Source organism: Erysipelatoclostridium sp. DFI.2.3 (assembly GCF_019132535.1).
Classification (GTDB): domain Bacteria; phylum Bacillota_I; class Bacilli_A; order Erysipelotrichales; family Erysipelotrichaceae; genus Clostridium_AQ; species Clostridium_AQ innocuum.
This window is the reverse complement of sequence record NZ_JAHOOJ010000006.1, coordinates 57,672-115,342: the sequence shown is the minus strand read 5'-3', so window position 1 is coordinate 115,342 and position 57,671 is coordinate 57,672. Positions and strand designations below refer to the sequence as shown.

The window sequence follows — 57,671 nt, the reverse complement described above, 5'->3', positions numbered from 1 at the left end:
GTGAGCGGTATTGCAGGGAGAGAAATCAGCTGAAGAGCATTCTGACACCGGATTCCGGCAGAGTTGCTTTTCTATTCTATAATCCGTATGAAAGCTCACAGATTGAACAGGTGACACAGCTGGAGGAGGCCTTACAGGATGATTATACAGTCATTCGTCAGGATATCACCAGACAGACCCTGCTGTACCAGCTGCTGCATATGGATGGAACCTTATCCAGTGCAATGTTTGAACATGGGAAATTGATAAAAAAGAATGGTAAAGAGGCATAGCAAAACCATAGAATGGAGGAATGCAATATGGGACAGCCTTACGTTTTTCCACACGGAGTAACCGTATATGATCCGCAGAAATGCTGGAACGGGTACACGATCGTACCCTTGATCAATGACGGTGTATTGTTGTTTGATATGAATGGCAATGAGGTGCGCAGATGGAATATGCACGCCATGCCGCCTAAGCTTTTGCCTGGCGGCTATGTGATGGGGCTGAGCGGATACCGCCATCCGGATTACGGAATGCAGGATGGTGTGAATCTGATTGAAATCGATTACGATGGGAATATCGTCTGGGAATTTGACAAATTTGAACATATCAACGATCCCGGAAGAGATCACCGCTGGATGGCACGGCAGCACCACGATTATCAAAGGGAAGGCAATCCGGTTGGATATTATGTGCCGGGAATGGACGCAAAGCCATTGGAGGGGAATACCCTGATTCTGGTTCATCAAACCATTAAAAATCCGGCAATCTCCGATAAGAAGCTGCTGGATGATGCCATGATTGAGGTGGATTGGGAAGGAAACATTTTATGGAAATGGTCTATTTCGGATCATTTTGATGAGCTGGGCTTCGATGAGGCCGCAAAAAATATTCTGGCACGCGATCCGAATATGCGTTCCAGTGACGGTGGTGTCGGCGATTATCTGCATGTGAACTGCATGAGCTATCTTGGCCCGAATAAATGGTATGAACATGGGGATATGCGCTTTAAGCCGGACAATGTCATCTTTGACTGCCGTGAGGCGAATATCCTTGCCATTCTGGATAAGGAAAGCGGGAAGATCGTGTGGAAAATCGGTCCGGATTTCAATGCAACTCCGGAATTGAGGAAGCTTGGATGGATCATCGGACAGCATCATTTCCATATGATACCGAAGGGTCTTCCGGGAGAAGGAAACCTGATGGTGTTTGACAACGGAGGCTGGGGAGGCTATGGCGTTCCGAATCCGGGCAGCCGCAACGGCTCCAAGAATGCGCTGCGGGATTACAGCCGTGTGCTGGAGTTTAACCCGATTACACTGGAGGGTGTGTGGAAGCTGACACCGAAGGAGCTTGCGCATGCCATACCAACCGATGCCAGCAAATTCTATAGTCCCTATGTTTCCAGTGCCCAGCGTCTTCCGAATGGAAATACGCTCGTGACAGAAGGAAGCGATGGTCGTATAATAGAGGTAACCGCAGATCATGAAATTGTATGGGAGTGGATTTCGCCATATTATACGCATAATGAAACAGGTCCGAAGAACAATATGATTTATCGCGGCTACCGCTATCCGTACAGCTATGTTCCACAGGAGCCGACACCGACAGAAATTGCAATTCCACGTATTGACAATACCACCTTCCGTATGCCGAATGCCGGAGCACTTGGCGCAAAGACGGTGATTGATGTGGAAGGAACCCTGCCGTATTATCAGGATGTGGCACTGTGTGTGGCAACCGATGATGAGGAAGATTTGAGCCGGCGCGAAAAGGTTTTCTCCGTAGATACTGAGGTGTTTGAACCGGTCAGCGGCATGGCGGAGTGGAAGGATAAGGTATGGAAGCAGCAGGAGAAGCCGGTGCTTGTACTGTTTGGTGCAGAGCGCTGTGTACACTGTAAGGCACTGCATCCGGTTTTGGAAGAAGCCCTGCAGGAGGAGTTTGCGAACAGCTTCCTGATTCGCTATGTGGACGTTGATGCCAACAAGGATATCGTTGCCGCCTGCCATGTACAGGGAATCCCTGTTGTGGCGGTGTATCGCAACGGTGAAGAGGTGCGGCGCTTTCATGGAGAGCATGATTACGATGATGTCTGCGACTTTCTGGATGCGGTGTTCGCCTGATTCTGTAAACGGATAAAGGAGGATTTCCATGCGCAAGGAACCCTATGGTCTTATGCCGATATTTGCCCACCGCTGCATGCACCATGAGATTTATGGGAAAAGGCTGCAGTATGAAACCTATAAAAGCTCGCAGATTCTGCATTCCATCAATGACACGATTGATCATTTCGGAATGGTTGTGGATGGCGTTTTAAAGGCGGAGCAGTATACCAGTCAGGGAAGTGTGCTGTGCAGTGCCTATTTTGAGGATAATGATGTGTTTCCTGAGCTGCTGTATTTTACAGGAAAGCGGCAGTATACGTATACGCTGGTCGCAGTAAGACGGACAACCGTTGCCTGGATGCATGTATCCGATCTGGAGGAAATGCTGAAGGAGGATACGGAAATGATGACGGCGTTTATGCTGTATCTGTCAAAACGGGGCTTGCGCAATCAGATGCTGCTGAGCTGCCTGATGTATCAGACGATTCAGCAGCGCGTGGCATACTGGCTGCTGAGTATGAATCATTTGTCAGAGCATGAACGGATACCGCTTCCGCGTTCACAGACCATCTGGGCGAATACCCTGCATGTGAGTCGTTCCTCTTTGAATCAGGAGCTGAAGCGTATGGAAAAGGAAGGAATCTTCCGCATCGAGGGGCATGCTTTGATTCTTCTCGATCAGAAGAAACTGGAAGATATTTTGTAAAATCAATGAGAGACAGGTTCAGCCTATGTTCGATCGAAGAGCATAGGAGACCTGTTTTTTATTATCCTGAAATTTAAAAGTTGCATAAGGACTGCCCTACACAGAACTTCTATATAAGAAATAATAAGCACCTGCATCATGTGAATTCTAAAGGATAACGGTCCACAATTTATGAACTTTTCCCCGCAAATACAATATTATGTGCTATGATACGGATATGTCATTGATACCGACAGATTCAGTGTATGCAAAAGCATCCATCCTGAATCAAAATATAGAGAAAACAACAGGAGGATACATACGATGTGTACAAGTATAATTTCAAACGGCAATAAAACAATCATCGGCTTTAATCTTGATATTTTGAATATGGAATATCGGGTGAAGGCAGAGGAAGATAAAGTGTATATTGCCATACAGGACGATAAAGAAGGCTGGCTGCCCTTATTCGGTGCTAATTCCAGAGGAGATTTTGTAGCGATGCCGACATGCTGGCCATTCGATGAAAGAAGTAATCCTGCGAATGCGGACAGTCTCAATATTATCAATCTGGATATCGACTTACTGCTTAGAAAGAAAACACTGGATGAAATTAAAGCAATCGCTGAGCATGAAGCGGTATCGAGTGTTCCGGGTGTCACCTTTCAATCACAGCTATCCGATCGCTCCGGTAATGTTTTACAAATCATTCCGGGGCAGGGAATACGGTATGCATCAAAACCGAAATACTCCGTTCTTACAAATTTCTCACCATTCAAAGGAAGCACGGAAAGGCACCCCTGGATGGGACTGGACAGATATCATAAGGCTGTCGAGCTTCTGGAGAATAGAAGTGAGGATTTTGATGTTTCAGACTGCTTTGAGGTTTTAAAACAGACTGCACAGACCATCTGTCCTACGGTGGTATCCATGGTGTTTGATCCGGCAGCGAATACGGTATACTGGTGTGAAAACAGAGAATGGGATAAGATTGAAAAAAAGAAAATAGCTTAGTAGGAAAATGATGTAGTAATTATAACGATGATTGCACTTGCTGAAGTCAGTGAGGCGAAGCTTATACCTTGTGAAACAGGTGGTATGATAAAATATATAATCCGCTATCCAGCCTGCGGATTTCTGTTCGCGTCATATGTATGCAATGCACAGAATCTTGTATCATAAATTCCGCCATAAGAATACGCGTGATAGCTCTACACAGCATCATGAATAGAAGTAAGCTGTATGCATCATTTTTGTTTTGAAACTCACTAAAAATTTAAAACAGATATTCACATAAACGGGAAGATATGCTACATTATGGGTAAGAAAGAAGAGGGAACTGGTATGAAATTAGGAATTGCAGGAGCAGGCATGATCGTCGTACAGGGTCTGCTGGAATTTGTACATGACATCGAAGGAATCGAACTGCTTGGAATTTGTGCTACCAAGCGCTCTGAGGAAAAGCTGAAGAAATTAAGTGAGGAGCATGGGATCGCCCATACATACACCGATTATGAGGAAATGCTGAAGCTGGATGAAATTGATACCGTATATGTGGCAATTAATAACCATCTGCATTATGAATTCAGCAAAAAAGCGATTTTAGCCGGCAAGCATGTCATCTGCGAAAAGCCGTTCACGGTACATGTGGATGAATTGAAGGAGCTGATTGCCCTTGCAAAGCAGCACAATGTCATGCTGCTGGAGGCAATTACGAATCAGTATTATCCGAATTATCTGGAGCTGAAGAAACAACTGAGCAGAGTTGGAAGCATTCATGTGGTATCCTGTAACTATTCACAGTATTCTTCCCGTTATGATGCATTCAAGCGTGGAGAGGTTCTACCTGCGTTTAATGCGGATATGGCCGGAGGTGCACTGATGGATCTGAATGTGTACAATGTGCATTTCAACGCAGGTCTGTTCGGGATGCCGAAGGATGTCCAGTATTTCGCTAATATAGAAAAACGTGTGGATACATCCGGTATTCTGATTCTGGATTATGGCAGCTTTAAATCCGTATGCATTGCGGCAAAGGATTGCGCGGGACCTTCTCAGGCTGTTATTGAAGGTGAAAACGGATATCTGGAGGTGGAGGGCTCTGCCTCTGTATGCTCTGCGGTGGCATATACATACCGTGATACGAAGGAAGAAGGACGCTTCAACTCGCATCCGGATGTCCATCGCATGAAGTTTGAATTCATCGAATTTGAACGCATTGTGCGTGAAAAGGACTGGAAACGGGTAGAGGAAGGACAGCAGGAGAGTCTGATTGTGATGGAGATCATCACCCGGGCAAGAGAAAAGGCAGGATTGTAGTTATATAATCAAACTGGTGAATGGATAAAAGTATGCGTAGGAGTATAGCAAACGCATACTTTTTATATGGCTTTTCTAGAAATAAATAATTTTTAAAACGCAGGCAATCGCAATATTTGTGATACAATAAAAGAAAATCGCAACTAATCGCAATTTGTGGTGATGGCGAAAATTTCGTATACTGTCATCAGGAAGGAGAAAAAACGTGAAGATACCAACCTTTGAACGCCGGAATGAAATCATCAGAATGCTGCAGGAGCATGGCTATGTGAAAGCGCAGATGCTCGCTAAGCAGTATCAGGTAAGCATGGAAACGATTCGCAAGGATCTAACCTTCCTGGAAGCTGCCGGCATTGCACACAGGGAGTATGGCGGAGCATCATTATCCCGGCAGGATATTGAGCAGGCGCTGCCTGTACGAATGGGGCATGGCTCCCGAAAAAAGGAAATCGCCCGCTGTGCACTTGGCTTTCTGGAGGATGCCAAAGTTGTTTTTCTGGATGCCGGTACGACGGTGCATGAGCTGGCAAAGCTATTGAATGATTATCGCCCGCTTGATATTGTGACTAACTCACTCCTCGCATGGGAGTGTCTGGATGCAGAGCGTCATAATGTATTTCTCACCGGTGGAAAAAAACGGGAGAAAAACCGTTCACTGACCGGAAGCTGGTGCGTGCAGGCGATTGAGTCGGTCCATGCGGATATCTGCTTTTTGGGGACGAGCGGTATTCTGGATAGAAAAGGGCCTACAACACATTCCTATCAGGAGCTGGAGGCGAAAAAAGCCATGGTTCGCCAGAGTGAGCGAATCTATGTACTGGCAGACAGTGATAAATTTCGGGAGTCCGGATTTCATACCATGTGTTTATGGGAGGAAATTGACGGTATCATCACGGATGGTTCTCTATCCGCGAAAGCCTATGAGCATTACGAAAAAAACGTGCCGATCTGGATGGCACAGGAGGATGAATATGAAGAAAATCGTTAAAATTCTACCGTTTTATGAACCGCGTATGTGGGGAGGCGGAGAGCGTCTGGAAAATGAATTCAACTATCATACGGATGTAAAGCCGCTGGGGGAGGTCTATAATGTGGTCGCATTACAGGGTCATGCGGATTGTGAGGTATCGGGAATGGACATGACACTGTCTGCATTATACAAACAGTATCCGGAGTGGTTTAACTGTGATACAGAGGAGCTGCCGGTACGTGTCAATATTCTGGATCCCATGGCTGATTTATCCGTACAGCTCCATCCGGATGATGCATTTGCCAGAGCATATAACGGAGGCCGCGGAAAACCGGAGGCATGGGTCATTCTGGATACTACCGAGGAAGGCAGAATCCAGTTTGGACACAAGGCAAAGACAATAGCGGAATTCAAGGAGAAAACAGAGCAGCAGGATTGGGAGGGCCTGTTGAAATATCTGAAGGCGGTTAAGGATGCATTCATCGATATTCCTGCAGGAACACTGCATGCCATTGGAACCGGTGTATTGACCTATAATATTTCAAGAAATGCTGATTGTACACTGCGTCTGTATGATTATGACCGCATTGATCCATCTACCGGAAAAAAACGTGATATTCAGCCGGAGCAGGTATATGAAAATGTAAATATGCCGGATACCTCCACCGAATTTGTTATGTATCCGTCTTCCCTGGAGCGCGGCATTCATGTGACAAGGTACTGGGATGAACCTGGATTGTATACACTTATGCGTCTTCAGGTTGAGAAAATGGGAACATTCTCGCATCCTCGCTTTGCCTTTTATACATGTGTGGATGGTGAAGGAACGATACAGGATGTACCTATCAAAAAAGGGGAAACCCTGCTCGTTCCGGAAGGAATGGGAATGCTGAAATTTAAAGGAAACATGGATGTCTTCCTGGCATCCTACAGAAATGAGGAGGATTAGTTTATGAAATTACAGCTGGCATTGGACGATATCACGTTGGAGGATGCGTTATCACTTGTACGCACAGTACGTGATTATATTGATATTATTGAAATTGGCACACCGTTTGTTATTGAATATGGTATGGAAGCAGTACGGGTGATGAAAAAGGAGTTCCCGGAAAAGGAAATTCTAGCGGATCTGAAAATCATGGATGCGGGAGATTATGAGGCGGAAGAAGCGCTGAAAGCAGGTGCTGATTATGTAACGGTGCTGGGAGTTACCGATATATTGACGGTTAAGGGCTGTATTGATGCGGCAAACCGCTATGGTAAGCAGGTCGTTGTGGATATGATCTGTGTAGAGGATATGCCTAAAAAGATTGCGCAGATGGAGGAAATTCAGGCGCATATCATTGCGGTTCATGTCGGTGCAGATCAGCAGGCGGCTGGAAGAGAGCCGCTTGAGGATTTGAAGCTGATGAAGGAGTGCGTGAAGGCTGCCGGTGTATCGGTTGCGGGTGGAATCAATGGAAAAACAATTTCTGATTACACAGCGCTGCGTCCGGATATCGTTATTGTAGGTTCTGGAATCACGCATGCACTGGATCCTGTAGCTGAAGCAAGAAAAATCTATGAAGCGGTGCATGGCGGTGAGCAGTGATGTTCTAGCTTTCATCATGCCGGAGCTGACGCAGCGAGCAGTAGAAATAGTAAAGAAAGAACTGGAGATAATGGTGCATTAAATGCGAAACGGGGGTATGTCGCCGGGCAGGCAGGAGCGGCTTTATTGCAAGAGGTCTTTCCATGCGATAGATACTTATGGGGTAGTACGAACGTATGATCTGCTGGTTTTCTGTCCGGCTCGGTAAAATACATCCGATCCGGTTGTCATTGCAGAAAAAGCAAGGTCACTGCATGCGGACATCGCACTGCTGACAACGAATAAAGCTGGTGCGCTGTCATCGATGACAGATATCAAATTCATAATATTGGTAGTCACCAAGGAAAAGACAGAAATTCAGGGGCGTCCCATACAGATGAGCGGCTCCATGTATGAAAAGCTTGCCTGGATCTGCTGTGATGCCATGGTGGTTATGATGATGCAGGAAAGCTGACAGAGCAGTAGTGATTTAATGATGTGGCATGCTAATTTAGAATAGTGATATAAGGGCATTGCGAGAGAAAACGCAGTGTCTTTTTATCATGGAAAAAGTGCTTTTTATGTTATTACGGAAATGGTTCAAATTATGACAGGTTATACCTTCTTTTATAGAAGAAACAGTATTTTTTTGAATCAGCGGCAAAGGCAGAGATGAAAAATAACAGAAAATCAGGACAGTATATATTTTTTTATTGTGTTTAAATAACTTTTTCACTATGCTCACCACTCGCTTATCCTGGTACAAATGAATTTCAGATATGTTGAAAAGTTCAGAAAGAAGTGATAAAGCAGTGGATTAAGGTTGAAATGTATTGAAATATAAAGAAAATCTTCAACAATTCTGACGGTGCTTTCTATCCTCGTTATGATGGGGTCATCAGAAAGGAGAGATGAAAAATGCTGATGAATATGGAGAGCTTGCTGCAAACAGCGAGAAAGCATCATTTTGCAGTAGGAGCATTTAATGTATGCGACAGTCTTCTGTTTTCAACTGTTATGGAATGTGCAGAAGAGCAACATGCACCGGTAATTGTTGAGCTTGCACCACCTGAATTTTCATATGTTGGATCGGATTTCTTCGCCTATGCTGTAAAACGGATGCAAAACAGCAGTGTTCCCTGTGTCCTGCATCTGGACCATGGAAAGACCATACAGGATTGTATACGTGCGATACGCTGCGGCTTTACCTCTGTAATGATTGACGGCTCATTATTAGCATATGAGGACAATGTAAAACTCACAAAGACAGTTGTTGAGCTTGCGCATGGTGTCGATGTGTCAGTAGAAGGGGAAATCGGAACGATTGGCGCGTTATCAGACAGCGTTGAGGGAGGCGTAGAGCAGGTAACGTATACCAAACCGGAGGAGGTTACTGACTTTTTGACCAGAACGAATGCTGATACGCTTGCTGTAGCGATAGGTACAGCACACGGAATTTATCCAAAAGGATTTGTGCCGAGGCTTCGTCTGGATATTCTTAAAGCAATTGAAAAAGTGAATACATGTCCTCTTGTTTTACATGGAGGCTCTGCAAACCGCGATGAGGAAATTGCAGAAGCATGTCGTCATGGAATCTGCAAGGTCAATATTGCAAGTGATGTTCGCAAAGCATTTTTTCAGGGTACAAAGGAGATGCTTATAGAAACAGATGCTTTTTGGACACCTGATGTATTTGTATCTGGCAAACGGGAGGCGAAAAGGGTCATTACTCATAAAATGCAGCTGTTCGGGTGTATCGGACAAGCCGATAAATATCGCTAGAGGTATGCCATGGAAAATTTTATTTACAAAAATCCAACAGAAATCATCTTTGGCAGGAACCGTCTGCATGCACTGAAAGATCAACTGCTAAAGCGCGGATATCGTTCTGCGTTGGTATTGTACGGGGGATCCCACTGGAAGGAAAACGGTACTTTAGAGCAAATAACAACGCAATTAGAGTCCTGCTCCATTTCCTATTTTGTACAGGGGGGGATACGTCCCAATCCAAAGCTGTCAGAGGTCGAGCAAATTGTCAGAAACGTAAAGGGTGATATTGTGGATGTGATTCTGGCACTTGGGGGCGGGTCTGTTATAGATACAGCAAAGGCAGTAGCGGTATGCTTGGCAGTACCATCCGTAAGACTTCAGGATATCCTCTTAGAAGATCAAAAAATAAAACAGGCGCTTGATGTTGGCGTAATATCGACAATCGCCGGTTCAGGTAGTGAGTCAAGTTGTTCTATGGTGATTACCATTGATGAAGGGAATTTGAAAAGAGCCTGTGATGATGAACAACTCTATCCCGTATTTGCCATTTTGGATCCAATACTGACATTCACACTTCCATATTATCAAATGGTAAGCGGAGCTTGTGACATCCTCATGCATGCGATGGAGCGTTATTTCTCTCCTACTGATAACACAGAACTGATTGACAGTATGTGTGAAGGTCTTATGCGAGTAGTAATATCCAGTATCGAAAAAAGTATAAAAAATCCGCAGGATTATGAGGCAAGAGCCAATCTGATGTGGGCGGGCTCTTTATGCCATAACGGTTTGTTGGGGACAGGCAGAAAAGAAGATTGGGCCTGTCATCGTATGGAGCATGAGCTCAGCGGATTATTTAATGTTGTCCATGGAGCAGGCTTGTGTGCCTTATGGGGAAGCTGGGCTGCCTATGTCCGGCCATATCATCCGAAACGATTTGCTTCCTTTGCCCGTCAAGTCATGGGTATAGAGGAAGTAAATGATGATCGCTGTGGAACGCTCGGTATCCAGGCGCTTGTATCCTTCTTCAAAAGAGTGGGCATGCCAGTTTGTATCACAGATTTGAACGTGTGTATTGATGAAGCAATCATACAGACCATGGCACAAAACTGTCTCCTTCGCTCTGACAGTATCGGACAACTGAAGAGGCTGTCATTACAGGACATTAAAGCGATTTACAGAAAGGCGGGAAAGGTTGAATGAATACGTGTGAGTTGAAAGCTTTTGCGAGCAAAATACGAAGGGTAACCTGCGATATGGTTCTTTATCGCGGTGATGGTCATATCGGCGGTGCTCTTTCCATGAGTGATGCATTGGCAGTTCTGTTTGGAAATTACATGAAGGAAGAGGACTGGTTTGTTTTATCCAAGGGGCATGCGGGACCTGCTTATTATGCGGTACTGATGCTGACAGGCAGACTGGATCAAAAGCATATTCACACCTTGAATGAAAACGGCACTTTGCTTCCTTCTCATCCGGATCGCATGAAAACACCCGGTGTTCAGGTAACGACCGGCTCCCTTGGACAGGGGATTTCTCAGGCAGCAGGAATTGCTTATGCATTGAAGACGATGAAGAGAGAAGGAAATGTGTTTTGTATGGTAGGGGATGGCGAATGCAATGAGGGCGAGGTGTTTGAAGCGTTACAGTTCATCGCTAATAAACGATTAAACAACTGTATTGTTATGGTTGACTGTAATAAGAAGCAGGTAGACGGCTTATTGCGAAAGGTCAGCTGTGACTTTGATTTTCCTGCACTGCTTCAAAGTATCGGTTTCCATGTGTGTGAAGTAGATGGAAACGCAGTGGAGGCTGTCAATGGAAAGCTCTCCGAATGCATAAAAAGAAAGGAGCAGGCAAGCGCGCTCTTATTAAACACAGTCAAGGGTGCCGGGATTCCTTATTTTGAACAGCAGGAGAATCCACACCATGTGACATTTAATGAAGCAGACAAGCAGGCGCTTCAGGATTATATCAACCTTACAGGAAAGGAGCTGAACACATGAGCTGGAAGCTGGCACAGAACAATGAAATCAGTGAAGTAAGAAAAGCATATGGTCAAACATTGGAAAAGATGATTTTGGAAGGCAGGCCGGTTATGGTTTGTGATGCGGATTTGGCAGGGTCATCAGGCGCCGGATATTTGTATGATAAGTATCCAGAGCATACCGTTAATTTTGGCATCTGTGAAGCAAATATGGTAGCGGCTGCTGCGGCGATGTCACGCATCGGTATACGCCCCTATGTCCATTCCTTTGCACCCTTTGTATCCAGACGAGTTGCGGATCAGGTATGTATCTCTGCCGCATTTGCCAAGCAGGATCTTCATATTTATGCATCGGATCCAGGTTACTGGTCGTTGTACAATGGGGCAACACATACCACCTTTGAGGATATTGCTATTATGCGTGCAATTCCGTCAGTTCATGTTGTAGCACCGGCAGACAGTGTTGCATTCTCCTGGGTTCTGAAATGGTATGAGCAGCATGGCGGGATTATTTATAACCGCTGTACAAGAAAACCGGTGCCGTCCATATATACAAAGGACTCTGCCTTTACATTCGGAAAGGCTAATATCTTAAAAACAGGTACAGATGTTGCACTCATCGCTATCGGTGCCGGTGTCTATGATGCATTAGAAAGTGCAAAGCAGTTGGAGGAACAGGGGATATCAACAAGTGTGATTGATCTGTTCTTCATAAAGCCGGTAGATGAGACAGTTCTTCAAAATGTGATACAGACGCATAAGGTTATTGTCACAATCGAGAACCATAGCCGATATGGAGGTATTGGGGAGCTGTTAGCAGATATTATGGCACAGCAGAAAACATCTGCGCTGCTTCGTCATATTTCTGTTGATGACCAATTCGGTGAAGTAGGAACAAAAGAATATCTGAAGGAGAAATTCCACCTTACCAGTGCGGATATCGTAAACAAGGCTCTGGATGGTTTGGAAAAATATGGCAGCTGAGAAGTGAAAAAAAGTGTTCGTACAAAGAAAAGATCAGACTTTAGTGTTTAAATTTTCAACAATGTTGTGCACTGCTTTTATCTCTTTTATAATCTAGATAACAGTATCAGATATTGAAGGGAGTAATGCAAATGACAATCAGCACAAAAAATGAAATTCTGGATCATCTTCTTTCAAAGAAGGTGGAACCGGACTTAAGAAATATCGAGGAATTTTCTGCTCATATTCTGAGCAGTGAACTCCATATCAGCCGATCTCTGGCAAGCCAGTATCTTAATGGCTTCGTAAAGGAAGGTCTTCTTATAAAAATCGCTACACGACCTGTGTATTTCCTTTCCAGAAAAAACATTGAGGAACAATTTCAGGTACAGTTTAAAGAGAGTATGTTTTACAGCGTTGAGGATTTTCTGGATACGTTGTCTAAAAAAACATGTATTAAGCGCAATTTTATGAAAATGATCGGGTATGACACTTCTCTTCATACTGTGATTGATCAATTGAAATCCGCATTAAAGTATCCTCCAAATGGTCTTCCTGTGATTCTTTATGGAGAAAAAGGCAGTGGGAAGTCGCTTATGTGTCAAAAAATGTTTGAGTATGGACAGGATGCAGGTATTATTCCCGAACAGGCTCTGCTGCAGAAATATAAGGTCCTTGAACAGGATATGCAGTTGGCCGAACAGCTGTTGGGAACAGAAGTCAAAAAAGGGTTACTGGAGCAATGCGAAGGTGGTATTCTCTATCTTACACAGGCACAGAATCTGAGCAAGCATGATCAGCAGCTCCTCATGCGTATTTTGGAGGATGGAGGCTTTATTCGTGGAGGAATACGAATCACGCTTCGTACAAGAATCATACTTTCACTGGATGAGGATTATCAGAAATATCTGGATTATGACCTGATTCAATGCTTTCCAATCATTTGCCGGATGCCAAATTTGGATGAGCGCTATCAGGATGATAAGGAAGAGCTGATTATACATTTCTTTAAGCAACAGTCATGGAAGCTGGGGAGATATTTGCTTGTTAGTAAAAACCTCATTCATATACTACTGACTAGAACCTATAAACGCAATATTGATGAATTAAAACGTACGGTAGAAGATGTATGTGCACGTGCAAACAGTGAGGAGGAAACGACTGATCAGCTGTATATTCGTATGTATCAGCTTCCGGATTCCATTTTAATGGATTTGGGTGAACAGGATTATATGGAGGAACAGGTGGAGTATGTGGATATTTCCTCCTTTAAACGAAATGAAGAATCAAGAAAGCTGCTGGAGCTGTTTGAAACTATATTAAATCGTGTCCCAAAGGATGAATCGACTTCTATGATTTCGTATGTAAAGGAGCTGAATGGTGTATTGACTCAATATTGCAGTGCAATAGCATATAACGAGAAATATACAAATCAGCAGATCCTTGCGTTAGAGCATACGATTCGTAATATTTTGAACCGCGTTCTTACAACATACAACGTTTCAATTCCATATCACTGCAGCCCGCTGTTTGCGGCTTGTATTTATGGCAGGCAGTCCCATAACAGGATACTTGAGGAATGGAAACAGGAGCATGCCTATGAAATCAGCAAATGTCTGAGCCTGTTGGAAAAGCAGTATCCCCAGGGGTATCTGATCTGTGAGAAGCTGAGCTATGCCCTGCTTGCAAATCTGGAATTAGGGTTTGATGATATGGAAAAAGTAATTCTCATGATTCATCTCGGCTTTTATCATGAGCATGCCCATCAGAATAAATATTTGTCCATTATTATCGCACATGGCTATTCCACAGCCAGCAGCATGGCCGAGGCCATAAATTCTCTGCTGGGCAGCTATCTGTTCGAAGCCTTTGATATGCCTCTGGATACCTCCATGCCGGATATTGCGGACCGCCTGAAACGCTATATTGATCGCTATACAATAAAAAATGATATCCTTTTGCTTGTGGACATGGGATCACTGGAGCATATTGATGAACAGCTGACTATGATAGACAATAAGAACATCGGCATCATCAACAATGTATCGACAAGACTTGCTCTGGATATCGGAGAATCTATACTGCAGGGAGCGGATATGGAATCGTTATTAAGGAAAGCGGCAGAGCATTCTACAAGTACCTATACACTTGTAGAAAACAAGCAGAAAAAAGATTTGATAATTTTCATATCGGACAATGGAATCAAAATGGCGAATCGCATGCGGGAATTATTTGCGGATTCATTGCCGAAGGCCATCGATATCGAAATGCTTTCTATCGATCTATTGGATTTCAGAAATGAAGACTATATGAATGAAATTGCAAAGGAATATAATATTCTATTTGTATCCGGTATCTGTTCCAGCATTGATTGTCCGAAGCAGTTTATATCACTGGAGGATTTGATTACCTCTAATCAGCTGGATTATCTGAGAACCTTGCTTAATAAATATTTGACGATTGAAGATATAGATACATTTACGAGAAATCTAATCCATAATTTCTCACTTGGCAATGCATTGGATACCTTATCTATTCTGGATGCAAAAAAGCTGCTGGAGTTTGTAGAGGGTGCTGTCAATCAAATGCAGCTGCAATTGGACCGCCGCTTCTATGGAAATACGCTAGCTGGATTGTATATTCATCTATGCTGTATGATTGAACGTCTGGTAACAAAAGAACCCATTACCAATCACGAGGGTTTGCAGCTATTTGAGAAAGAAAACAGAAAGTTCATAGAGATAGTAAGAAGAAGCTTCACAAAGGTATGCAGCCATTATGGCGTAGAGCTATCTATGAGCGAAATATCCTATTTATATGATTATATCAAAGAAGACAAACTGCATGGAACGCAAGAGGGGGATTTCTAAATGAAAACAAAAATTATTATCGCAAGTCATGGAAGATTTGCAGAAGGTATTATGGATAGTCTTAAAATGATTGCGGGAGAGCAGGACCATGTAGAACCGCTTTGTGCTTATATTGATCGTAGCGTTGACTACAGCGCACGCATACGACAGCTGGTAGCTGATCATGATTATGAAAAGCAGGCGCTTCTGGTTATCACAGACTTGTTGGGAGGTAGTGTGAATAACGAATTCATGCGTTTTACAGAGGATTATCCGTTTTATCTGGTTTCCGGATTAAATCTCAGTCTGCTGCTGGAATTAGCACTGTATCCGGACGAATTAAAATCAGATACGATTCAGAAAATCGTAGAGCATAACAGTGATTATATAGTATTCTGCAGTGGAGACACTTTACACCTGCAGGAAGAAAACGATTTTTAGGAGGATGAACATATGATTAAAATGCTTCGTGTTGATCACAGACTTCTGCATGGACAGGTAGCCTTTTCCTGGACCGGGTATCTCGGGGTCAACTGCATATTGATTGCGAATGATGATTGTGTAACTAATGATCTGCGCAGAACAACGCTTCGCCTCGCCAAGCCATCCAGCTGTAAGCTGATTGTAAAAGGCATCGAAGAATCCATCGCGGCATTAAACAGCGGGAAAGCAGATAAATACAATCTGTTTATTGTTGTGGATAATGTAACGGATGCCTATCGTCTTGCCAGTGAGGTGGACCGTATCCATATCGTCAACATTGGAGGTCTGAAAGCAGGAGAGCATACACATCCGCATCCCTCCAATCATAATATCAATTTTACAGATGAAGAGGAAATGATGCTTCGGGAGCTGGTCGATAAGAATATTGATGTAGAGCTTCGTATGGTTCCCAGTGATCCCGTTAAGCGACTTTAAATGAAAGAGAGGAATGAAGTATGATACAAGCAGCATTGATAGCACTGATAGCTTTTCTTGCCTATATGGGAGATGCTCTTGGATATTCACAATATGACCGTCCGCTTTGTACTGGCGTACTGGTTGGTATCGCATTGAATGATGTACAGCAGGGACTAATGGTGGGGGCCAGTCTGGAATTGGTCTACATGGGGACATTGACAATCGGTGGAGCATTTCCACCCGATATTTACACCGGTGGAATCCTGGGTACGGCATTTGCAATAACCACAGGCTCCGGTATCGAGGGGGCAGTTGCCCTTTCCCTTCCGATTGCAACCTTCGCCTTGCTGATAAAACAGGTTATTTATACGTTTGTAAGAGGATTCTTTGTACACCGTGCAGACAGCTATGCATTACAGGGGAATGACTCCAAGGTAGCTGCCATGCATGTATGGTCAACTTTGGCATATTGTGTGCCGATGGCAATTGTAGTCGGAATTTGTTTCTATGTCGGAGGTCCTGCAGTTCAGGCAGTGCTTGATCAGATACCGGCATTCATTATGAAGGGATTGTCAGCTGCAAGTGGCATGCTGCCTGCCCTTGGCTTTGCCATGCTGGTGAAAATGATTATCAGTAAGGAGCTGGCTCCATATTTCTTTATCGGCTTTCTGATTGCCAGCTATCTGCAGATTCCTGTGCTTGGAATTGCATGCATCGCGATTTTAATTGCTCTGCTGGTTATTATGAATGATCGTAAGAAAAACAATGTGGAGATGGGAGGTATGGATGATAATGAATTCTAATTCTGTAGAGAAGAAGCTGACAAAAAAAGATTTAAAGCAGGTGTTTGTTCGTTCGATAGCGTATAATTCATCGTTTAATTACGAAAGGCAGTTAAATCTGGGATGGGCATTCTCCCTTATGCCGGTATTGCGCAAGCTATATAAAGATGATGAGGAACAAATGAAAGCAGCATTAGCCCGTCATTTGGAGTTTAACAATATTACCCCATTTATCTGTACAGTACTATTTGGTATAACTGCGGCGATGGAAGAACAGAATGCGAATGATAGGGACTTTGATACTGAATCCATCAATGCTGTTAAGGTAGGACTCATGGGGCCGCTTTCGGCAATCGGTGATTCAATCTTTCTTGGAACACTGCGTGTAATAGCCGCAAGTCTGGGCTGTTCTCTGGCATTGAAGGGCAATATCTTGGGACCCATCATCTATCTGCTTATCTTCAATATTCCGAATTTTGCATCTCGTTATTTTCTGATGTACAAGGGGTATGAGCTGGGAACCAGCTTTCTGAATAAGGTAGAGGAATCCGGCATCATGGATAAGATTTTCAAGGGAGCCGGTATTCTGGGATTGATGGTTATAGGTGGAATGGTCGCAACCAATGTCAGTGTTCCCCTGACGGTAGCTTACGACGATGTGAAAATTCTGGACACCATTAACGGCGTTATGCCTAATCTTCTACCACTATGCTTTACCGGACTGATCTTCTATTTCCTGAAAAAGGATATTAAGGTAACCTATATTCTGGCTGGTATCATCCTGTTTGGTATCCTTGGTGCCGCCATTTCGATGTTTTAGGAGGTTGTATGAAAATAGGATTGATAAATGAAGATTCACAGGCAGATAAGAATGCCATGATATTTGATATTCTGAAGCAGGAAGCAGAGAAAAAAGGACATACGGTATTCAATTACGGTATGTATACGGAACAGGATAGTCATCAGATTAATTTTACGCAGATAGGTATTCTTGCAGCGGTTCTATTGCACAGCCACGCAGTAGATTTTGTCGTGACGGGCTGCGGAACAGGGCAAGGAGCTATGATTTCCTGTAATGCGTTCGCTGATGTTGTTTGCGGCTATGTCAATACACCACTTGATGCGTATTTGTTTACCCAGGTGAATGCGGGAAATGCGGTATCTTTGCCATTCTCCCAGTATTTTGGATGGGGTGCTGAAATCAATCTGAAGTATGTGTTCGAAAAATTATTTGCACAGGAATTCGGTGGTGGCTATCCGCAATGCTATGCAGAAGGTGAAAAACGTAGCAGAGCACGTATGATGAATGAAACAAAGCTGCCTGCCCAGTATGCATTGCTGGAAGCATTACAGCGAACAGATCAGGAATTGCTGAAGCAGCTTCTGGATTATCCACAATTTCAGGAGCAGTTTTTCAGAAATGCAGAGGATACACCTGTTACACGATTCATAAAAAACCTGTTGCATCCATAGGTTTAAATGTAAAAACATATAATATAAAATGCCATGTAAATTCAGGACAGAAAATTGTAGCTGATAATAATTAAAATGCGAAGGAAAAGCAGCCATTTATAAGGGAGGTTCTTTCTTGCTTTAGGGTGTTTGCAAAAGGGAGACTTCAACTTCTATTGATAACTATAATCGTATGGATGTCTCCCTGTTTCAAGTTTACCTGCAATCAAGAAAGAACCATAAGGAACCGGCTGCTTTTCGTCTTGCTATGAAAGCAGCGTGCATGGATTCTCATAGGGAACAAAGAACAACCTATCATGATAAATCTTGCATTGTAAATCAGAATTCTATATTTCTTCATTCGCTGGTTTCTATAAACTTAGAAATGCGATATAATAGGAAGAGAAAGTGAGTGATATAATGAAAAAAGGAATTCCGTTAGGAATCATGAATTACAGAGAATTGAAAGAAAAAAATTATTATGTAGTTGATAAAAGTCTTCTGATTCAGGAATTTCTTGAGCGGATGGCAAAAGCCACGTTGGTTACACGCCCCCGCAGATTCGGTAAAACACTCAATATGAGTAGGCGCTGCCCGCCCATGGCGTGCTTGCAGAATTCTTCGATATCACAAAGAATTCAAAAGTAATTTTTGCAGATACTGACATTATGAAAACAAAGTACGCAGAACATATGAACAGCTACCCGACAATATTTCTTTCATTTGCAGATGCAAAGGATAGTAAAAACCGGATTGTTGCATGCGTGAAAGAACAACTGCTTAAGGTATATGATCAATACTCCTTTACATTGGAAAATTTGAGCATCTTTGAAAAGCCCCAATTTGATTCTATTTTGAAGGGACTGTCAAATTTGGATGATGGAAATCTGGAGACCGTTGATCGCGCCATCAGTTTTCTTATGACAAGGTGTCATCAATACTATGGAAAGCGGGTCATGCTTTTTATAGACGAATAGGCGCTGCCCGCCCAAGGCGTGACACGCCTTTTATAGAAGCTCATACGGGAGGTTTTTATGAAGATGTACGCGGGGCGTTTGCTGCTTTGCTTCATACCTCACTGAAATCCAGCGATGATTTGGAATATGCTATGATTACCGGGATACAGCGTGTTGCGAAGGAGAACGTTTTTAGTGATTTGAATAATATATTTGTATGCACAGTGAAGGATGCTGATTATGCAAGCTATTTTGGATTTACAGAGAATGAAGTTAAGAAGATGCTTGTTGATAACGGGATGGAGTATACAGCTGATGTAAAGGAAATGTATGACGGATATAACATAGGAGGCATCGACATCTACACTGCTAGTGGGCAGAGCCTAATCCATGGTCAATTGTGAACTATGTATGCAAGAAGGTATTGGCTCCCTACTGGATCAATACCAGTTCCAATACAATGATCAAAGAAGCAATGCAAAGCTGTGAACAGGATTTTAAGGATGATTATGAGAAACTTATCAAAACCGGTACAGTAGAAACATTGGTGAATTTTGAAACCTCCTTTTATGAATTGAAAAATACATCCAGCTTGTGGGGACTATTTGTCAATGCGGGATACTTAACTGTACATAAGACTTTGGATGTACTTGAGGACATGTACTCCTTACGGATTCCCAATAATGAGGTCGCAAGAGGATTTCAATCACTGACGGTGTTTTTTCTGAATGTGGATGAAACCACGGTGGCAAAAATGTTTCAGGCACTAAAAACACAGAACTGGGATGAATTTTTGAAGAATTATCAGAAAATGCTGCTGGAGTCTGTCAGCTATTATGATTTAAGAAATGAGAATTCATACCACTCACTGCTTTTAGGTATGTGTATGTGGCTGCGAAACGATTATGAAATCGTCAGTAACAGGGAAAGCGGCGAAGGACGTTTTGATATTTTGCTCAACAGTAAAAACAATGCTCTGCCATCTATGCTGTTTGAATTGAAATACACGAAGGATGAGAATGTGAATCTGGAAGCATTAGCTGCAGCGGGTATGGAACAGATGAAAAAGAAAAAATATGGTATCGGTTTGGAGAACTGTGTTTATATCGCCTTGGCACATTGTGGAAAACGTGTTTCCATGAGCAGAGAATAAGATAATGAAAAGAAGTTTCGAGACGATTGTGTTTATGAAATAATCACAATCCACAAAGAAACTTCTTTTTATCTGTAGAGCTAAACGAGTGCCGCGGATTTAAACTATTGTACAGATACCATAGGACAGGCGATACCTGCTTCAGCAGTTTCATAGTCTGCGGATTTCATCTTTTCACTTCGCATATTTTCTCATGCTTTTGCAAGGTCAGACACGAATTTATATCAAACGCAAAGAGCCTTTGTATTTTCAATTATGAATCTTCATATTCAAAGTGAATTTCTAGCTATCGTATGATGGTTAAATTCCATATTTTACACAGCAGGCAGTTGACATTTTATGCAGCTTCCTGTACGATATAGGTGACTTAATAAAGAATCTTTAAAAAGAGGCGGTGATTTATTGGCTTGGAATCCCATACAGATGAAACAGGAGAATCTATCTGTTTTACGAAACGTATTTCTCAAGCAGCACAGTGCGACAAAGCCACAGCTGGCAAAGCTGAGTGGTTTAAGCGTTGTGACTGTTAATTCTTTAATCCATGAGCTTTTGGAAACCGGCGAAGTAATACAAAAGCAGATGCTTCCATCCGGTGGAGGACGACCTGCCCTGCAGTATCAGTACAATGGCCGTTATAAAATGGCATTAACAGCGTATATGTATGTTCAAGAGGGAAGAGAGCGGTTATTTCTGGAGGTTCAGGACTTATTTCAAAACATGGTAGCATCCGATGCCTATGAGATAGCGGATATGGATATTGATATGCTGGAGCATGCCATTTCGAGGTGGATGAAACAGTATCCGACAATTTCAGTTATGGTCTTCGGTATTCCCGGTACGGAGCATCAGGGAAAGCTGAAGGTTATGGATTATGCAATCTTCCAATCACAGGAGCTGTTCGCAAGACTGCGCAGCACCTATCAGATGCCTGTGCTTATAGAAAATGATATCAATGCGGCTTTATTCGGTTACTGTCAGCGGCAGAATATACGTCAGGAATGTACAGCGGGTCTGTATTTTCCAAAAAAGTATCCGCCGGGTTCAGCACTCTATATCCGCGGAGATATTTATCGCGGCGCGAATCACATGGTAGGTGAGCTTGATCAGCTGCCACTGGGCGTTGATTGGAGAGAACAGAATATCAGTGATGAGCAGCAGCTGCGTAACATGGATTTGCTTATACAAAGCATCGCCTGTATGTATGATCCGCATGCGCTTCTGATTTATTGTGACACAATGGATGAGGCACTGCTGAAGAAGCTGATTACTATCATGAAGACGGAGTGGAAGGTGCTGACGCCTCCAACGATGATCTTACGTAGCAGTATCCACGAGGATTTCTCACTGGGCGTCAGAGAAATAGCCGCAAGAGAGCTTTTTGATCAGATCATACGGAAAGAAAGAGGTACTTCATTATGAAAAAACTGGATCTGCATATGCATTCCAAATATAGCGACGATGGGCAGTATGAACCCATAGAATTATTGAAAATGTGCAAAGCTGCCGGTCTGGATATGATGGCCATTGCCGATCATAACAGTGTAAGAGGAAGCCGGATTGCACTTCGCCATCAGCAGGAATATGGAATCACCTGTATACCTGCAATTGAAATAGATGCCGTGTCACAGGATGTCGGCTATCATATTTTAGGATATGGAATTGATGTTCATAATCCTGTATTTGATGAAATTGAGGAGCATGTGGCTTCTCAGGAACGCGAGGCAAGCAAGCGCCGCCGCCAGCTGGTACGGGACATGGGGATTGCCTTTGATGAAAAGCGTATTCAGGAATTAAGCCCCGGCGGTATCACGACCGGTGAGGCGATTGGAGAGGCTGCTATGGAGTATGATGTGGAAAAGAAAAACCCGCTTCTGCAGCCGTATTATCCAGGGGGAGAACGCAGCGATAATCCTTTTGTGAATTTTTACTGGGATATATGCGCACCGGGTAAGCCTGCCTATGTGGAAATTTTCTATCCAAGTGTCAGTGCCATCGTGGAGCTGCTTCACCAGCAAAATGCATTGGCCATTGTGGCACATCCCGGGATGAATGCCAAAGAACAGATGGATCGCATACAGGATCTGCTTCAACTCGGTGTTGACGGGTTTGAGGTGTTCAGCTCCTATCACAGTGAACAGCAGACACAGTTTTATTATGATCTGGCAAAGAGCCACGGCTTGTATATGACCTGCGGAAGTGACTTCCACGGGAAGACGAAGCCTGTAGTTCACATTGGTATGTGCAGCATGGAGGAAGAGGAAAATACACGTCTGGTGCGCAAGCTGGAAACACTGCGCATATGAGAAAAAGCTGCGGTTATGCTCTCAACCGCAGCTTTTTCCATGGAAATGTCCTGACGAATGCCGCTTTTTTACGTATAATGCAGGCAGAACCAAGGCGTTCATTCTCTCATAATATCATTAGATGTCAATACCTGCACGTTCCAGTCCTCCCTGTGTAAAGTGCCAGCTTTTGATATGTCTGCCCTTGCTCAGAAGTGTCACGAAAGCCTCACCCCTCAGGGTTTCCTGTATCCTTCCCTGCATGGCTCCCTGTTTCGGTGAAGCAAGCGTGTGCCCCTTTTCACCAGACAAGCGTATACGCAGCTCCAGAGGATATTGCTTCAGCACGATTTGCTGGTTTTTCCTGTCCTCTGTGGCACGACACCCCAGATAGGTCGCAAAGCACAGCTGTTTTTCATGAACCATCAACACGCAGATACAGCCCTGAAAGGAGCCGGTGAGAAATGGAATATGTGCCAGAGAAAAGAAAAAGCAGGAAGCAGTGTCCTCACAGTTGTTTGACTGAAACCAGGCATAAGCGGAGGGAAACGAGGTACCGCGGTCCTTCTCCATATAGCCGCTACCATGAATCTGAAAGCAGCGATTGTTCAGTCGGATTGTTCCGCTGACGGTGTGACGCAGAGAAATGATGGAATGCACACATTCCATAGGCACGTAGGAAAACGGACCCATAATGGTCGGTGCATACGGGGAAGTATGCAGCGGTGTTAAGGAGCTGTGCAGCAGATCCGCCTGCAGCTGCGGCAGGCGCAGTGTTACGGAATTCATAGACAGCCGGTTTCCTCTGATGTTAAGCACAAACGGATGCTGCTGTATGGTTACAGCCTTCCATGGATACTCCACATAGCGGCTTTTCTTCGTATGGGTGTCAAGAAACTGAATAAATGCGCTTTTCTTAGCATTGCTGATCTGTAATCCGAAGATGATTGCAAAGCTGATTTCTTTGGTTTGAACACGTACATACCAGCCCTCAAACCAGGGCTTGTTTCCCTTTGGCAGATGCAGTGCGAATTCCTGTTCAAGTGATGATTTCATAAGCAGCCTCCCATGTTCATTCGTATATCGCATGGAATATTGTATGTAGGAAGGATGCTTCCTATACCCATGGATTCTTCTTTACGCAAGGAACTGTTTTTGAAAGATGCTTTTCAACTTTCTCCAATAAGAAAGAAACTGAGATCAGGGGATGAACACTTTCATATCTCAGGCTGAACACAGGCTGTAATCTTCATTTCTGAAGGAACAGTTAGACATTCTGCCGGCTTCTTGCTAATGAAAAAGCGGTAAAAGTAAGAAGCTGTAATTCATCAATATATCTAATAGAATCCAGCTTGGATAAGGACAAAATAATATCGTATGGCAGTAATCTCATAGATTAAGAGTCCCCTTTATAGTAGCCTTGATTGATTTATTCTCCGCTGAATCGTAATCAATCATAAAAAAATGTTAAAAATATACAAAAAAATGGTATTGACAACGCTTTCAGCGTGGTGCTATACTGTAGGTGTGGATAAAGAAATGACTGGATTGTAATTCTTAACTTGATTTTAGGAAGCAAGACCTATCAGTAAATCCAAATTTTTGGTATGATAACGTCTTGCTTTTTTGTGTCTTATAAACATAAGCGAAATGAGCGGGATGTGCAGAAACGGAGACTGTTAAAGCACAGAGCTTCATATATAAAAAAGGTGAGGCTGTGAATTGAACAAGGAAAACAGGAGGGAAAGAAAATGGAAGTTTTATGTAGTCCGGTGAATGGCAAAGCTACTATGCTGGAGAATGTACATGATGAAATGTTCTCGGAAAAAATGCTGGGAGACGGTATCGCAGTGATACCGGATGAGAATGAATTGAGGAGTCCTGTGGAGGGAACGGTAACCATGATTTATGAAACACAGCATGCAATCGGTATTCAGACAGATTTGGGAACCGATATTCTGATACATATCGGTATCGACACCGTGCAGCTGCACGGGGTACCGTTTCAAACAAAAGCAAAGGTTGGAGATCGGGTTAAGCAGGGAGATTTGCTGACCATCGTAGACTGGGATATGATAAGAAATAAAAACATGGATGTTATTGTGCCGATTATTGTAACAAATAAAAGGGTTGATCAAATGAAAACAAATGGGGATATCAGAGTGGGGGAGCCTTTGTTTGAGATAGTGTAAGCGGGTACTCATATGCAGATCAAGAAAATTTATAACAATAACATCGCCATGGTCAAAAACGAGGCTGGGGATGAGGTCATTCTGGTGGGAAAGGGCATTGTATTCGGTTTGAAAAAAGGGGATGAAATTCAGGCGGAAAAAGCGGAAAAGAAGTTCGAGCTGAAGGGGGAGGCGAAGCATAAATTTGAAAAAATGATTCAGGATACACCAATCGACTATATTCTGGTATCCGAGGAAATCATTGCGTATTTCAAGGAGCACAGCACGAAAGCACTGAATGACGGTATTTATGTAACACTCACCGATCATATAGCGAACACCATAGAGCGCATACGAATGGGAATAGATTTCGACATGACGATGCTGTTAAATGTGAAGTCTTTGTACAGAGAGGAATATAAGCTCGCTTTACATGCAATCGAAATGCTGCGCAATGCATTTCATCTTCATATCGATGACAACGAAGCAAATTTTATAACACTGCATATCGTCAACGCCGAGCTTACCTCCAATATGATGGAAATATATACCATTACATCCATCCTGGAAAGCATCAATACAATTGTGTTGCAGAGCTTCCAAGTCGATGTACAGGATAATTATGATTTTGACCGGTTCCTCATCCATTGCCGCTTCTTTGTGCAGCGCATTGTCAATGCGGAAGCCGGTGTGCACCAATCAACGGCAAATCAGGTAATCTTTCAGATGATGAAGGAACAGAGTGTGCAGCAGTATGCCTGTGTAAATCAAATCGCAGAGATGCTGGAAAAAAAGTATGCATACTCTGTCAATGATGAGGAAAAATTATATCTTCTGATTCATTTGAATAAATTAACGAAGGACAGCGTTTAGAAAAAGAACCCTGAATAACATACAAAAAAAGCCTGTAGAGAGCTTTTGGAATACCGGTACAGCATTGCCGGCTTACTCTTGTTTCACTGGTTTCAAAAGAGATAGCTATATGTGATATGTACCCGTATGATATACCGGAAAGCCTGGGGATGAACGGCACTTTCTGCGGCTTGTATGTAGTCTTCAGTTCTGATATAAAATCAGTGAGAAAGGGATATAGAGAAGTAAGCCAAGCGATACCATCTCTATACTAGGTGAAAGACACACAGCATTGGATGGTGACGGTAGATCCGGCCAAACCTCTTAGAAAATTTATTTTCATAAAGGAGGAAATTTTTATGGCAAAGTATACAGAAATGGCCAAAGGAGTCTTGACGAATGTTGGCGGAATTGAAAATATCACATTCGTTGAGCACTGTGCGACGAGATTGAGAATTCACTATAAGAGCAAAAACAAGGTAAATGTGGAGGCCCTGAAAACGGTGGACCGTGTTGTTGGACTGGTTGAGAAAGCCGGACAGGTACAGATTATTATCGGTCCGGAGGTCAATGATGCGTATAATGAATTTCTGGATGTTTCCGGCTTCAAGGTAACGGATGAACAAGCGTCCGTGGGGAATGATTCGTCCGATGATGAGCAGGAAAAGAACTTTATGTATTATTTGAATGTCTTCGGAAACAAATGTGCGGCAATCTTTATGCCGATCATTCCGGCTATGATTACCGGAGGTCTGATCCTGGCTGTTAAAAACCTGCTGGTAAACTACTTCGGTATGAGTGCGGATGGCGGAACTGCGACACTGCTTCTGAATATCTTCACGGCTGGTTTCTCGTTCTTCCCGATCTGGATCGGATACTCCTTCGCGAAATCATTGCGTATGGAACCGATTATGGGTGGTTTTTTAGGAGCTGTACTGTTTGTATGCAGTGATGCGAAGGGGCTTGATTTCCTGGGACTCAGTGTGCCAACCGTAACCTATGCAGGCAGTGTGTTCCCGATCATTCTGGGTGTGGCTGTTATGTATTTCGTTGATAAATTCCTGAAACGCGTCATTCCGGAAATGTTTGTGTATTTCTTAAAACCAATTCTAACCATGATCATCGTTGTTCCTATCACCTTGATTGTTTTAGGACCGATCGGTACCGTGTTAAGCAACAGTGTCGGTGCCGCAATTCAGGCAGTCATGAGTGTTGCCGGCTGGATTGCAATGCCTATTCTGTCTGCCCTGTATCCGTATATGGTTATGCTTGGGCTGGATAAAGCATTTACACCGATTATGGCACAGTCCATTGCGGAAATCGGCTATGATCCATTCAATATGGTTATGGGTCTTGTATCCAATCTATGTATTGGCGGCAGTGCACTTGCAGTTGCGTTCCATTTAAAAGATAAAGCGAAAAAGGGTATGATTTCATCCTTTGGTATTACAGCGCTGTGCGGTGTTACAGAGCCTGCCTTCTACGGCTCCCTGATCATGCGTCCGAAATGTCTGATCGGTACTGCAATCGGTGCGGTATGCTCCGGTCTGATTGCCGGAATCTTCGGTCTTCAAAACTATGTTGTCGGCGGATGTCCGGGTCTGTTATCCTTCTTCTATTTCCTGCCCGCAGATGGTTCTACGGGGAATATCATCCTATATTTTGCAGTAGCGGTTGTTGCGATTGTCGTATCCTTTGTGGCGACCAGCTACATTCTTAAAAAAACAGATACTGTGAAAGAATAGAGTAAGAAAAGACTTTGACGAAACTGTATTTGTTGAAGTCTTTCTTTCAAATGAAACAAATAAAGGAACGAAGAACACGGAGGTAAGAAAATGAAGGTACTCGTCGGAGAGTTTGTCACAGAATCAAATGCTAATATTCCCACTATATGTACGATAAAGCAGTATGATATCGGACTCGGTGAGGATTGTATTCAGAAAATGGGAATCCGTGAAGTTTTTGAAAGGAACGATGTTACGCTGATTCCCAGTATATATGCAAATGCCGGAGCTGCCGGTGTTGTAGAGAAAAGCGCATTTACGTATATCGAGCATATGTTTATCGATACGCTAAAAAAGAATTTGCATGAAATTGACGGTATTTTCCTGATGCTGCATGGTGCCAGTGAGGTGGAGGAGCTTGGGTCCGGAGATCATCATATTTTAAAGGAGCTGCGTAAACTTGCCGGTCCGTATTTACCGATTGCGATTGTATGTGATCCGCATGGAAATTTATGCAAGGAATATGCAGAATCGGCAACCATCCTGCGAAGCTATCGCGAGTCCCCGCATACGGATGCTGATGAAACAATGGAAAAGGTAGCGGAAATGCTATGTGAGCTGTTGAAAAAACGGCGTAATATTCATGCGGTATACCACAAGCTTCCTTTGATTCTGGGTGGAGAACAAAGCGTATCTGCGGATGAGCCGGTCTTATCAATCAACCGGTATATGGATGAACTGGAGAAGGACGATCGTATCTTAAGCTGTTCCTGGCATGTTGGCTATATCCGTCATGATTGTGATGTCGCAGGCTGCGGTATCATTGTTGTTCCATACAGTGAGCAGGATTTGCCTTATGCACAGGAGGCTGCGGATCGTCTGGCTGCCTATGTATGGGAAAAGCGTCATGAGTTTCATTATACAGGCTTAACAGCTTCGCCTTCCAAAGCGTTGCAGATGGCACTGGATTTTCAGGATAAGCCGGTGTTTATCACGGATTCCGGTGATAATGTAACATCGGGTGCAACCGGATGGAACACCGGTATACTGCGTCAGGTGCTGCAAACGGAAACGACAAAAAAATTTTTATTTGCGACCATATGCGATCCTGCCGCATACCAGACACTGTCCGCATGTAAAACAGGGGAGGAGCTTTCCTTTACTCTGGGTGTAGGCTTTGATGAGCTGAGCAGTGCGGTGGAGCTGGATGCTGTTGTGAAAAGCAGTGGAAACCTGACAGGCTTTATGATGCATAATCATACCTCTGTTTTCGGACACTGTGTCAATGTTCATATAAAGGGAACTTCGATCGATATCATGGTTGCGGATACCGGTTGGGCAGTTTGTGAGCTGCATCAGTTTGTCAGTGCAGGCATTGATGTCGATGCGTATGATGTTATCGTCGTAAAGCAGGGGTATATTTTTCCCGATTTCAAAGCAAAGGGGAAGCTTTGTGTCATGTCACTGACCGAAGGGGCAACTCTTCAGGATACTGCACGTCTGCCATTTAAACGTATCATGCGCCCTATGTTTCCAATCGATGATATCTGAAGCATACCAAACGTATATACGGATTATATGACAGGAGGAGGAAGCAGATGAAAATTTTAGCAGCTAAATTTGTATTGGAGGCAAATGCCCATGTACCGATGAAATGTGATATGGAGAATGTGGCGTTGTCTTATGGAAAGGAAGCACTGTCACACATGCAGCTTGGCAATGTGTTTGATGCAGAGGATATAGATCTCATTCCGGTAATCTGTGCGGATGCCGGATGCAGCGGAGTGATGAAAACATCCTGTTTTATGTATATTGAGCAGCGCATTCTACAGGCTGTGAAGGAACATGTAAAGGATTTGGACGGTATCTATCTTCACCTGCACGGCGCAAGCTTTGTAGAGGATATCGGTTCGGGGGAGCATCACTTGCTGCGCTGTATTCGCAGGATTACCGGCCCCTATCTGCCCATAGCGATATCCTGTGATCCGCATGGAAATCTGACAAAGGAATATGTGGAGAATGCCACCATTCTTCGCAGCTTTCGGGAGGCACCGCATACTGATATTCCGGAAACTGTACAATTTGTATGCCGTGCACTCGTTCAGGAAATCCGCAATCGGATGAATATGCGTCCTGTATACCGAAAGCTTCCATTGATACTGGGAGGAGAACAGAGTGTTTCTGCGGATGAACCGGTACGTTCCATCAATCAGTTTATGAATGAACTGGAAAAGGATGAGCGGATACTGAGCTGTTCGTGGCATGTCGGATATCTGCGTCATGATGCCCCGGAAGCAGGCTGTGGGATTGTCGTAGTGCCAAGCACACAGGACTTTCAGCAATATGCTGAAGAAACAGCAGATCAGCTGATGAACTATGTCTGGGGTAAGCGCCATGAATTTCATTACACGGGTCTTACCAGAGAACCGCAGGAAGCATTGCAGGCGGCTCTTGATTTTTCAGGAAAGCCGGTGTTTCTCACGGATTCCGGGGATAATGTGACCTCCGGGGCGATGGGGGCTAACACATTTATATTACGGCAGGTGTTAGCTTGTGAACATCTGACAAAACGCTTTTTGTTTGCCGCGATCAATGATCCCGCAGCCTATCAGCTGCTGGAAGCACATGATGTGCAGGAGCAGGTTCATTTACGCCTTGGTATGGATATGGATGAGTGTACAGCTGCGGTGGAGCTGGATGTAACAATACTTGCAAAGGGCCGGCAGGAAGGAACGCATATGTATGGGGAAGAAGGAGATTACGGAGGTCTGGTTAGCGTATCGGTAAAGGGTAAGCCGATAACGATCGTTGTTACGGATAATAATCATTCCTTTGTGGAAAAGCACCAGATGGACGCATGCGGTATCGACTGGGATGATTATGATGTCATCGTTGTTAAGCAGGGATACATCCATCCGGAATTGAAGGAAAAAGGAAAGCTGTGCATCATGTCCTTAACGGATGGGGCAACCTTGCAGGATACAAAGCGGATACCGTTCAAGCTGATTATGCGTCCGATGTATCCGCTGGATGATATGTAGCATATGCTCAACAGAAATGATAAACTGGAAATACGGTATGAGAAAGGAAGGAATGTATGATTAAGTTAAAAGAAATAGAGGCACCGAAACCGGAGGAGGGGCTTATCCCTGTCATGCTGAGCGATGAAACAATGCAAAATCGGAAAGCACGTCTGCTTGAAAACATGCAGAAGGACGGCTTTGATGCAGTAGTCGTATATGCAGATCTGGAGCATGGCAGTAATTTTGAATATCTGTGCGGTTTTCTACCGCGCTTTGAGGAAGCATTGCTTATTCTTCATGCAAATGGTAAGGCATTTATGGTACTGGGAAATGAAAATTTAAACAAGGCGGGAAAAGCCAGAATTGAAGCAGTACCTATTCATATGCCGCATTTCTCCCTGCCGAATCAGCCGATGCAGACAGAGAAAAGTGTTGCGCAAATACTGGCATCCTGCGAGTTGGAAGATGCAGAAAAAATCGGATTGATCGGATGGAAGAATTTTACCAGCCATGTGGAGGATAATCATCTGCTGTTTGATTTGCCGTATTTTCTTGTTGAGGCACTCAAGACGGTTTGCGGAAAAGCACAGTTTGCCAATGCAGCGTATCTCCTCATTGGAGAAAACGGTGTTCGGACAACCAACAATGCGAATGAGTTTGCACACTATGAATACGGGGCAGCATTGGCAGGAAACTGCATACTGAAGACCATGGATCGCCTAAAGGTCGGTAAAACGGAAATGGAAATGGCAGAAACACTTGCAGCTGACGGACAGCGTCACAGTGTTGTGACCATCATGGCTACAGGAGCCCGTTTTGAAAAAGCCAATCTGTATCCGGGTAATAAACAAATTCAGTGCGGTGATAAAATTTCCATCACCACAGGATTTAAGGGAGGATTGCAGAGTCGTGCAGGCTATGCAGTGGAATGTGCTGAGCAGCTGCCTGAGAAGGAACAGGATTATCTAAAGGCAGTCGCGATTCCTTATTTTCAGGCAGTAAAAACCTGGCTGGAAACCATTGAAATCGGGATAAACGGAAACGATTTGTATGAGGCAGTTGAGACTGTATTGCCGAAGGAGGACTATGGCTGGACACTGAATCCGGGACACCTGTGCGCTGATGAGGAATGGATGTCCTCACCGATCTATCCGCAGTCTGAGGAAACATTACAAAGCGGCATGCTGTTTCAGATTGATATCATTCCAAGTGTAAACGGTTATGGGGGAGTCAGCTGTGAAAGTGGAATTTTACTAGCAGATGAGCAGTTGCGAAAGGCAATCGCAAAGGAATATCCGGCTGTGTGGGAACGCATCGTGAAGCGCAGAGCATATATGCAGGAAGTGCTGGGAATCCGTATTCAGGAGGATGTGTTACCAACAAGCATGGCAACGGCATATCTCAGACCGTATCTGTTGAAGAAAGAGATGGCGCTTGCCAGTGTATGAAGAACATCTTCTTACATCGAAAGGAAGATCATGAAACCGGAAAAGCTGCGGATGGTGGTATGTGATATTGATAATACCCTTGTTGTAAAACATCATGCGTTAACAAAAAAAGCAAAAGAAGTTATCAGAAAACTACGTAAACGACACATCGTATTTGGTTTGGCATCCGGACGCTCTCTTGCAGAAGTGCGAAGATTGCTGCACCGCTGGGGATTGGAAGATGTTGATATGCTGATATGTATGAATGGATCAACGCTTTGGGACAATCTTACGAAAGAGGAAGAAACATACTATAAACTGAAAAAGGAATGGATTCGGGAAATCATAGAAAAAATGTCCGTTTTCACTTGTAATCCCGTTATCTATCGAAATGCTTGTATATATTGCAAAGAGATGGATGAGGTTGTGAAACAATCGGCTACATCAGCAGAAATGGAAGCAATGGAAGTTACGGATATGAAGGTGTTTTATCAGGAAGAAAATGCCAAAATCATGTTCCGGGTAAACGAGGAAGATATGCTGCAAATTGAAGCATATCTTACTGCTCATCCTTCTAAGGATTATCACTTTTTTAAAACACAGTCCACCCTTATGGAATTTTCTCATCGCAGGGTTTCCAAAGCATACGCTTTGAAAAAATTCTGTGAAAAACATCAGATATCTACAGCTGAAGTTATGGCGTTTGGAGATACGACAAATGATCATACAATGCTGGAACCAAGTGGTGTAGGTGTGTGTTTGAAAAACGGCAGCGATGATACAAAGGCGATAGCAGATATCATCACAGACTATCCATGTGATGAGGACGGTTGGGCACGTTTTATGGAAATGTATGCGGAATGAAAAAGAGAGCAGAAAAACAACCCTATCTGTATTTGCGTCTTATTGAAATGCTGCTGGGTATTCTGATAACAGCAATCGGGTTATCCTGCATGATGAAATCACAGTTGGGACAGACTGCAATAACAGCTTTTACACAGAATCTAACTGCCATTACCGGTATCAAGAGTGGAACAGTACTGATTATATTCTTCATATCCTGCACAGGAGCACAGATCGTTATCCTGAAAAAGCAGTTTGCAAACATACAGTACCTTCAAATACCTCTGGCACTGCTGCAGGGAAAAATTGTGAATCTGATCTGTTATGATGTGCCCGGACTCTGTGACTGGTATCCGCAAACCTATATCGGAAAATGGCTGTGTATCTTTTCAGGTATACTCTTCTGTTCCTATGGTGTGGCTGTATTATTTCATGCTGATCTTGTTAAAAATCCATTTGAGGAACTGGCTATGGTCATATCCAAACGGCTGCGGATGGAATTTTGTATATTTCGAACCAGAATAGACATTGTTTTCATGCTGCTGAGTCTGTTTATGATTCTATGCTCCCATCTGGATTTCACGACAGTTAGAGAAGGAACATGGGTATGTATGCTCCTGTTGGGGAAATCAATGAAATATACGTTTCCTTTCACAGCGAAAACATGGTATATCATCAAAAAGTAAATAGGAAATACCAATATCAAGAAAACGTGACATAAACAAGTAAAATGATGCATCTTAGATGCAGAAATGGAGGCTACTATGCAAAATATAGAAAAACAAAAATTTTTATGGGGCAGTGCCACAGCAGCGTATCAATGTGAGGGAGCATGGGATGCGGATGGAAAAGGCTTAGGGGAATGGGATGTATTTTCCCATGGTAACCCGTTGAATATCAATGGTGCTACAGGGGATGTATCCTGTGATTTTTACCATCACTATAAGGAAGATATTGATATGCTGAAGGCAGGAGGACAGAATACATACCGGTTTTCCATCTCCTGGGCAAGAATCCTTCCGAATGGAAGAGGTGCTGTAAATCAGGGGGGGATAGATTTCTATAACAGGGTTATTGACTACTGTCTGAAACAGGGTGTGGAGCCGAATGTGACCTTGTTTCATTATGATTTACCGGAAGCAATTGCAAAGGAAGGCGGCTGGGAAAATCGTGCCATTGTAGATGCGTTTGCAGAATATGCAAGGGTCTGCTTTACCGCCTTTGGTGACCGTGTAAAGCTGTGGGTCACGATCAATGAACCGAAATACTATGCATATTGCAGTCATATGGTAGGGAATTATCCTCCCAATCACCGTCATGATTTTAACCGCTATTTTACGACGGTCTATCATGAAGCAGTCGCCAGTGCGAAAGCAGTGGCAATCTACCATTCGCTGAAGCTGAACGGGTCAATCGGTATTGTGCATGATTCCAGTAATGTGGAGGTAGCACCGGATACGAAGGAAAAAGAACGTGTTCATATGATTGCGGATCTGTTTTATAACCGTATCATATTAGACACCGCATGCAAGGGAGAATTTCCGGGCGCACTGATTCCTTTGTTGCGGAAGTATGGAATCGATACCAGCTATATTAAGTTTGAGGATATGCTGGTATTCCTACAGGGGAAAGTGGATTTCCTTGGGTTGAACGTATACAATCGCTTTTATATTACGGACTACTCAGCAGGGGAAACGGAGGTCTTCCATAACAATAAGGGGGCAGGCTCCAATGCAAAAGAGGGAATCCGTATCAGGGACTGGTATGAAACAGCGATCGATCCAAATACAAAACGGAATTTGTGGGGAAGGGAAATCTATCCGAAGTGCATGTATAACACATTGATGGAAATTAAAGAACGCTATGGGGATATTCCTGTGTATATCACAGAGAATGGTCATGGCTGTTATGAAAAACCAAACGATGAAGGCTATGTGGAGGATGATGAGCGTATCGAAATGATGCAGGGATATATTGACTATATGTTGAAAGCGATGGAAGACGGCTGCAATGTAAGGGGGTACTATGCCTGGTCTACGATGGATTTATACAGCTGGGTTAACGGTTATGAAAAGCGTTACGGGCTTGTACGGGTGGATTTTGATGATCACAACAGGCGATATCCGAAAAAGAGCTATTACTGGTTCAAAAAGCTGATTGATGATTATCGGAAAGCTGAAGAGGAATGATCAGCCTGTAAGAAAAAAAGAAGATGTATGGATCTAGTTGCGTTGTATGCAGGCTGTGAGGAAGGACAGACAGGTGATTCATAGGTGTGATCTTCTGTAAGATAATATATAATAGAAAACAATCCACAAATACTTAAATTCGTATGTTTATTTCAGAATGAACATACCGAAAAAAGCAGAAATATGATGATAAAATAAAAAACGATAGCATTAGCATTTCTAGTTCTTTCTTACGTTAGGGTATTTGAAAAAGGAAGAATTCAAATTCTATTGAAATTACAATAGTATTGAATTCTCCTTTTTTGAATATAACCACAATCGAGTAAGAACCGCATTTCTCGCAGCCTTTCGCTTTTTTTATATTTTTATTTTATTCAATATCTCCGTTTAATCGGCAGATATCTGATACAATTGCGCGTATTTGTTCTTGAGATATTCGATGTAATACTTCGGATCAAAGGACTCCCCGCATACATCCATCATCAGCTCATCCGCATCCTTGAAGGCACCGTACTGATGAATATTCTCCTTCAGCCAGCCGCTGATTTTTTCAAAGGCACCGCTGCGCAGTGCTTCCTCAACATCCATATCCTGTTCCATCTGATGATAGAACTGAGCCGCAAATGCGCTTCCCAGCGCATAAGTAGGGAAATAGCCCAGCAGAGCACCGCCCCAGTGCATATCCTGTAAAATACCGTCCCGGTCATGCTCTGGACGGATTCCCAGATATTCCTCATATTTATCGTTCCACATCGTATCCAGATTGTCATAATCTGCAGTGCCGTTGAAGATTTCCTTCTCCAGCTCATAGCGGATCAGAATATGGATCGGGTAGGTCAGCTCATCCGCTTCCGTACGAATAAAGGAAGGTCGTGATACATTGATCATCCGCATGAAATCATCCAGAGAAACATCCTGTAACTGCTTTGGAAAATGCTGTTGGAGCTTTGGATAATTCACTTCCCAGAATGCACGGTTTCTTCCGATGTGATTTTCCATAAAACGTGACTGTGATTCATGCATGGCTGTACCAATTCCGCTGAACAGGGAGGTTCCCTCATATGCTTTCTTTACCTGCAGGCCGTATTGTGCATGCCCGTATTCGTGAATGGTTGAGAAAATCGCAGACATCACATTGTGTTCATGATAATGCGTGGTAATGCGTGCCTCATGCGCTGAGAAGAAGTCCGTGAACGGATGCTCCGTTGTTGTCATATAGCATTCCCTGTCATTAACCTTCATATAGTCCATGAGCTCCTGCATAAAGGCCTCCTGTTCCTTGATATCAAAGGCTGTAAACAGCAGGGAATCGTCAATCGGTGTTCCCTCCTTCAGGAGCTTTTGCAGAAACGGAAGCAGTTCCTTTCGAATGGCATCGAAGAAGCGGTCATAATATGCAATATCGGTGTTGATCTGATAGCTGTCCAGCATAAAATCATAATCGCTTTTCTTATCTGTGACATAGGACAGAATCTCCTTCTGCTTTTCTATGACGCTGATCAGATGCGGCTTAAACAGTTGATAATCATCCTGTTCCTTTGCCTCATGCCATGCGGCCTCACTGTCTGCGATGGTTCTGCGATACTCCACGTACACCTCTCTTGGCAGTACACGCAGCTCATTCAGCTCGCGCAACAGCAGCTGCAGCTCTTTCTTACGCTCTGCACTTACATTCTCCTGCCTTGCCAGCTCTTCGATCCTTTGGATACTTTTCTTGTCCGCCATTTGATCGAAGGCTTCTCCCGACAGGATCGCCGTCATGCGGTTGCGGTAGGGAATGCCGTTCTTCGGAGCAATCGTGGCCTGGTCATAATACATTGTGCTCAGTGCCATCTGATAGGCGTTCTTTTTTTCTTTATACTCATGAAAAAATGCTTCTAAATCCATGTTATCACCTCTGTAATGTATTGTATCACAGCTGAAGAAGAAACGTAACTGTTCCCGATAAAAAGATGGAAGGGACAAATGTGCAGCTGGATACCATCCGATGGCATCGGGTGTGTCTGCTTCCCTTCTTACCGGCCTTGCAGAATCCTCATCTGTCAGCCTGCGTTTAGAAAAAACCTTGTCTTCAAACGCGGATGCCTGTTGACGAAAATATATGGAAATGGTATGATGAGCGTGGAAATAAGGGAGCTTGTAGACAGGCTGAGAGGAAGTTGTGAACTTCGACCGATTACCTGATTTGGATAATGCCAACGTAGGGACTGCAGATATAACGCGGGTTATGCATACATGGCATAGCCCTTTTTTCATTATAAAAGGAGGCGCAGCATATGAAGGGGTACATATTTGATCTGGATGGCACGCTGGTGGACTCCATGTGGGTTTGGGAGGATCTGGCAGCGGTCTATCTTCAGACAAAGGGTATCAAAGCAGAGGAAAATCTCAGTAAAGAGCTGCAGCTGATGACGATGACAGATGCTATCCGGTATCTGAAGGAGAAGTATGTGATACAGGATTCCCTGGCACAGGTGCGTACAGAGGTTTATGCAATCGTACGACGACGCTACAGGCAGGAGGTTGCTGCCAAAAAGGGGGCCAGGGCCTGTCTGGAAAGACTGCATACCCAGGGGATGCGTATAGGCGTTTTGACGGCATGTGAACGGGTTTGCGCGGAAGAGGTCCTGAAACGAAACGGTCTGCTGGAATATATGGACTTTGTCGCAAGCTGTGAGGAGCTCCCCTATGATAAGCAGGACGGACGTCTGTTTGAGCTTATGCCTGCCATGCTGCATACGGATAAGGCAGAAACGATGTTTGTAGAGGATGCACTGCATGCCGTTCAGACATTGAAGACGCATGGCTTTCACGTGACAGCGGTATATGATGCAGCCAGTAAAGCGCACTGGAAAGAAATCTGCATGCAGGCCGATGCAGCCTTCCTGTCGCTGGATGATTTGAAAGGAGAATGAACATGAAAACTGTTGTAACAATTGCCGGCACTGACCCTACAGGGGGAGCCGGTGCACAGGCTGATTTAAAAACCTTTATGGCACATGAGGTATACGGTATGAGTATCCTGACAGCCCTGGTTGCACAGAATACAACCGGTGTGACTTCGATCATGAATGTAACACCGAAGTTTTTAAAGGAACAATTTGACTGTGTCTTTACGGATATCCGTCCGGATGCGGTAAAAATCGGCATGGTTTCCCAACCGGAGCTGATTGCCGTCATTGTGGAAAAGCTGAAGCAGTATGCAGTGGAGCGCATTGTCGTTGATCCGGTTATGGTCAGCACCAGCGGCTCCCGTCTGCTGGAGGATACAGCGCTGGAGCTGTTGCAAACAAAGCTGCTTCCTCTTGCCGATATCATAACACCGAATCTTCCGGAGGCTGAGGCTTTAAGCGGTATACGGATATGCAATCATCAGGATATGAGGAAGGCTGCTGCCATGATTGCGCAGGACTATGACGGATACATTCTGATAAAGGGCGGGCATTCCATGAACCGTGCCGATGATTTGCTGGTACATAAGGATGAGGCTCACTGGCTCTCCAGTGAAAAAATCGATAATCCAAACACCCATGGAACCGGCTGTACGCTGTCCAGCGCCATTGCCGGCAATCTGGCACTGGGATATGATATGATCAGTGCAGTGGAAAGAGCCAAGGCTTTTATCAGCGGTGCATTACGCGATGGTCTTGATCTGGGACAGGGCAGTGGACCATTGAATCACTGTTGGAATATCAAACAGAAGCAGCCGTTATAGAAGGTGCCCTTGAAAAGATGGACATAAAAGCATTTGTTATTTCAATATGTGTGATGCTGGTGTGATATATTTTTTTGATGAAGTTTCCATATAAAAAACCATTCATTTAGGAAAATGATGCAATTTTTTTCATGCAGATGTGGTATGATATAGGAAGAAAGAGCTTCTCAAAAATACAGGGATTTTGATGCTGCATTCTGCCATTTTAAAGAAGCCTGAAATCAGAAACGGGGTTGTTGTATGAAAAGCGGTAAGGAGATTCTGGCTGAGTTTCAGCTGGATCCATGGATGTTGTATGATACCATAGTCAATAGTACGGATGATTATATTTACCTTGTGAACATGCAGGAGGATCGTGCTTTAATTTCTGAAAATATGCTGCAGGATTTTGACCTTCCCGATCTCATTGTCCCTGGACTGATTCCGTTGTGGGGGGATCTGGTTCATGAACGTGACAGACAGCGATTTGATGATTCCATTACGGCTATGCTGAACGGAGAAACCGATGAGCATAATGTGGAATATCAGGTGCGCAATCGTAAGCATGAATATATCTGGGTTATCTGCAGAGGACTTTTAAAACGCAATGACCGTGGAGAGCCGATTTTTTTCGCCGGAATCGTATCCAATCTGGAGAATAAGGGAAAAATAGATTCCATCACCGGACTGTTTACCCAGACAGCCTGTGAAAATTCTGTAACACAGCTGCTGGAGCATAAGAGAAACGGTGGGATCCTCCTGCTTGGTCTTGATGATTTTTCCCATATCAATGAATTGAACGATCATATTTTCGGGGATGCTGTCCTGCGGCAGTTTTCCCAGACGATGCAGCGTCTTCTTCCCGCGTCGGCACGCATGTATCGATTCGACGGAGATGAATTTGCCATCGTATATGAACAGGCAACGCGCAAGCAGGTGCGGGAGTTATATAAAATCATCCACGCATACTGCAACAGACGGCACTTTATTGATGATATCGGCTATTTCTGTACGGTGTCAGGTGGAATTGCGATGTTCTGGGAGGATGGCGACAATTTCCTGGATTTAATCAAGTATGCGGATAATGCTCTGGAAGCCAGTAAATACCGCGGAAAGAATCAGTGTACACAGTTTTCACATGAGCTAGTACAGATCAAACGCCGCCGCTTATCCATTGCGAATCAGCTGCAGAGCAGTGTTTTGCGGGGGATGCAGGATTTCTACCTCGTATATCAGCCCCTGATCAATGCTTCCAGTATGAAGGTGGAGGGGGCAGAGGCTTTGCTGCGCTGGTCCAGCAGTGAATATGGAAATGTTCGCCCGGATGAGTTTATTCCCATTCTGGAATCTGCCGGTCTGATTCATCAGGCAGGGAAATGGGTGTTTCAGGAGGCCGTTCATACGTGTAAGGAGTGGGTGAAGGAAAATCCGGGTTTTGTGATGAACATGAACTTTTCCTATATACAGATGCTGAATGAGGATCTTCTGCCCTTTATCCGCAGGACCCTGAAGCAGGCGGATTTATCTGCAAAGCATATCGTCATTGAGCTGACGGAGAGCTGCTTTGTGACCGAGATGGATGCGCTGAAGCGCTCCTTCCAGCAGCTGCGGGAAATGGGGATTCGCATCGCGATCGATGATTTTGGTACCGGCTATTCCTCCCTGGGCATGCTGTCACAGATGCCGGCGGATATCGTTAAAATTGATCGGTTGTTAATATCATCGATTCATGAAAATTCTTTTCATCAAAGCTTTATCAATGCTGTAATTCAGCTGTGCCACAGTGTCGGCATACGGGTTTGTGTTGAGGGTGTTGAGGAGCAGGAGGAATTGAAGGTTGTACGGGATATTCAGGCAGATAATATACAGGGCTTTTATTTTTCAAGACCTGTGGAAAAGCGTACCTTCCATGATCGATTCCTTGACTTGCAAATGGTATTGTAAGGAAACGTAAATCATCTGGTGTCCATTAGTATGCTGCGTGGCGGCAGTATCTGATGGACCTTTTTGTACAAAGCAGGCAGTTGAAGGATAGAAGCGAAAGGCGTCTATCGCTTACAGGAGGTTTGACATTGGAAGAACAGGTAATGTGAAGGCTGTTTTGATCAATACTGCATAGAGAATCATTTTCCGCTGAAGCATGAGATTTGAAAATGTAAAGTATAAAAAAAAGAACCCTTTCATTTGATAGTCCAAACTTGGGGTTCATTTACGAATCCTCTTTTTAGTATATTTCTGAGCCTTAAAGGAACAATATCATGATCGTAATGAGCACTTGCTTCCTACAGATTCTAACCGAGTATTCCCAAATACGTTAGGCCGATGGATACAATCATAATTCCGAAAATCAGCAATACAGCTTCCTTTCCATTTGTTTTTTTAAGTCTCCAGTAACAGAAAACAGTAACCAGAACCGGAAGAAAACAAGGCATGATTTTATCTATCAGCTCCTGCACAACAATTTTTCCTTCGCCGCTTGCAAATACCAGTGGCACATTTACTTTTACAGTCGTGGATACAAGGCATCCGGCAACGCATAAGCCTAATACGGTAGCTGCACCAGATATTCTTTTAATTACTTCATCACCTGAACCGGAATTGATAATTTCCATACCTTTGGTATACCCGATACGGAAACCGAACCATTTCATTCCTTGATTTAATATATTAAAGACAACAAATGTAAATATAGCTCCGAAAATGTTGCCGGTCACTGCCATTGTCGCTCCAATACTTGCACAAATAGGCCACAGTGTAAACCAGAACAATCCATCACCTAAACCGGCAATAGGGCTCATCAATCCAGTCTTTATAGATGTTATGGAATCCTTTTCATCCTCCGGCGTGTTTACCTCGAGCGCAGCTATTAAACCGAAAAGCAGGGGAGCTAGCGTGGCATGTGTATTGAAAAATTCAAGATGTCTCTTGATAGCACGCTCCTTTGCTTCTACAGGAGCATCCTTGTAAATACGTTTTAGAACAGGTGTCAGCGTGAACAGGCATCCATCCGCCTGCTGTCGTTCATAATTCCATCCCCATTGATATGTTAAATGATTGATAAACATTTCCCTGTAAATCTTATTCGTCATTTCAAATTTTGTATCCGTCATAAATCAATACCTCCTTCTAGTTCCATCGTATTGCTTGTTTCCAACTTCTTTCTTTGTACATAGTTGTAATCATGAATACCGGCAAAAACGATTCCGATGAGAGATACGCCAAGAACAGGCAGGCCGAGATATGCTGCAAAAACAAATCCTCCCACAAGGTACATCCACATATCTTTTTTCAGCATCATTGTCAGCAGCATACTGATACCGACAGCCGGGATGATTCCACTTGCTACATTTAATCCGGTAATGATAAATTTCGGAAGCCATGCAATGAAATCAGATAACACCGTATTTCCGATATATACCGCGATGAAGCAAGGAATGGCACGCGCAAAAAACAGCAGGATACCACTATATAGATGCCAGCGGTTGGCTTTATCAAAATCTCCGGCAACGGCCGCTGCCTCCGCACGATGAATATGTACAGATAAGTATGTCTGCAGTAAAACGATAAGCTGCAAGATCAGAGTAGCTGCGGGAACTGCAAATGCAACACCGGCAGCACCCCCTCCTCCGCTGATTATACCAACGGTGACACCGATGATTGCTCCACCTGTGATATCCGGAGGTGTATACGCGCCAACAGAATTAACCCCCAGCCACATGAGTTCCAGTGTTCCACCTATGATTAACCCTTGTGTAAGATCCCCCAAAATGAGTCCTGTGATTGTTCCAGCAAGCAGTGGTTTACGTATCTGCAACTGCATACCTCCATCATCAAGTGAACATAAACCGGCCCAGAAGGCCACAAGCAATGCTTTAACTAACATACATTTTCTCCTTTCGTTATTTTGTATTTGTTAAAATTTCTTTCATATCATGAAGCTCGTCCCGAGGCACCATCTGAACTTGAACATCAATTCCCATATGCAGCAGCTGTTCAAATGCTTCTCTTTCCCGTTCAGTTACAGATACTGCCTTCGCTATTTTCACACGGCCGTTTTCATACCGCATACCACCGACATTCAATACTTTAAAATCAACGCCTCCTTTCGCCAGTCGATAAGCATCAATAGAATTTGTCAGTATAATCATTGTTCTGCGCTGAATTGATGTTTTCTTATAAATGTCAAGGAAAGCATCCACACCAAATACTTTCACCTTTACATTAACCGGAGCGGTCATAGAAATAACAGATTGCTGCATCTTATCCGTCAGAATCTGATCGTTTATAATTAATACCTGTTCGATAGAATAATTGTTGATCCAGGTTGTTGCAATCTGTCCGTGGATCAGTCTGTCGTCAATTCTTATCAATTCAATTCCCATGATACCATTCACCTTCCTTTGTCATAATGCGCAGGGATGAAGCAAGTGTATCTTCAATCCCGTTCAGCAGTTCCTGCACCTTCAGGTCTGATGTGTTGCGACGATTTACCAATTCTACCAATATAGCCAGATTATAACCAGTGACTACAGTTATATCCTCCCTTGACATCATCAGACGCACTGCAGCATGATTCGGTGACCCGCAGAGCAAATCCGTAAAAATCAGTACCTCACTGCATTCCTTTTTCAAAAGCTCATAAGCTTCTCTCATTTGCACCTGCACATCCTCATTGTTCATGGATGGTGTTACAGAGACACAAAGAAGATCCGGACAATCTCCAATAATCATTTCCAGACTGTTCTTTGCGCCATGACAATATTCTCCATGACTTGCAAGAAGAATACCGATGTTGCATTCCATCATCATAATTCCACATCCTTTCAGTAATCAATCAGCAATTTCCATGCCAATAAAAGAAAAAGGCTTTATAATCAGCCTTTTCGCATTTTTTGATACACATGAATACATCTCTATATTATGAAAATACAATATGCTCAGCCAGTGTATCATCCTCCATTAAAATCTGTATGATGTAATAGCATTCTTCCTGATTGATGGTAATACTGCAGGCCGAAGCAATTCCCTGTAAATTTTTACTGACAGCAGTGTGCAGCCTCTTCTGAGTTTTCAAATATTCACTGGTGCCGGCATTTTGTTCAAAGCTATATTCATGAAATAACAGGCGCTCAACCATACAGGTCGTGTGTACGATCAGTCGTGTCAGAGTTCTGTTTGTCAGTGTGCAGTCCAGCTCATTCTCCAATCCTTTGACAAAGTCCATGATGAGAGGGGAAAGCTTTTTTGAGTTTAAATACATCAGATATTTATCTATAGATTCAAAGGCAACATCAACAAATACGTTGCGTTCAAAACATTTTATCACGTCCTGATTGTTTACGAATTCAATATTTCCGATACTGTTGAACAGACGTTTTACACCATCGCCCAGCAAAATATCTTCTATGGAAATAAACGGATATTCATGTACACCGGGATCAACATTACCAATTATGCATAAAACCTCTTTGTGCTTTGAGGTTTCTTCAATAATACTTCGTATTTTGATTAAAGAATCATTGCTTAATGCCAGAATTTCAATGTTGAAGATACCAGCCTGTTCCATCATGTCCTTCAGGTATTTTTCCAGATAGTGCGCTGTGCCATCACCTGAATAGCAGATGGTATATATGATTTTTTCATTGTATTGACCGATATGACTGCGGATATGATGCTCCAGCGTTTGATCCACCTTCTGATTCATTCGCATAACATCATGTAGGATATTACTTAGCGGATACTGCATGAACATTGCCTTTCTGGCGGCATCTAATACAAGCAGTGTATGAACTGTCGGGATTACGACGATGTTATAGTTACAGCGCTGAAGCAGTGTTTCTTCCAAAGACATGAGAGAACCCATATCTACGAAAAGTACAATATCATTTTGAAGCGGTTCTTTACAGATTTTTTCAATTAATTCTTCGATGATCTGGTTTACGTTTTTCGTAAGCGGCATATCCTGTGCAATTACATAATCAATAGAAAGCAGTTCATTCACAACATCTGCAATATTTGTCGCAAGTGAATTTCCATGTGCAACAACAAACATACTGATGCTGCATATTTCGGATGAATTGCTTTTGAATGTTTTCAAAATACAGGCGAGGGTATGAACCCCTTCGCTTGTTATGCGTAGATTGAACCGCTGTTCAATGGAGCGGATAAGTGAGCGGGCTTTCTCAATATATGCAATTTCACATTCCAAAGTGTATTCATCATGAAGATATGCATTTGTTTGATAATCACGAATGTTTTTTAAATAAAATGCCAGAGCTGCACTTTGCCTTCGCTCAATTAAAATTTGCATATTCTGTAGAATCCATTCATGGATGAAAGTCATGATTTCACGTATTTCATTGTCTATGATAAAAGAAGGAGGCGAATCCTGTTCCAGTGATGCGGCAATCTTATCAACGTATTCTTCAAATGAAGTCTGAATATCAGATTGCGTTGTGTCAAATACAGGAAATTCAAACATTGATGCCGGCATCACAGCAGGTTCTGCACGGAATGGTGTTACCGTGTAAGTATCTCGAATCAGCATTTTCTCTATTTCTTTGCGCTGCTCAATATCCTGATCTATAAGACCATCGCTTACCTGATGTGAAAGTGTGTATTTACGGATATGCAATTCACTTTCTTTATTATTGCGCATTTCAAGATAGCTGCGCGCAATGGAAAGCTTTATATCGTTTTTCAGCTGCCCGATGTTTCCTTTAGGATGATACAGTATCAAAGCTGTCATTGTATCTTTATCTATGATAATATCTGAACAGATGACAGCTGCCTCCAGTGTGTAAAGATATAAGACCATCTGTTCACGCTCCTGCAGTGATTTTTCTTTCAGACTGGGAATTTTAATGACCATCGGAATCCTTCTTAAAAATGTTGTAAGAAGATGGTTATCGGGATTTTCTGTAGTTGCCATCACAAGGGCAACATTCGCTGAATGCTCGCAATTTGCTTCTCCGAGCATACGGTATTTCTTTTTATCTATGAAATAAAACAGCATTTCCTGCCCTTCCGGAGGAAGTCGATGGACTTCGTCCAGAAACAGCATACCTCCATCTGAGCGTTTCAACAGACCTTCTCTTGTACTGTCTGCACCTGTATAGGCGCCTTTTATGCTACCGAAAAGATGAGAGAGCAGCAACTCTGCATTATTTGCATAATCGGCACAGTTGAAAACAACGAACTGCCCATCTTTATTGAAAGTTCCATGTTTTTTACCATACATAAAGATTTTCTCTGCGAACAAACTTTTACCGACACCGCATTCTCCCAACAACAAGGTATGAAGTGCTCCACCCGGATACAATATGCCGGCCTTTGCGGAAAGAATGGCGTTTCGCAGGCTTCCGTCAAAGCCAATCAGCTGTGTAAACGGGTCGTCCTGATCATCGCTTCCCTGCATATCTTCAAGTAATTCCTGCAGATAGTTACAAGTGGTCTGTGGCTGTAGATGTTTTCCCGTTATCTTTGAAAAATGCTGTTGTGAATAAAATCGATAGATTTTATCTCCGCATATCTTAATGACCTTGCCTTCCTGAAAAAGCTTATTAACATCTGCATTTACATTGTTTCGCAAGAGCTGCAGGGCTTCCGCAATTTCATATACACTGATTCCATTGGCATTCTGTCGGATATCATTTAACCGATCCTTTTGGCAATGCTCATCAATAACCCTCATGATTTTATCTATTCGCATCTTTAGACCTCCTGTATGTATTACCTTCTCTTATTTTACAAGATTTGAAACTGTACGAAAAGCCAGCCTTGCATAATCTAAACAGGAAATTTCTGGAAGAGGTGTGCACATTGCAGAGGTTTCCAGTGATATTACGCCGTCAAATCGTATATCATGAAGTGACTGTGAAAATGCATTCCAGTCAATGGTGCCGTATCCACACAACAGGTGCTGATCCAATGCAGCGTAATTATCATGTACATGCAATACTTTCAAATGCTGATTGAGTACCTTCACCATGTGTGCTGCTGAAATTCCATTGATATTCGCATGTCCGGTATCCAGACAGGCTACAAACACATCACTGTTCAATTCTTCCAGATAGGATACGATTTCCTCTGCTGTTCGGAATACCGTATCGACTGGCATGTGAGTTTGTGGATGATAGGAAAACATATTTTCCAGAGCAATTTGTACATGATGCTTTCTGGCCAGTGCTTCATATTCTCTGAACATCTGAAGATTATAGCTTCTGGCCTTTTCTTTCGCACCGATTTGATCATAAAAACGCATTTTTCTGGGATGCATTACCATATAGTGGCATCCCAGAATTTCAGCTATTTCAAAACCGCGCTTCGTCATTTTTTTAAGAAACTTTTCCTCCTGCTGATCTTCTTTTGTTAACGGCATATCAATACGCCGATGATATAATGGCGCATGCATTTGATGTATCGCTATCCCTGCTTCAACTGCAGCCAGCTTCAGGTTTTTCGCATAATCGAGATAGTCATCTTGATCATATACTGAATTGGGAACAGCGTGAATATCATAACTGTAATCAACTGCATCAAATCCAATTTCTTTATAAACCTTCAAAATTTTCTGTTCGCAATAGCTCCTGCTGAGCTCCTCTGTGGTTATGCCGTATTTCATTGTGTCATCCTTTCATTTTCTACAATACACGTTGATACAGATGCCGTAACCTTGTTTCCACACTGTATCATTTTTTCATGACGCTTCAGCAGCAAATGTAAAAGTTGTGTCTGGAAGTAGGTGAAAACAATTCCAATCAATACAGATTTTCAGCCGTAAGAAGCAAAACCAAGCAAGACCACAATTACATTGATATATCGCATAGTTACAGCAATAGGGAAGGAATCGTTTTTATTGTGCAGGATAATTGCCAGAACATCAAAACCAACCGTGCTGGAATTGGAACTGATACATAAATAATAGCCAAAGCCTACCATTACAGACGCCATTAAAACTGCAAGCGGCATAGGGAGTGGAAAAACGATGTTCAGTGCATAAAAGATACTGAAAAAAAGCATATAACATATACTGCTTAGAAGAGATTTTAAAAGAAAGCTTTTCCCGAGCTGGAAAAAACATAAAATAAGCAGCAGTATTGTTATGGCGTTTGTAAAAAAGCTGATATCCATATTGATGAAATTGTGAAGGATCATAGAAAAAGATGTGATTCCTCCGTTTACAATATGACAAGGAACAGTGATGAATGCATACGCCCCTGTTATACATATGTTCCCTGCTATAATACGTAGTACTTCTCTCATTGTAACACCTCCGTCTATAATGCCAGCAAGTTTCATGCCAATACAGTTTTAGACAGAAATCAGTTACTGAAAAAAATACCATTCGATATCACATATAAGACTGTGATACCGAAAAGCAGTCATATATCTATAATGCGCTCGTAAAAAATGGATGCTAACAGGCTGTGTCATAAAGCCTGACGCATATGGATGAAAATTAAATATTTCTTCAATAAGGCAATTATACTAATGATATACTAAGCAATTAGCTAATATTTATAGACAGGAACTGGGTATTTAAACTCATATGAGAATAGATTGTAGAAGCAGATATCACTTCTCTTTTAGAAGAATATAACGTAATTTCAAAAGTGACATTTAAAGAATCATAAGTTTCCATTATCGTTTTGAAAGCATCCATTCCTATCAGAATGGCTACGGTAGGGTTGGTAGAATGGTCATGTTTAAGGAGTGTTTAAAGCATGATATCGTTCTATTTATTATCGAAGATATGCATAAAAGTTTCTACTATCGTGGCTTGGAAAATTTCAAAACAGATACCGCATATCTGATGGATACTTGTTTAAATGCGTAAGATCGTTACAATGCATATGTTGATAAAATGATTGGCGATCTTTATTAGAAAAAGAATGGCATGGAACGTTAATAAGTTACACAAGATGTTAATAAATTCTATAATTACAAAAAGATCTATGAAAGGCGAAACAGTTGAATGTTTTGCTTTTTTGATATTCCAAGAATTTCGATGCGTCATGGATTAAAAGAAAAAGAGCTTTGGTAATCAAATAAAGTTCTTTTTCCAAAAAAAATGCGCACTAAAAACAAGAGTATGAATGTTAGCTTAATGTTCCTTTTTCAAACATCGTATCATCACATTCTGGACAAATCATCTGATAGGATTTATCATCACTAAATTCATTTAATTCATCAAGAACCCACTGTGGAACATCTTCTTCGTATCCGCAATGCTTGCATTTCATCGATACACTTTTTTCGGTATAATCGCTCATCTGTTACTCCTTCCAAAGGGCTGTATGTATCTTTATATTCAAGATAGTGACCAATCTACATTTTAAAGGGTCTCGATTAAAAGAGTCAATAAGGTGAGTACGATATTTTAACTTATTTAACATCTTTTCTTTTTCCGTGTTTCTTTTGAATAATCTCTACTCTTTTTATCACCTAACAGTTCATGAACGTGATCCAGTTCTTCTCCTGCTTTGTTTGAATAGAATCCATAGTAACGAACAGAGCGAAAATTCTCATCAGGGATATGAATAAGGAGTTTTTTTATAAATGATTTAGAGTTTTCTTTTACAATATGTTTTACTTCATCTTTGTGATCATGGTAAAACCATTCTATGGTATCTTCGGTTTTTGAATATTTGATGATTCTGCTTTCTGCCATAGCCGGGCGACCGACATATCGCATTGCATATGTAATTACTTTTCCCATCTTCAATTTTGATGCATACTCTAACTGTCTTTTGTTAATGTATGCGAAACGTTCATCAAGGATCGGTTTCTGCTCTTTCTGATGTTGTTTTTCGCTTTCTTTATAATCGTATCCTTGTTCCATATATGCTTTCTCATATCAGAACAGTTTTCGGATCTCATCCAAAAAAAATACAAAAAACACTATTCCAAAGATAAAAACGTATACATTGCTTTTTAATCAGCAGCATATACGTTTTTTTATTCTGCTCCCTTATGAAAGTGCTTTTTTCTAAATGGCAGAACGCTTTTCTAACACCCAATAACGATAATGAGGACTTCCGCAATAAGGACATTTTAAAAGGAAAAAAGCAGAACGATATAGGTATCACGTTTTCTATCTGTTTCCAAGTGTGTATTATTTTTCATGCCGCAGAATCATAATCAATAAATTACCTCATCCAGAGCAAAGAGAATAGGATGGTGATGTATACTTATCCTGTGCTTTTGCCCTTCGTCGGCGATTGCTGTTTACTAATATATATCTTTGACGTATTTTATATTTTTTCCTTCCTTGTTTTCTTTTTATATATTATCCAGATTCCGGCGATCAACATGAAAGCCGCACCAGTAAACAGCATACTCTGTGTACCTGAATTTCCGGTAATCGGTATTTCACCAAGTCTGTAATTAACCAAAATCAATACACCGTTATGAATTTCAAAAGCTGGTGGTCTATGTATACTGTTTATTTCAAATGCATCTTTTACATAATCAAAACGTAAAATCCACTGTCCGTTCGGTAAAACATAGTCCTCAGGAGCACGATATTCAATCAAACGATATTCCAAACTCTTTTTTAAGTTTTGAAAACTCACATTTCCATGCTCATCCGAGACTTGTTTCTCAACTTGTTTCCAGCAATTCGTTTGTATCTGCCCGCTTAGTTCTCCATCATCGTTTACCTTTAATAATTCATCTGCATGATTGTGAGTTGCATCACTACACGTTAACTGATAGAGAACAAAACCGGCATTTGCTAATACAGTTTTGTCTTTATCCGTTTTCATAAAGGCAAAATCCACCAATTCTGATTTCTTTTCGTGATACGTAATCTCACTTTCTTTTTCATATGCAGCGCCGTTAATATTCGTTATTTTCGCTTGATTTATGAAAACCACTGCATCCTCTGACTCATCAACAGTCGTTGGGATTACAAAATGGACAACATCACCGGCTAATAACGCAAGAATTTTAAATCTTAATGTTTGCTTATCTCTTGTAACACTTACTTCATCTGATTCAGATACCAGCTTCATTTGTGATACGTCATTTCCTGGATACCATTTTATATTTTCAAAATCAATCGTTAAACCTTGTGGTATGGGATCTTCTATACAAACATCCTTCAAAGGTATAGCATTTTCCTTATTTTCGACGCTTACATCATACGTCAATATATCATTATTTTTCACTTGTGTTGGAGCATCAAGCGTTCCTGTTTCTGGATCGCTTTTTTTATGAATTTCTATATCCGGATTCCGTAAGGATACTACAGTTTCTAATGTTTGCAGGGTTTCGCTTTTCTCTACTCCACCGCTGGCTAACAACGTTTGATTACGAACCCATGCAGTATTATAGGCCTTCGCATCTTTCTCTATGTATTCCTTTACATGTTGTGTTGGTGCTTTCATCAATATTTTTATCAATACAGTTTGCTCGCTGTCTAAAATATATTCGTTTCCGCTAGTATCTTTACTCAAATCAACAGCGATTGCCGTTACATCCGCCATATCATTTGGCGGTGTTGTGCTCCAAATGGTGGGATCGTTAATATTGGCGTCATCGATCATCTCGCCATTCATGCTTGACGACAATTTCATGTTATCTTTTGTTGAATAATATACAACAGGTGAAATTCCCTTTAGCTGCGCTTGACTGGTATCCACTCCTACCAGCGTTCCTTGCCAATATTCACGATCTTTAAAATCTGACTCCAAGATATCATAGAATATAAGACCCTTCGTTTTGATATTTTTTTCATTACCTATTCTCAGCTGATAAGAATAGGCTCCTCCACCTATTGTTGAAGTGGTTTTTGAATAAGCGATATCCCCATCGGACTTTACTCGTTTACTGAAAGAAAGCTCTGAATTTACAACGCCGCTTATTTGTACCCGCGCTTCTGCATATAATGTATCCTTAACGAGATCACCGCCAAATTTTCCATCCTCATCAACATCTTTAAGTATATCTTTGTCAGTTATTTTGTCACCGCCATCATCTGCAAAACCTTTAAATATTTCTCCCGCACCTGATTTATATGCTACGCTATTCAATGGTATATTCCCAAAGTCAAGAAGGGATTCCCAAGGATAATATGCGTCATAAGTTATATAAAATCCTGTGCCAAACTTGCCATAAGTTGCCTCGTAGAATAGGTTTTCTATAGTTTCAGGCACTGTGATATGAAGAATCAGCATGGTTCTCCCTGTGCCCTTATAATTATCAATAGTTTCTACTGTATGCTCAAATTGTTCTCCTTTCAGAGTACGACCATAGCTTCCTAATTCTAATGCATAGCTTTTTATACTAGAATAATCAGCATACATACCTAGTGGCAACAAATCATAAAATATCGCACTTCTTTGCTCCTTTACCATATTTGTATTTTTCAGTTCCTCTTTTGTAGCATAAAAAGGATCATCACCAAATTCACGGTCTAAGTACTCGCCGCCGGTTATTGTGTAGTTTATTTTGAATCGAGAATTGGACGGTTCATTAATTACCTTAGAAGCTTCTTTAGTTATATTGTTTTTCAAGATGGGATTTTTTAATGTAACAGCGGCTCTATCATGTTGTCCGTATTGATCGTTATTACCAAAAACTAATTTATCACGCTTCATTACTTCATCTTTTAATGTCCCTCCTATAGACATCTCTGCATAAGGATTGACCCAACTCTGATTGCTGTCTTTAACAACATATGTGCTGATATTCGTTAACGTTAAAGATGTTTTATTTAGTGCAGTTTGTTTGATTTTATCTGTAGCATATAAGCCGATTGTTACATTGAGATCAAGATCACTTTTATGATATTTTGTTTCTCTTTTAGCTCGCACTCCTGTCGTACCTTCTGGTAATTCTTTTACAGATATAGCTCCGTAATCTTTTGTTGTTCCATCCGGGAAACTAAGGTGATATGATTTTCTGCTAATTCGATCAGTAAACGGCTTTCCCGTTACTAATTCCTTCCATTCACCATGAATTCCTTGCTGATATTCTATGGTAATCGGTGTCCATTCATCATAGTTCTTATCTTCCTCTACACCACCACTTCCGTCTTCTTCGTTCATCTTGTAATTATATTGCTTATCAGTTACCTTAATCGATGAAATATAATATTCTCCATCAGTTAATCGCTCATTTTCTAATGCTACAAAATCATCAGTCACCTCTACAGAATATGATTTTTTACCATAATTCTCGATATTATTTCCATCTCCGTCTAATGTTAAAATACCGCCTGTAGCAGTAGAAGTATTTCTAAAATCATTAGTAGCAGGTAATTTTGCATTAACAGCAGCTTGTTCTATGGCGTATAAGTATCCAAGCAATTGACTGCTTGTACCGCCTGAATACCTCTTTTCCAAACCATAGTTGCCTGGGGGATAGCGAAAGTTTATATCCACATAGGTATACATTGCATCATCTTTTACTTCCTTGGAATAGCTGCCATCTTCTGGATACAAATTCTCTAACCGTACCGTGATTTCATTTTTGATTTCTTTCGTGTTTTCTAATTCTGATCTTGGATACTTTATAAGTACATAACCGATATGAAAATCATAGGAGTCAGAATTCTTAATTTTACTAGGTTTAGTTACATCAATTTGAAAGACCGGATGATCACTTTGGTAATATTTAGAATTCATTATCATATCCATTCCCCAACGATAATCTGTCCATCCTACTACCTCTCCTTGATTGCTTAAGGTATCTGTAAAAATCAATTTAAAAGGCATTGTAAATGATGTAGAACGTACGGTTGTGTCTATTTTCCATTCAACGAAAAAATAGTCCTTTGCATCATCGGGTTCTTCTCCCCATTTTTTATTCCATGTTTCATATTTTTTAGATTTAGTTAATTCAACACGATGAATATTTGACTCCGTTTGATATGTTAACGTTAATCGATTTGTTATTTGTTCATAATCAATAGAACTGTCATCATTGAAAATCTTTATATTTGCACTTAACTCTTTCTCATATCCTCTAACTATCTCACTTGGAAGTCCGCTTTTATATAAAATATCAAATTTTACAACCATTGCATCATTGATAACAGATGTATTATAAACGACAAGCTCGCCTGTTTCTTCATCAACACGATAAGCAAAACTTCCATCAGACGCCCCCGAACCAAAACCTATTTCATATTCGCCGCATGCTGCTTGGCTTCTGTTATAAAAAATAGTACTTGGCAATCGTATCTCTAATTGGTTTTCTGAAATATTTGCCGCTTCACTCAAGGACAAATGCACTTCTGCTTGTATTGAGGTTCCTGCAGCATCCCTATCATTAAACTCCGGTTTCAATGTGACAACCGTCCCGGTTTCATCGTAAATAATATTTTTACCATTAGCCTGTGTTTTCCATTCAATCGAAAAGTTTTCAATAGGAGAAGCATTATTGATGCTTGCAACAATTTGAAAAATTCCAAAACCTGTTGATGTAAAGAACATTGCACTTACAACAATACATACTAAAATTCTTTTCCAAAAATCCTTCATTCCTTTACCTCCTATCCTTTATTTATAGCGTCAAACAAACAGGATAAATTGTTCATTATTACTTTTCTATAAGCGAACCCTCTCTTTGATATAGCCTATTCAATGTATAATAAACAGGCAATATTGTAAATCATTATTGAATTATCTTACATCATCGGATGTTTTTGTTGATAATTTGATAATAGCAGCAACACTTAAGGCAAGGCAATATTTGAATCGTGTCTTTTTAAGTGTTTTATATTCAAGATATTTTCTAGGTTACTTACGATATTTCTATCTCTTGTGGACAAAACTATGCTAATAAAACATTGTTGTTTTCCTTGATTCTTTTCTCCCATACGCAATACTAAAATGAAGACAGTACGATTCACATTTTATTCATCCGAATGCTTTCGATTATCAGAATCACGGCAAGCAAGCCGGAAGCAAACAATAGACAATTGTTTAACGTTTTTTCTATCGCAATCTCTTTTCTAGACGATGTATACGTAACCCCTTTTGGTAATTCAATATCGTTGTAAATGCTTTTTCTGCTCGCATAAACAACATAGCGTTGTGTTTCCATCCCATATGGATGACAGGTAAATAAAGTGATCATATCCTGATTGGGTAATATTTTTACTGCTTCAATCTCATTTGGTTCTATTACGATTTTTTTTATTACAAAATATGTCAATGTTTCCCAAGGATTTGTTATCCTTATTTCATCACCAATAGCAAGATTCTCAATATTCTTAAACAATTGCTCGCCATGATAACCACCACGATGACCTGCAATGACGCAATTCGTATTCTCTCCACCAATAGGCATACTTGTTTGCGACATTATGGCTACACCTTTGTTCAAATTATTGTAGTTTGCTCCTATAAATAAGGGGATTTGCACATCCAGCTTTGGTATCTCTATATAACCGATGATATTCATATCCAGATTCAATATACCCAAATCAAATGTGTTTTGCGAATAACTCCATGCGTCTTTCAAATCTTTCTGGTGCTCTTTATATATTTTCTCATTATATTGCTTCATTTGTTGATACAATGCATCCTTATCTGATTGATTTGCAATCGTTTCTTTGAATGACTGTATCTTTTGTTTTTGCTCAATGGTTGTGAAAAAACTATGTATTTTTGGAAATGATAAAATACCTAAACCGAGCAAAAGCAGTAAAACTATGAAACGAAACTCCCACTTTTTCATAAATTCCTCCTCAAATGGGAACGGATGAAAATACTGATTCCTAGGAATATTATAGTTCCAAATAAGAAATATATTTTCATAGAGCCTTTTTTCTCTTGTACGATTTCCTTTCCTTCAGGTATATAATCGTATCTTTCACCGCGTACAAGTAAACGATGTGTATTTACTCCATAAGGAGTACATGTCATCAATGTTACCAAATCTTTATCCTTTTCTAACATCATATAGATGTTAATATGATCGGGAAGAACAGTTTCTACTTGGTCAATCTTATATGCCAGCGTTCGATTCAATACATGAATAAGAAACAGATCGTTTTTCTTCAGTTCATTTAATTTGGAAAATAATTCTGCGCTTGGTAATCCTCTGTGGGCACAAATGATAGAATGACGATTTTTTCCGCCAATCGGTAAAGATGTTCCTTCAATGTGACCTGCGCCTTTCGCTAAGACATCTTCACTCACTCCATGATAGATTGGTAAATTAACATGTATTTTAGGTATTTCTATATACGCCATTACACCATCTTCTAAAATATTTAATGTATGCAAATAATTTTCCGGCAACACATACCCACTATTTAAAACAAATGGATCATGTACAGGATCTCCGGCCAGATTGTCATTATATTCAACTGCTTGCTTCCATATTTGTTTGATTTCTTCCTTTGATTTCTCATTCATTGTTGCCGTGTATGTATGGATAACCTTTGACTGAACATGTAAAGCATATTTATTTGCAATCGATGGATATAGGAAGATGCTTGCACCTATTAAGAAAATCAAAATAGGTGCGTAAGATTTTATTTTTTGTATAAACATTCATGTATTACTTTGCGTTGCTTCTGCATTTCCTATTTCTTGCGTAGAGCAGGACTGCTCCCCCCATTACAACGATACCTCCAAGCGTAAACATCAAAGTTCCTGTCCCTCCGGTAACCGGAAGATTAAAATCCTCCGGTGTTCTGTTCTTAACTATAAATGAAAAACTTCCGGATCCTGTCGTAGCATTGTTGATTATTTCATATGTTCCATTATTGGTAATCTCTATTTTATCTAATTTACCATCAGGAACATTTTTAGAATTTTCATCAATTGTATCTTCCAATGTGATTTCTATATATCCTGTAGGCTTTACATATCCTTCCGGGGCTTTTGTTTCGATCAATCGATATGTACCTGTGTCTAACCCATCAATTTGAATCGAGCTTTCTTTACTGATTTCTATATCTGATACCGGTGTTACAGCAATATCAAATGCATCTGCGCTCCCATAAAATATATAATGATGTAGATCATTTGTATCCTGTACGAATTGTAAAACATCTCCATCAGCATCTTGTAACTGGAATACGGCACCTGTTAAATACGTTGTTCCGTTTTCGTCTTTTTTATCAAAATTTATTTCATATGTGTATGTTTTCTTTTTTGACTCAATTTCATATGTATCATTTTTATATGGATTTGGGTTATATTTCAGTGAAGCGGTATTTTCAATTTCATCAAGTTCCAACGCCTCTTCAGTTATTCTTTCTTGATACAATACATAGACGACTTCTCCTTGGTGGTTTTCTAAAAAACTCTCTTTTACTACAATTTTAAATGCATTCTCTGTCTTCGTTAACGTATAATCCGTAATTTTACTCATAGAATCGCTGCCATCCGCATGTAAAGAAACTACAATGGAATCAGGAACTAATTTCAGTCCTTTTCCGCCTTGATCAGATATTTCAAATATTTTATAGATAGAGTCAGCTGGATATACAGGTATCTGGGCATTCAAACGATAATTGACAATCTTGCCGATACCGGTTGTTATCTCACTGATATCAGGAATTTCTTTTTCAAAACCAGGTTCTTTGTCTTGTTTCATAACGAGTGTAATGCTTTCCTTTGGATTTTCATAAGATCCGTCTTTCTGTTTGGCTGGCAACACGTTCACGGATGTTGCTTTATACATTATATAAAACTTCGAGTTGTCCCGCTGGTTCAATATGTTTTAGATAAAGCAAAAGAGAACACATCATACTGTCCTAAAAAAGTGAAAGTGAAGATTATCCATGATCCTGCTCCAAATGCATTTGCTCTAGGTAGGCAAACACTATGCATAACTGACGGATTGCTTTTACTCTCCGATGATATGATACTTGGAATTCTCGCCCATGAGATCGGACATCTCTCATACGGACATACTGTTATCCAATTATTGATTGGCGGGGGCAATATATTTATATCCGGGTGCCTCCTGTTAATCAAAATATCCTACTGGATTTTTTCTGCAATCATGGGGCTGTTCGCAATATGCTCTCGTAGTGGTGTAATGGGT

At 41.8% G+C, this 57,671-nt stretch carries 53 protein-coding genes and 1 riboswitch (2 of these 54 cut by a window edge); of the genes, 38 read left to right on the top strand and 15 right to left on the bottom strand.

From position 1 onward, the window contains the following. The 25 genes from KSZ58_RS08030 to KSZ58_RS07915 form a co-directional block, all read left to right on the top strand. On the top strand, positions 1 to 272 hold the 3' portion of the coding sequence (locus tag KSZ58_RS08030) for an NAD(P)/FAD-dependent oxidoreductase (RefSeq protein ID WP_217752652.1). The gene continues 907 nt to the left of window position 1, outside the view; only the last 272 of its 1,179 coding nucleotides appear in the window; its start codon lies off the left edge, out of view; its stop codon occupies positions 270 to 272. 27 nt (positions 273 to 299) lie between these two features. Then, on the top strand, positions 300 to 2,111 hold the full coding sequence (locus KSZ58_RS08025; RefSeq protein ID WP_217752651.1) for an aryl-sulfate sulfotransferase: 1,812 nt from the start codon (positions 300 to 302) through the stop codon (positions 2,109 to 2,111). A gap of 28 nt (positions 2,112 to 2,139) precedes the next feature. Beyond that, a complete protein-coding gene (locus tag KSZ58_RS08020; protein ID WP_009269742.1) occupies positions 2,140 to 2,799 on the top strand; it encodes a Crp/Fnr family transcriptional regulator in 660 nt (219 codons plus the stop codon). Positions 2,800 to 3,102: 303 nt separating this feature from the next. Continuing rightward, the gene (locus KSZ58_RS08015) at positions 3,103 to 3,792 is read left to right on the top strand and encodes a hypothetical protein (RefSeq protein ID WP_009269741.1); all 690 of its coding nucleotides are present in this window, start codon (positions 3,103 to 3,105) and stop codon (positions 3,790 to 3,792) included. 330 nt (positions 3,793 to 4,122) lie between these two features. Next, positions 4,123 to 5,097 (top strand): Gfo/Idh/MocA family protein, encoded by a 975-nt coding sequence (locus KSZ58_RS08010; protein ID WP_008817003.1) that lies wholly within the window; start codon positions 4,123 to 4,125, stop codon positions 5,095 to 5,097. A gap of 205 nt (positions 5,098 to 5,302) precedes the next feature. Beyond that, positions 5,303 to 6,085 carry a DeoR/GlpR family DNA-binding transcription regulator gene (locus tag KSZ58_RS08005; protein WP_009587378.1) on the top strand — a complete coding sequence of 261 codons (783 nt, stop codon included), beginning with the start codon at positions 5,303 to 5,305 and terminating at the stop codon, positions 6,083 to 6,085. Next, on the top strand, positions 6,069 to 7,016 hold the full coding sequence (locus KSZ58_RS08000) for a class I mannose-6-phosphate isomerase (protein ID WP_009269740.1): 948 nt from the start codon (positions 6,069 to 6,071) through the stop codon (positions 7,014 to 7,016). Before KSZ58_RS08005 ends, KSZ58_RS08000 begins: the two co-directional genes overlap by 17 nt. 3 nt (positions 7,017 to 7,019) lie before the next feature. Beyond that, entirely contained in the window at positions 7,020 to 7,658 is a 639-nt protein-coding gene (gene hxlA, locus KSZ58_RS07995) for a 3-hexulose-6-phosphate synthase (RefSeq protein WP_008817000.1), read from the top strand. Positions 7,659 to 7,962: 304 nt separating this feature from the next. Further along, positions 7,963 to 8,112 (top strand): hypothetical protein, encoded by a 150-nt coding sequence (locus KSZ58_RS07990; protein ID WP_009587351.1) that lies wholly within the window; start codon positions 7,963 to 7,965, stop codon positions 8,110 to 8,112. Between the two features lie 443 nt (positions 8,113 to 8,555). Then, on the top strand, positions 8,556 to 9,419 hold the full coding sequence (locus KSZ58_RS07985; protein ID WP_008816999.1) for a ketose-bisphosphate aldolase: 864 nt from the start codon (positions 8,556 to 8,558) through the stop codon (positions 9,417 to 9,419). Positions 9,420 to 9,428: 9 nt separating this feature from the next. Further along, entirely contained in the window at positions 9,429 to 10,610 is a 1,182-nt protein-coding gene (locus KSZ58_RS07980) for an iron-containing alcohol dehydrogenase (RefSeq protein ID WP_008816998.1), read from the top strand. Then, entirely contained in the window at positions 10,607 to 11,413 is an 807-nt protein-coding gene (locus tag KSZ58_RS07975; RefSeq protein WP_008816997.1) for a transketolase, read from the top strand. The genes KSZ58_RS07980 and KSZ58_RS07975 overlap by 4 nt, the downstream gene beginning before the upstream one ends. Further along, positions 11,410 to 12,378, top strand: coding sequence for a transketolase family protein (locus KSZ58_RS07970; protein ID WP_008816996.1), 969 nt, complete (start codon positions 11,410 to 11,412; stop codon positions 12,376 to 12,378). The genes KSZ58_RS07975 and KSZ58_RS07970 overlap by 4 nt, the downstream gene beginning before the upstream one ends. A gap of 131 nt (positions 12,379 to 12,509) precedes the next feature. Further along, positions 12,510 to 15,227 (top strand): PRD domain-containing protein, encoded by a 2,718-nt coding sequence (locus KSZ58_RS07965; protein ID WP_142419870.1) that lies wholly within the window; start codon positions 12,510 to 12,512, stop codon positions 15,225 to 15,227. Continuing rightward, positions 15,228 to 15,647: a PTS sugar transporter subunit IIA gene (locus tag KSZ58_RS07960; protein ID WP_008816994.1), complete on the top strand. Its 420-nt coding sequence runs from the start codon at positions 15,228 to 15,230 to the stop codon at positions 15,645 to 15,647. A gap of 12 nt (positions 15,648 to 15,659) precedes the next feature. Next, complete coding sequence (locus KSZ58_RS07955) at positions 15,660 to 16,124, top strand: PTS sugar transporter subunit IIB (protein WP_002607502.1); 465 nt, start codon at positions 15,660 to 15,662, stop codon at positions 16,122 to 16,124. 20 nt (positions 16,125 to 16,144) lie between these two features. Continuing rightward, positions 16,145 to 16,909, top strand: a complete 765-nt coding sequence (locus tag KSZ58_RS07950) for a PTS sugar transporter subunit IIC (RefSeq protein WP_008726996.1) — start codon at positions 16,145 to 16,147, stop codon at positions 16,907 to 16,909. Then, complete coding sequence (locus KSZ58_RS07945) at positions 16,893 to 17,708, top strand: PTS system mannose/fructose/sorbose family transporter subunit IID (RefSeq protein ID WP_008726997.1); 816 nt, start codon at positions 16,893 to 16,895, stop codon at positions 17,706 to 17,708. The genes KSZ58_RS07950 and KSZ58_RS07945 overlap by 17 nt, the downstream gene beginning before the upstream one ends. An 8-nt stretch (positions 17,709 to 17,716) precedes the next feature. Beyond that, complete coding sequence (locus KSZ58_RS07940; RefSeq protein ID WP_002607506.1) at positions 17,717 to 18,361, top strand: RpiB/LacA/LacB family sugar-phosphate isomerase; 645 nt, start codon at positions 17,717 to 17,719, stop codon at positions 18,359 to 18,361. A gap of 399 nt (positions 18,362 to 18,760) precedes the next feature. After that, positions 18,761 to 18,988, top strand: coding sequence for an AAA family ATPase (locus tag KSZ58_RS07935; RefSeq protein WP_002607807.1), 228 nt, complete (start codon positions 18,761 to 18,763; stop codon positions 18,986 to 18,988). Next, a complete protein-coding gene (locus KSZ58_RS07930; RefSeq protein ID WP_257372857.1) occupies positions 18,946 to 19,317 on the top strand; it encodes an AAA family ATPase in 372 nt (123 codons plus the stop codon). The genes KSZ58_RS07935 and KSZ58_RS07930 overlap by 43 nt, the downstream gene beginning before the upstream one ends. Next, on the top strand, positions 19,269 to 19,700 hold the full coding sequence (locus KSZ58_RS22650; protein WP_233108936.1) for an AAA family ATPase: 432 nt from the start codon (positions 19,269 to 19,271) through the stop codon (positions 19,698 to 19,700). The genes KSZ58_RS07930 and KSZ58_RS22650 overlap by 49 nt, the downstream gene beginning before the upstream one ends. Then, positions 19,697 to 20,449: a PD-(D/E)XK nuclease domain-containing protein gene (locus KSZ58_RS22645; protein ID WP_233104379.1), complete on the top strand. Its 753-nt coding sequence runs from the start codon at positions 19,697 to 19,699 to the stop codon at positions 20,447 to 20,449. The genes KSZ58_RS22650 and KSZ58_RS22645 overlap by 4 nt, the downstream gene beginning before the upstream one ends. A 423-nt stretch (positions 20,450 to 20,872) precedes the next feature. After that, on the top strand, positions 20,873 to 21,868 hold the full coding sequence (locus tag KSZ58_RS07920; RefSeq protein ID WP_233105146.1) for an ROK family protein: 996 nt from the start codon (positions 20,873 to 20,875) through the stop codon (positions 21,866 to 21,868). Further along, positions 21,865 to 22,752, top strand: coding sequence for a PHP domain-containing protein (locus KSZ58_RS07915; RefSeq protein ID WP_154410990.1), 888 nt, complete (start codon positions 21,865 to 21,867; stop codon positions 22,750 to 22,752). Before KSZ58_RS07920 ends, KSZ58_RS07915 begins: the two co-directional genes overlap by 4 nt. A gap of 117 nt (positions 22,753 to 22,869) precedes the next feature. Here the strand turns inward: KSZ58_RS07915 and KSZ58_RS07910 are convergent, their stop codons facing one another. Further along, positions 22,870 to 23,787 (bottom strand): hypothetical protein, encoded by a 918-nt coding sequence (locus KSZ58_RS07910; RefSeq protein ID WP_009587362.1) that lies wholly within the window; start codon positions 23,785 to 23,787, stop codon positions 22,870 to 22,872. A gap of 695 nt (positions 23,788 to 24,482) precedes the next feature. Here KSZ58_RS07910 and KSZ58_RS07905 point away from each other — a divergent pair. The 9 genes from KSZ58_RS07905 (at position 24,483) to KSZ58_RS07865 (ending at position 34,960) form a co-directional block, all read left to right on the top strand. Continuing rightward, entirely contained in the window at positions 24,483 to 24,923 is a 441-nt protein-coding gene (locus tag KSZ58_RS07905) for a PTS glucose transporter subunit IIA (protein ID WP_002607814.1), read from the top strand. A 12-nt stretch (positions 24,924 to 24,935) separates the two neighbouring features. Continuing rightward, complete coding sequence (locus KSZ58_RS07900; protein WP_009269706.1) at positions 24,936 to 25,775, top strand: PRD domain-containing protein; 840 nt, start codon at positions 24,936 to 24,938, stop codon at positions 25,773 to 25,775. A 338-nt stretch (positions 25,776 to 26,113) separates the two neighbouring features. Then, entirely contained in the window at positions 26,114 to 27,499 is a 1,386-nt protein-coding gene (locus KSZ58_RS07895) for a PTS transporter subunit EIIC (RefSeq protein WP_009269705.1), read from the top strand. Positions 27,500 to 27,589: 90 nt separating this feature from the next. After that, entirely contained in the window at positions 27,590 to 29,029 is a 1,440-nt protein-coding gene (locus KSZ58_RS07890) for a M81 family metallopeptidase (protein ID WP_009587346.1), read from the top strand. Between the two features lie 47 nt (positions 29,030 to 29,076). Then, on the top strand, positions 29,077 to 30,519 hold the full coding sequence (locus KSZ58_RS07885; protein WP_074748401.1) for a M81 family metallopeptidase: 1,443 nt from the start codon (positions 29,077 to 29,079) through the stop codon (positions 30,517 to 30,519). A 56-nt stretch (positions 30,520 to 30,575) separates the two neighbouring features. Then, positions 30,576 to 31,949, top strand: coding sequence for a Xaa-Pro peptidase family protein (locus KSZ58_RS07880; RefSeq protein ID WP_009587375.1), 1,374 nt, complete (start codon positions 30,576 to 30,578; stop codon positions 31,947 to 31,949). 30 nt (positions 31,950 to 31,979) lie between these two features. Further along, positions 31,980 to 32,792 (top strand): Cof-type HAD-IIB family hydrolase, encoded by an 813-nt coding sequence (locus KSZ58_RS07875; RefSeq protein ID WP_009587354.1) that lies wholly within the window; start codon positions 31,980 to 31,982, stop codon positions 32,790 to 32,792. Then, complete coding sequence (locus tag KSZ58_RS07870; RefSeq protein ID WP_008816980.1) at positions 32,789 to 33,457, top strand: YitT family protein; 669 nt, start codon at positions 32,789 to 32,791, stop codon at positions 33,455 to 33,457. The genes KSZ58_RS07875 and KSZ58_RS07870 overlap by 4 nt, the downstream gene beginning before the upstream one ends. 78 nt (positions 33,458 to 33,535) lie before the next feature. Further along, a complete protein-coding gene (locus KSZ58_RS07865; protein WP_074748398.1) occupies positions 33,536 to 34,960 on the top strand; it encodes a glycoside hydrolase family 1 protein in 1,425 nt (474 codons plus the stop codon). Positions 34,961 to 35,347: 387 nt separating this feature from the next. On the opposite strand, the gene KSZ58_RS07860 is transcribed toward KSZ58_RS07865, so the two are convergent. Further along, complete coding sequence (locus KSZ58_RS07860; RefSeq protein WP_009269700.1) at positions 35,348 to 36,847, bottom strand: carboxypeptidase M32; 1,500 nt, start codon at positions 36,845 to 36,847, stop codon at positions 35,348 to 35,350. 232 nt (positions 36,848 to 37,079) lie between these two features. Next, positions 37,080 to 37,183: riboswitch (TPP riboswitch) on the top strand. A 53-nt stretch (positions 37,184 to 37,236) separates the two neighbouring features. Between KSZ58_RS07860 and KSZ58_RS07855 the strand changes: the two genes are divergently transcribed. The 3 genes from KSZ58_RS07855 (at position 37,237) to KSZ58_RS07845 (ending at position 40,598) form a co-directional block, all read left to right on the top strand. Further along, positions 37,237 to 37,875, top strand: a complete 639-nt coding sequence (locus tag KSZ58_RS07855) for an HAD family phosphatase (RefSeq protein WP_009269699.1) — start codon at positions 37,237 to 37,239, stop codon at positions 37,873 to 37,875. Positions 37,876 to 37,877: 2 nt separating this feature from the next. Beyond that, on the top strand, positions 37,878 to 38,675 hold the full coding sequence (gene thiD, locus KSZ58_RS07850) for a bifunctional hydroxymethylpyrimidine kinase/phosphomethylpyrimidine kinase (protein WP_009269698.1): 798 nt from the start codon (positions 37,878 to 37,880) through the stop codon (positions 38,673 to 38,675). Positions 38,676 to 38,915: 240 nt separating this feature from the next. Beyond that, on the top strand, positions 38,916 to 40,598 hold the full coding sequence (locus KSZ58_RS07845) for a bifunctional diguanylate cyclase/phosphodiesterase (RefSeq protein WP_008816975.1): 1,683 nt from the start codon (positions 38,916 to 38,918) through the stop codon (positions 40,596 to 40,598). 347 nt (positions 40,599 to 40,945) lie between these two features. Here the strand turns inward: KSZ58_RS07845 and KSZ58_RS07840 are convergent, their stop codons facing one another. The 13 genes from KSZ58_RS07840 to KSZ58_RS07780 all read right to left on the bottom strand — a co-directional run bounded on the left by KSZ58_RS07840 (position 40,946) and on the right by KSZ58_RS07780 (position 57,218). Continuing rightward, the gene (locus KSZ58_RS07840; RefSeq protein ID WP_009269697.1) at positions 40,946 to 41,764 is read right to left on the bottom strand and encodes a PTS system mannose/fructose/sorbose family transporter subunit IID; all 819 of its coding nucleotides are present in this window, start codon (positions 41,762 to 41,764) and stop codon (positions 40,946 to 40,948) included. Then, on the bottom strand, positions 41,761 to 42,537 hold the full coding sequence (locus tag KSZ58_RS07835; protein ID WP_009269696.1) for a PTS sugar transporter subunit IIC: 777 nt from the start codon (positions 42,535 to 42,537) through the stop codon (positions 41,761 to 41,763). Before KSZ58_RS07835 ends, KSZ58_RS07840 begins: the two co-directional genes overlap by 4 nt. Before the next feature lie 16 nt (positions 42,538 to 42,553). Then, on the bottom strand, positions 42,554 to 43,036 hold the full coding sequence (locus KSZ58_RS07830) for a PTS sugar transporter subunit IIB (RefSeq protein ID WP_009269695.1): 483 nt from the start codon (positions 43,034 to 43,036) through the stop codon (positions 42,554 to 42,556). Then, positions 43,026 to 43,463, bottom strand: coding sequence for a PTS sugar transporter subunit IIA (locus tag KSZ58_RS07825; RefSeq protein ID WP_009269694.1), 438 nt, complete (start codon positions 43,461 to 43,463; stop codon positions 43,026 to 43,028). The genes KSZ58_RS07830 and KSZ58_RS07825 overlap by 11 nt, the downstream gene beginning before the upstream one ends. A gap of 109 nt (positions 43,464 to 43,572) precedes the next feature. After that, on the bottom strand, positions 43,573 to 46,365 hold the full coding sequence (locus tag KSZ58_RS07820) for a sigma 54-interacting transcriptional regulator (RefSeq protein ID WP_009269693.1): 2,793 nt from the start codon (positions 46,363 to 46,365) through the stop codon (positions 43,573 to 43,575). Between the two features lie 30 nt (positions 46,366 to 46,395). Then, complete coding sequence (locus KSZ58_RS07815) at positions 46,396 to 47,277, bottom strand: sugar phosphate isomerase/epimerase (protein ID WP_021419679.1); 882 nt, start codon at positions 47,275 to 47,277, stop codon at positions 46,396 to 46,398. A 149-nt stretch (positions 47,278 to 47,426) separates the two neighbouring features. Beyond that, positions 47,427 to 47,918, bottom strand: coding sequence for a YitT family protein (locus KSZ58_RS07810; RefSeq protein WP_009587327.1), 492 nt, complete (start codon positions 47,916 to 47,918; stop codon positions 47,427 to 47,429). A gap of 836 nt (positions 47,919 to 48,754) precedes the next feature. Beyond that, the gene (locus KSZ58_RS07805; RefSeq protein WP_009269690.1) at positions 48,755 to 48,928 is read right to left on the bottom strand and encodes a hypothetical protein; all 174 of its coding nucleotides are present in this window, start codon (positions 48,926 to 48,928) and stop codon (positions 48,755 to 48,757) included. A 116-nt stretch (positions 48,929 to 49,044) separates the two neighbouring features. After that, complete coding sequence (locus tag KSZ58_RS07800; protein WP_233104380.1) at positions 49,045 to 49,497, bottom strand: transposase; 453 nt, start codon at positions 49,495 to 49,497, stop codon at positions 49,045 to 49,047. 412 nt (positions 49,498 to 49,909) lie between these two features. After that, positions 49,910 to 54,145 (bottom strand): SpaA isopeptide-forming pilin-related protein, encoded by a 4,236-nt coding sequence (locus KSZ58_RS07795; protein WP_217752650.1) that lies wholly within the window; start codon positions 54,143 to 54,145, stop codon positions 49,910 to 49,912. Between the two features lie 367 nt (positions 54,146 to 54,512). Beyond that, positions 54,513 to 55,346 (bottom strand): class C sortase, encoded by an 834-nt coding sequence (locus KSZ58_RS07790; protein WP_009269687.1) that lies wholly within the window; start codon positions 55,344 to 55,346, stop codon positions 54,513 to 54,515. Further along, positions 55,343 to 56,167 carry a class C sortase gene (locus KSZ58_RS07785; protein ID WP_009587366.1) on the bottom strand — a complete coding sequence of 275 codons (825 nt, stop codon included), beginning with the start codon at positions 56,165 to 56,167 and terminating at the stop codon, positions 55,343 to 55,345. The genes KSZ58_RS07790 and KSZ58_RS07785 overlap by 4 nt, the downstream gene beginning before the upstream one ends. Positions 56,168 to 56,174: 7 nt before the next feature. Further along, entirely contained in the window at positions 56,175 to 57,218 is a 1,044-nt protein-coding gene (locus KSZ58_RS07780; protein WP_254884709.1) for a SpaH/EbpB family LPXTG-anchored major pilin, read from the bottom strand. Here KSZ58_RS07780 and KSZ58_RS07775 point away from each other — a divergent pair. Next, positions 57,210 to 57,671: the 5' portion of a zinc metalloprotease HtpX gene (locus tag KSZ58_RS07775; protein ID WP_254884708.1), read on the top strand. Its footprint extends 282 nt past the window's final position; only the first 462 of its 744 coding nucleotides appear in the window; the start codon lies at positions 57,210 to 57,212; its stop codon lies beyond the right edge, outside the window. The two genes, KSZ58_RS07780 and KSZ58_RS07775, sit on opposite strands and share 9 nt — an antisense overlap.

Coding starts and splice junctions, on each gene's coding strand:
- KSZ58_RS08000 (WP_009269740.1), top strand. CDS start 6,069: ATGAAGAAAATCGTTAAAATTCTACCGTTTTATGAACCGCGTATGTGG.
- KSZ58_RS07845 (WP_008816975.1), top strand. CDS start 38,916: ATGAAAAGCGGTAAGGAGATTCTGGCTGAGTTTCAGCTGGATCCATGG.
- KSZ58_RS07880 (WP_009587375.1), top strand. CDS start 30,576: ATGATTAAGTTAAAAGAAATAGAGGCACCGAAACCGGAGGAGGGGCTT.
- KSZ58_RS07960 (WP_008816994.1), top strand. CDS start 15,228: ATGAAAACAAAAATTATTATCGCAAGTCATGGAAGATTTGCAGAAGGT.
- KSZ58_RS07990 (WP_009587351.1), top strand. CDS start 7,963: ATGACAGATATCAAATTCATAATATTGGTAGTCACCAAGGAAAAGACA.
- KSZ58_RS07950 (WP_008726996.1), top strand. CDS start 16,145: ATGATACAAGCAGCATTGATAGCACTGATAGCTTTTCTTGCCTATATG.
- KSZ58_RS07825 (WP_009269694.1), bottom strand. CDS start 43,463: ATGATGATGGAATGCAACATCGGTATTCTTCTTGCAAGTCATGGAGAA.
- KSZ58_RS07980 (WP_008816998.1), top strand. CDS start 9,429: ATGGAAAATTTTATTTACAAAAATCCAACAGAAATCATCTTTGGCAGG.
- KSZ58_RS07915 (WP_154410990.1), top strand. CDS start 21,865: ATGAAAAAACTGGATCTGCATATGCATTCCAAATATAGCGACGATGGG.
- KSZ58_RS07895 (WP_009269705.1), top strand. CDS start 26,114: ATGGCAAAGTATACAGAAATGGCCAAAGGAGTCTTGACGAATGTTGGC.
- KSZ58_RS07890 (WP_009587346.1), top strand. CDS start 27,590: ATGAAGGTACTCGTCGGAGAGTTTGTCACAGAATCAAATGCTAATATT.
- KSZ58_RS07860 (WP_009269700.1), bottom strand. CDS start 36,847: ATGGATTTAGAAGCATTTTTTCATGAGTATAAAGAAAAAAAGAACGCC.
- KSZ58_RS07810 (WP_009587327.1), bottom strand. CDS start 47,918: ATGAGAGAAGTACTACGTATTATAGCAGGGAACATATGTATAACAGGG.
- KSZ58_RS07785 (WP_009587366.1), bottom strand. CDS start 56,167: ATGTTTATACAAAAAATAAAATCTTACGCACCTATTTTGATTTTCTTA.
- KSZ58_RS08025 (WP_217752651.1), top strand. CDS start 300: ATGGGACAGCCTTACGTTTTTCCACACGGAGTAACCGTATATGATCCG.
- KSZ58_RS07955 (WP_002607502.1), top strand. CDS start 15,660: ATGATTAAAATGCTTCGTGTTGATCACAGACTTCTGCATGGACAGGTA.
- KSZ58_RS07910 (WP_009587362.1), bottom strand. CDS start 23,787: ATGAAATCATCACTTGAACAGGAATTCGCACTGCATCTGCCAAAGGGA.
- KSZ58_RS07965 (WP_142419870.1), top strand. CDS start 12,510: ATGACAATCAGCACAAAAAATGAAATTCTGGATCATCTTCTTTCAAAG.
- KSZ58_RS07920 (WP_233105146.1), top strand. CDS start 20,873: ATGAAACAGGAGAATCTATCTGTTTTACGAAACGTATTTCTCAAGCAG.
- KSZ58_RS07875 (WP_009587354.1), top strand. CDS start 31,980: ATGAAACCGGAAAAGCTGCGGATGGTGGTATGTGATATTGATAATACC.
- KSZ58_RS07800 (WP_233104380.1), bottom strand. CDS start 49,497: ATGGAACAAGGATACGATTATAAAGAAAGCGAAAAACAACATCAGAAA.
- KSZ58_RS07840 (WP_009269697.1), bottom strand. CDS start 41,764: ATGACGGATACAAAATTTGAAATGACGAATAAGATTTACAGGGAAATG.
- KSZ58_RS07835 (WP_009269696.1), bottom strand. CDS start 42,537: ATGTTAGTTAAAGCATTGCTTGTGGCCTTCTGGGCCGGTTTATGTTCA.
- KSZ58_RS07795 (WP_217752650.1), bottom strand. CDS start 54,145: ATGAAGGATTTTTGGAAAAGAATTTTAGTATGTATTGTTGTAAGTGCA.
- KSZ58_RS07865 (WP_074748398.1), top strand. CDS start 33,536: ATGCAAAATATAGAAAAACAAAAATTTTTATGGGGCAGTGCCACAGCA.
- KSZ58_RS07805 (WP_009269690.1), bottom strand. CDS start 48,928: ATGAGCGATTATACCGAAAAAAGTGTATCGATGAAATGCAAGCATTGC.
- KSZ58_RS07975 (WP_008816997.1), top strand. CDS start 10,607: ATGAATACGTGTGAGTTGAAAGCTTTTGCGAGCAAAATACGAAGGGTA.
- KSZ58_RS07780 (WP_254884709.1), bottom strand. CDS start 57,218: ATGAAACAAGACAAAGAACCTGGTTTTGAAAAAGAAATTCCTGATATC.
- KSZ58_RS07830 (WP_009269695.1), bottom strand. CDS start 43,036: ATGGGAATTGAATTGATAAGAATTGACGACAGACTGATCCACGGACAG.
- KSZ58_RS08010 (WP_008817003.1), top strand. CDS start 4,123: ATGAAATTAGGAATTGCAGGAGCAGGCATGATCGTCGTACAGGGTCTG.
- KSZ58_RS07940 (WP_002607506.1), top strand. CDS start 17,717: ATGAAAATAGGATTGATAAATGAAGATTCACAGGCAGATAAGAATGCC.
- KSZ58_RS07815 (WP_021419679.1), bottom strand. CDS start 47,277: ATGAAATACGGCATAACCACAGAGGAGCTCAGCAGGAGCTATTGCGAA.
- KSZ58_RS08020 (WP_009269742.1), top strand. CDS start 2,140: ATGCGCAAGGAACCCTATGGTCTTATGCCGATATTTGCCCACCGCTGC.
- KSZ58_RS07855 (WP_009269699.1), top strand. CDS start 37,237: ATGAAGGGGTACATATTTGATCTGGATGGCACGCTGGTGGACTCCATG.
- KSZ58_RS07945 (WP_008726997.1), top strand. CDS start 16,893: ATGATAATGAATTCTAATTCTGTAGAGAAGAAGCTGACAAAAAAAGAT.
- KSZ58_RS08015 (WP_009269741.1), top strand. CDS start 3,103: ATGTGTACAAGTATAATTTCAAACGGCAATAAAACAATCATCGGCTTT.
- thiD (WP_009269698.1), top strand. CDS start 37,878: ATGAAAACTGTTGTAACAATTGCCGGCACTGACCCTACAGGGGGAGCC.
- KSZ58_RS07885 (WP_074748401.1), top strand. CDS start 29,077: ATGAAAATTTTAGCAGCTAAATTTGTATTGGAGGCAAATGCCCATGTA.
- hxlA (WP_008817000.1), top strand. CDS start 7,020: ATGAAATTACAGCTGGCATTGGACGATATCACGTTGGAGGATGCGTTA.
- KSZ58_RS07905 (WP_002607814.1), top strand. CDS start 24,483: ATGGAAGTTTTATGTAGTCCGGTGAATGGCAAAGCTACTATGCTGGAG.
- KSZ58_RS07970 (WP_008816996.1), top strand. CDS start 11,410: ATGAGCTGGAAGCTGGCACAGAACAATGAAATCAGTGAAGTAAGAAAA.
- KSZ58_RS07935 (WP_002607807.1), top strand. CDS start 18,761: ATGAAAAAAGGAATTCCGTTAGGAATCATGAATTACAGAGAATTGAAA.
- KSZ58_RS07985 (WP_008816999.1), top strand. CDS start 8,556: ATGCTGATGAATATGGAGAGCTTGCTGCAAACAGCGAGAAAGCATCAT.
- KSZ58_RS07900 (WP_009269706.1), top strand. CDS start 24,936: ATGCAGATCAAGAAAATTTATAACAATAACATCGCCATGGTCAAAAAC.
- KSZ58_RS07790 (WP_009269687.1), bottom strand. CDS start 55,346: ATGAAAAAGTGGGAGTTTCGTTTCATAGTTTTACTGCTTTTGCTCGGT.
- KSZ58_RS07870 (WP_008816980.1), top strand. CDS start 32,789: ATGAAAAAGAGAGCAGAAAAACAACCCTATCTGTATTTGCGTCTTATT.
- KSZ58_RS07820 (WP_009269693.1), bottom strand. CDS start 46,365: ATGCGAATAGATAAAATCATGAGGGTTATTGATGAGCATTGCCAAAAG.